51 protein-coding genes are annotated in these 45,630 nt (G+C 74.3%); 21 read left to right on the top strand and 30 right to left on the bottom strand.

Annotation, left to right across the window (positions count from 1 at the left end; translation table 11 throughout):
* Positions 1 to 184: 184 nt before the first annotated feature.
* From ACZ3TI_RS38070 to ACZ3TI_RS38055, 4 genes are all read right to left on the bottom strand, one after another.
* Positions 185 to 2,221, bottom strand: coding sequence for a S8 family serine peptidase (locus ACZ3TI_RS38070; RefSeq protein ID WP_465734672.1), 2,037 nt, complete (start codon positions 2,219 to 2,221; stop codon positions 185 to 187).
* Between the two features lie 348 nt (positions 2,222 to 2,569).
* On the bottom strand, positions 2,570 to 2,875 hold the full coding sequence (locus ACZ3TI_RS38065; RefSeq protein WP_465734671.1) for a transglycosylase SLT domain-containing protein: 306 nt from the start codon (positions 2,873 to 2,875) through the stop codon (positions 2,570 to 2,572).
* 773 nt (positions 2,876 to 3,648) lie between these two features.
* A complete protein-coding gene (locus ACZ3TI_RS38060; protein WP_465734669.1) occupies positions 3,649 to 4,521 on the bottom strand; it encodes an alpha/beta fold hydrolase in 873 nt (290 codons plus the stop codon).
* Between the two features lie 246 nt (positions 4,522 to 4,767).
* Entirely contained in the window at positions 4,768 to 6,255 is a 1,488-nt protein-coding gene (locus ACZ3TI_RS38055) for a S53 family peptidase (RefSeq protein ID WP_465734667.1), read from the bottom strand.
* A 298-nt stretch (positions 6,256 to 6,553) separates the two neighbouring features.
* Here ACZ3TI_RS38055 and ACZ3TI_RS38050 point away from each other — a divergent pair, with 298 nt between their 5' ends.
* Positions 6,554 to 6,859 carry an undecaprenyl-diphosphate phosphatase gene (locus tag ACZ3TI_RS38050; protein ID WP_465734679.1) on the top strand — a complete coding sequence of 102 codons (306 nt, stop codon included), beginning with the start codon at positions 6,554 to 6,556 and terminating at the stop codon, positions 6,857 to 6,859.
* 54 nt (positions 6,860 to 6,913) lie between these two features.
* On the opposite strand, the gene ACZ3TI_RS38045 is transcribed toward ACZ3TI_RS38050, so the two are convergent.
* The gene (locus ACZ3TI_RS38045; protein WP_465734677.1) at positions 6,914 to 8,080 is read right to left on the bottom strand and encodes an alanine--tRNA ligase-related protein; all 1,167 of its coding nucleotides are present in this window, start codon (positions 8,078 to 8,080) and stop codon (positions 6,914 to 6,916) included.
* 420 nt (positions 8,081 to 8,500) lie between these two features.
* On the opposite strand from ACZ3TI_RS38045, the gene ACZ3TI_RS38040 reads away from it, so the two are divergent.
* The 3 genes from ACZ3TI_RS38040 (at position 8,501) to ACZ3TI_RS38030 (ending at position 11,175) form a co-directional block, all read left to right on the top strand.
* The gene (locus ACZ3TI_RS38040; protein ID WP_465734665.1) at positions 8,501 to 9,733 is read left to right on the top strand and encodes a hypothetical protein; all 1,233 of its coding nucleotides are present in this window, start codon (positions 8,501 to 8,503) and stop codon (positions 9,731 to 9,733) included.
* Positions 9,734 to 9,863: 130 nt separating this feature from the next.
* A complete protein-coding gene (locus ACZ3TI_RS38035; RefSeq protein ID WP_465734675.1) occupies positions 9,864 to 10,658 on the top strand; it encodes an NAD-dependent epimerase/dehydratase family protein in 795 nt (264 codons plus the stop codon).
* A 142-nt stretch (positions 10,659 to 10,800) separates the two neighbouring features.
* Positions 10,801 to 11,175, top strand: a complete 375-nt coding sequence (locus ACZ3TI_RS38030; protein WP_465734663.1) for a hypothetical protein — start codon at positions 10,801 to 10,803, stop codon at positions 11,173 to 11,175.
* Between the two features lie 36 nt (positions 11,176 to 11,211).
* Here the strand turns inward: ACZ3TI_RS38030 and ACZ3TI_RS38025 are convergent, their stop codons facing one another.
* The 6 genes from ACZ3TI_RS38025 to ACZ3TI_RS38000 all read right to left on the bottom strand — a co-directional run bounded on the left by ACZ3TI_RS38025 (position 11,212) and on the right by ACZ3TI_RS38000 (position 17,239).
* Positions 11,212 to 11,424: a hypothetical protein gene (locus ACZ3TI_RS38025; RefSeq protein WP_465734661.1), complete on the bottom strand. Its 213-nt coding sequence runs from the start codon at positions 11,422 to 11,424 to the stop codon at positions 11,212 to 11,214.
* A gap of 102 nt (positions 11,425 to 11,526) precedes the next feature.
* The gene (locus ACZ3TI_RS38020; protein WP_465734659.1) at positions 11,527 to 12,366 is read right to left on the bottom strand and encodes a DUF4389 domain-containing protein; all 840 of its coding nucleotides are present in this window, start codon (positions 12,364 to 12,366) and stop codon (positions 11,527 to 11,529) included.
* Positions 12,367 to 12,498: 132 nt separating this feature from the next.
* Positions 12,499 to 12,738 (bottom strand): hypothetical protein, encoded by a 240-nt coding sequence (locus ACZ3TI_RS38015; protein WP_465734657.1) that lies wholly within the window; start codon positions 12,736 to 12,738, stop codon positions 12,499 to 12,501.
* Between the two features lie 113 nt (positions 12,739 to 12,851).
* Positions 12,852 to 14,177, bottom strand: coding sequence for a type III PLP-dependent enzyme domain-containing protein (locus ACZ3TI_RS38010; RefSeq protein ID WP_465734655.1), 1,326 nt, complete (start codon positions 14,175 to 14,177; stop codon positions 12,852 to 12,854).
* A 323-nt stretch (positions 14,178 to 14,500) separates the two neighbouring features.
* On the bottom strand, positions 14,501 to 16,207 hold the full coding sequence (locus tag ACZ3TI_RS38005) for a helix-turn-helix domain-containing protein (RefSeq protein WP_465734653.1): 1,707 nt from the start codon (positions 16,205 to 16,207) through the stop codon (positions 14,501 to 14,503).
* Positions 16,208 to 16,312: 105 nt separating this feature from the next.
* Positions 16,313 to 17,239 carry an aminoglycoside phosphotransferase family protein gene (locus ACZ3TI_RS38000; RefSeq protein WP_465734651.1) on the bottom strand — a complete coding sequence of 309 codons (927 nt, stop codon included), beginning with the start codon at positions 17,237 to 17,239 and terminating at the stop codon, positions 16,313 to 16,315.
* 131 nt (positions 17,240 to 17,370) lie between these two features.
* Between ACZ3TI_RS38000 and ACZ3TI_RS37995 the strand changes: the two genes are divergently transcribed.
* Complete coding sequence (locus ACZ3TI_RS37995; RefSeq protein WP_465734649.1) at positions 17,371 to 17,964, top strand: isochorismatase family protein; 594 nt, start codon at positions 17,371 to 17,373, stop codon at positions 17,962 to 17,964.
* A 32-nt stretch (positions 17,965 to 17,996) separates the two neighbouring features.
* On the opposite strand, the gene ACZ3TI_RS37990 is transcribed toward ACZ3TI_RS37995, so the two are convergent.
* A complete protein-coding gene (locus tag ACZ3TI_RS37990; protein WP_465734647.1) occupies positions 17,997 to 19,190 on the bottom strand; it encodes a damage-control phosphatase ARMT1 family protein in 1,194 nt (397 codons plus the stop codon).
* A 31-nt stretch (positions 19,191 to 19,221) separates the two neighbouring features.
* Positions 19,222 to 19,794 carry a TetR/AcrR family transcriptional regulator gene (locus ACZ3TI_RS37985; protein WP_465734645.1) on the bottom strand — a complete coding sequence of 191 codons (573 nt, stop codon included), beginning with the start codon at positions 19,792 to 19,794 and terminating at the stop codon, positions 19,222 to 19,224.
* A gap of 123 nt (positions 19,795 to 19,917) precedes the next feature.
* Between ACZ3TI_RS37985 and ACZ3TI_RS37980 the strand changes: the two genes are divergently transcribed.
* The 6 genes from ACZ3TI_RS37980 (at position 19,918) to ACZ3TI_RS37955 (ending at position 23,738) form a co-directional block, all read left to right on the top strand.
* On the top strand, positions 19,918 to 20,358 hold the full coding sequence (locus ACZ3TI_RS37980) for a nuclear transport factor 2 family protein (RefSeq protein ID WP_465734643.1): 441 nt from the start codon (positions 19,918 to 19,920) through the stop codon (positions 20,356 to 20,358).
* A 155-nt stretch (positions 20,359 to 20,513) separates the two neighbouring features.
* Positions 20,514 to 21,233 (top strand): DUF2278 family protein, encoded by a 720-nt coding sequence (locus ACZ3TI_RS37975; RefSeq protein ID WP_465734641.1) that lies wholly within the window; start codon positions 20,514 to 20,516, stop codon positions 21,231 to 21,233.
* Between the two features lie 122 nt (positions 21,234 to 21,355).
* Positions 21,356 to 21,874: a BBE domain-containing protein gene (locus ACZ3TI_RS37970; protein ID WP_465734639.1), complete on the top strand. Its 519-nt coding sequence runs from the start codon at positions 21,356 to 21,358 to the stop codon at positions 21,872 to 21,874.
* Between the two features lie 59 nt (positions 21,875 to 21,933).
* Positions 21,934 to 22,746 carry a DUF1963 domain-containing protein gene (locus ACZ3TI_RS37965; RefSeq protein WP_465734637.1) on the top strand — a complete coding sequence of 271 codons (813 nt, stop codon included), beginning with the start codon at positions 21,934 to 21,936 and terminating at the stop codon, positions 22,744 to 22,746.
* Between the two features lie 140 nt (positions 22,747 to 22,886).
* On the top strand, positions 22,887 to 23,132 hold the full coding sequence (locus ACZ3TI_RS37960) for an amphi-Trp domain-containing protein (RefSeq protein ID WP_465734635.1): 246 nt from the start codon (positions 22,887 to 22,889) through the stop codon (positions 23,130 to 23,132).
* A 144-nt stretch (positions 23,133 to 23,276) separates the two neighbouring features.
* Positions 23,277 to 23,738, top strand: a complete 462-nt coding sequence (locus ACZ3TI_RS37955) for a helix-turn-helix domain-containing protein (RefSeq protein WP_465734633.1) — start codon at positions 23,277 to 23,279, stop codon at positions 23,736 to 23,738.
* 68 nt (positions 23,739 to 23,806) lie between these two features.
* On the opposite strand, the gene ACZ3TI_RS37950 is transcribed toward ACZ3TI_RS37955, so the two are convergent.
* The 6 genes from ACZ3TI_RS37950 to ACZ3TI_RS37925 all read right to left on the bottom strand — a co-directional run bounded on the left by ACZ3TI_RS37950 (position 23,807) and on the right by ACZ3TI_RS37925 (position 29,467).
* Positions 23,807 to 24,409 carry a ClpP family protease gene (locus tag ACZ3TI_RS37950; protein WP_189925871.1) on the bottom strand — a complete coding sequence of 201 codons (603 nt, stop codon included), beginning with the start codon at positions 24,407 to 24,409 and terminating at the stop codon, positions 23,807 to 23,809.
* A gap of 1 nt (position 24,410) precedes the next feature.
* A complete protein-coding gene (locus tag ACZ3TI_RS37945; RefSeq protein ID WP_465734632.1) occupies positions 24,411 to 25,049 on the bottom strand; it encodes an ATP-dependent Clp protease proteolytic subunit in 639 nt (212 codons plus the stop codon).
* A gap of 123 nt (positions 25,050 to 25,172) precedes the next feature.
* Positions 25,173 to 25,832, bottom strand: a complete 660-nt coding sequence (locus ACZ3TI_RS37940) for a lysophospholipid acyltransferase family protein (protein ID WP_465734630.1) — start codon at positions 25,830 to 25,832, stop codon at positions 25,173 to 25,175.
* Positions 25,833 to 25,948: 116 nt separating this feature from the next.
* Positions 25,949 to 26,767 (bottom strand): maleylpyruvate isomerase family mycothiol-dependent enzyme, encoded by an 819-nt coding sequence (locus tag ACZ3TI_RS37935; protein ID WP_465734628.1) that lies wholly within the window; start codon positions 26,765 to 26,767, stop codon positions 25,949 to 25,951.
* A 160-nt stretch (positions 26,768 to 26,927) separates the two neighbouring features.
* Positions 26,928 to 28,289 carry a hypothetical protein gene (locus ACZ3TI_RS37930; RefSeq protein ID WP_465734626.1) on the bottom strand — a complete coding sequence of 454 codons (1,362 nt, stop codon included), beginning with the start codon at positions 28,287 to 28,289 and terminating at the stop codon, positions 26,928 to 26,930.
* 311 nt (positions 28,290 to 28,600) lie between these two features.
* Complete coding sequence (locus tag ACZ3TI_RS37925) at positions 28,601 to 29,467, bottom strand: LysR family transcriptional regulator (protein WP_465734624.1); 867 nt, start codon at positions 29,465 to 29,467, stop codon at positions 28,601 to 28,603.
* Positions 29,468 to 29,589: 122 nt separating this feature from the next.
* Between ACZ3TI_RS37925 and ACZ3TI_RS37920 the strand changes: the two genes are divergently transcribed.
* Positions 29,590 to 30,111 (top strand): nuclear transport factor 2 family protein, encoded by a 522-nt coding sequence (locus tag ACZ3TI_RS37920; RefSeq protein ID WP_465734622.1) that lies wholly within the window; start codon positions 29,590 to 29,592, stop codon positions 30,109 to 30,111.
* Positions 30,112 to 30,161: 50 nt separating this feature from the next.
* Here ACZ3TI_RS37920 and ACZ3TI_RS37915 read toward each other — a convergent pair whose 3' ends face one another.
* Entirely contained in the window at positions 30,162 to 30,830 is a 669-nt protein-coding gene (locus tag ACZ3TI_RS37915) for a hypothetical protein (RefSeq protein WP_465734620.1), read from the bottom strand.
* Positions 30,831 to 30,941: 111 nt separating this feature from the next.
* Between ACZ3TI_RS37915 and ACZ3TI_RS37910 the strand changes: the two genes are divergently transcribed.
* Complete coding sequence (locus ACZ3TI_RS37910) at positions 30,942 to 31,568, top strand: TetR/AcrR family transcriptional regulator (protein ID WP_465734618.1); 627 nt, start codon at positions 30,942 to 30,944, stop codon at positions 31,566 to 31,568.
* 78 nt (positions 31,569 to 31,646) lie between these two features.
* On the opposite strand, the gene ACZ3TI_RS37905 is transcribed toward ACZ3TI_RS37910, so the two are convergent.
* The 3 genes from ACZ3TI_RS37905 to ACZ3TI_RS37895 all read right to left on the bottom strand — a co-directional run bounded on the left by ACZ3TI_RS37905 (position 31,647) and on the right by ACZ3TI_RS37895 (position 34,810).
* Positions 31,647 to 32,735 (bottom strand): vWA domain-containing protein, encoded by a 1,089-nt coding sequence (locus ACZ3TI_RS37905; protein ID WP_465734616.1) that lies wholly within the window; start codon positions 32,733 to 32,735, stop codon positions 31,647 to 31,649.
* A 252-nt stretch (positions 32,736 to 32,987) separates the two neighbouring features.
* On the bottom strand, positions 32,988 to 33,746 hold the full coding sequence (locus ACZ3TI_RS37900; RefSeq protein WP_465734614.1) for a VOC family protein: 759 nt from the start codon (positions 33,744 to 33,746) through the stop codon (positions 32,988 to 32,990).
* A gap of 194 nt (positions 33,747 to 33,940) precedes the next feature.
* Positions 33,941 to 34,810, bottom strand: coding sequence for an SDR family oxidoreductase (locus tag ACZ3TI_RS37895; protein WP_465734612.1), 870 nt, complete (start codon positions 34,808 to 34,810; stop codon positions 33,941 to 33,943).
* A 96-nt stretch (positions 34,811 to 34,906) separates the two neighbouring features.
* Here ACZ3TI_RS37895 and ACZ3TI_RS37890 point away from each other — a divergent pair, with 96 nt between their 5' ends.
* Positions 34,907 to 35,326 (top strand): MarR family winged helix-turn-helix transcriptional regulator, encoded by a 420-nt coding sequence (locus tag ACZ3TI_RS37890; protein WP_465734610.1) that lies wholly within the window; start codon positions 34,907 to 34,909, stop codon positions 35,324 to 35,326.
* Positions 35,327 to 35,375: 49 nt separating this feature from the next.
* Here ACZ3TI_RS37890 and ACZ3TI_RS37885 read toward each other — a convergent pair whose 3' ends face one another.
* The 3 genes from ACZ3TI_RS37885 to ACZ3TI_RS37875 form a co-directional block, all read right to left on the bottom strand.
* The gene (locus tag ACZ3TI_RS37885; protein ID WP_465734673.1) at positions 35,376 to 36,137 is read right to left on the bottom strand and encodes an SDR family NAD(P)-dependent oxidoreductase; all 762 of its coding nucleotides are present in this window, start codon (positions 36,135 to 36,137) and stop codon (positions 35,376 to 35,378) included.
* A gap of 152 nt (positions 36,138 to 36,289) precedes the next feature.
* Positions 36,290 to 36,445, bottom strand: coding sequence for a hypothetical protein (locus ACZ3TI_RS37880; RefSeq protein ID WP_465734608.1), 156 nt, complete (start codon positions 36,443 to 36,445; stop codon positions 36,290 to 36,292).
* A gap of 594 nt (positions 36,446 to 37,039) precedes the next feature.
* A complete protein-coding gene (locus tag ACZ3TI_RS37875; RefSeq protein ID WP_465734606.1) occupies positions 37,040 to 37,585 on the bottom strand; it encodes a hypothetical protein in 546 nt (181 codons plus the stop codon).
* A gap of 116 nt (positions 37,586 to 37,701) precedes the next feature.
* On the opposite strand from ACZ3TI_RS37875, the gene ACZ3TI_RS37870 reads away from it, so the two are divergent.
* From ACZ3TI_RS37870 to ACZ3TI_RS37855, 4 genes are all read left to right on the top strand, one after another.
* Positions 37,702 to 38,355 carry a GOLPH3/VPS74 family protein gene (locus tag ACZ3TI_RS37870; RefSeq protein WP_465734604.1) on the top strand — a complete coding sequence of 218 codons (654 nt, stop codon included), beginning with the start codon at positions 37,702 to 37,704 and terminating at the stop codon, positions 38,353 to 38,355.
* A gap of 273 nt (positions 38,356 to 38,628) precedes the next feature.
* Entirely contained in the window at positions 38,629 to 38,793 is a 165-nt protein-coding gene (locus ACZ3TI_RS37865) for a hypothetical protein (RefSeq protein WP_465734602.1), read from the top strand.
* A gap of 185 nt (positions 38,794 to 38,978) precedes the next feature.
* The gene (locus ACZ3TI_RS37860) at positions 38,979 to 39,194 is read left to right on the top strand and encodes a cold-shock protein (RefSeq protein ID WP_465734600.1); all 216 of its coding nucleotides are present in this window, start codon (positions 38,979 to 38,981) and stop codon (positions 39,192 to 39,194) included.
* A 166-nt stretch (positions 39,195 to 39,360) separates the two neighbouring features.
* Entirely contained in the window at positions 39,361 to 40,014 is a 654-nt protein-coding gene (locus ACZ3TI_RS37855; protein ID WP_465734598.1) for a LysE family translocator, read from the top strand.
* 426 nt (positions 40,015 to 40,440) lie between these two features.
* Here ACZ3TI_RS37855 and ACZ3TI_RS37850 read toward each other — a convergent pair whose 3' ends face one another.
* Complete coding sequence (locus ACZ3TI_RS37850; RefSeq protein WP_465734596.1) at positions 40,441 to 41,517, bottom strand: hypothetical protein; 1,077 nt, start codon at positions 41,515 to 41,517, stop codon at positions 40,441 to 40,443.
* Between the two features lie 277 nt (positions 41,518 to 41,794).
* Complete coding sequence (locus ACZ3TI_RS37845; RefSeq protein ID WP_465734594.1) at positions 41,795 to 41,935, bottom strand: hypothetical protein; 141 nt, start codon at positions 41,933 to 41,935, stop codon at positions 41,795 to 41,797.
* Positions 41,936 to 41,961: 26 nt separating this feature from the next.
* Here ACZ3TI_RS37845 and ACZ3TI_RS37840 point away from each other — a divergent pair, with 26 nt between their 5' ends.
* On the top strand, positions 41,962 to 42,300 hold the full coding sequence (locus ACZ3TI_RS37840; RefSeq protein ID WP_465734592.1) for a hypothetical protein: 339 nt from the start codon (positions 41,962 to 41,964) through the stop codon (positions 42,298 to 42,300).
* Positions 42,301 to 42,380: 80 nt separating this feature from the next.
* Here ACZ3TI_RS37840 and ACZ3TI_RS37835 read toward each other — a convergent pair whose 3' ends face one another.
* The gene (locus ACZ3TI_RS37835; protein ID WP_465734590.1) at positions 42,381 to 43,313 is read right to left on the bottom strand and encodes an MBL fold metallo-hydrolase; all 933 of its coding nucleotides are present in this window, start codon (positions 43,311 to 43,313) and stop codon (positions 42,381 to 42,383) included.
* Positions 43,314 to 43,480: 167 nt separating this feature from the next.
* Between ACZ3TI_RS37835 and ACZ3TI_RS37830 the strand changes: the two genes are divergently transcribed.
* Positions 43,481 to 44,416: an AraC family transcriptional regulator gene (locus ACZ3TI_RS37830; protein WP_465734588.1), complete on the top strand. Its 936-nt coding sequence runs from the start codon at positions 43,481 to 43,483 to the stop codon at positions 44,414 to 44,416.
* Positions 44,417 to 44,462: 46 nt separating this feature from the next.
* Here ACZ3TI_RS37830 and ACZ3TI_RS37825 read toward each other — a convergent pair whose 3' ends face one another.
* Entirely contained in the window at positions 44,463 to 44,873 is a 411-nt protein-coding gene (locus tag ACZ3TI_RS37825; RefSeq protein ID WP_465734586.1) for a PPOX class F420-dependent oxidoreductase, read from the bottom strand.
* 186 nt (positions 44,874 to 45,059) lie between these two features.
* On the opposite strand from ACZ3TI_RS37825, the gene ACZ3TI_RS37820 reads away from it, so the two are divergent.
* Positions 45,060 to 45,536 (top strand): iron chaperone, encoded by a 477-nt coding sequence (locus ACZ3TI_RS37820; RefSeq protein ID WP_465734584.1) that lies wholly within the window; start codon positions 45,060 to 45,062, stop codon positions 45,534 to 45,536.
* Positions 45,537 to 45,630 lie beyond the last annotated feature (94 nt).

Genomic DNA, 45,630 nt, shown 5'->3' with positions numbered 1-45,630 from the left:
GACCCGCACGCTCTACGACGAGGCCACTGCCTGGTCACACCACGCAACCCTCCCAGCCACAGCTTGACACCGCTACGGCATGGGATGTCTGACACGACTGCGCGCCCGAACCGGCCGCGACGAGCGCTGCCCCGGCCGGGGCTTCCCGGCCGGGGCAGCGTTCGTCGGGGCGTCCGCCGGGGCGTCAGTCGATGCGCCAGGCGAGGGCGTAGGGCTGGGCGAACCGGGTGATGCGGTGGGCGCGGACGACGACCTCCGCGTCACCGGCCGGGATGCCGTCCCAGCGGACCTGTTCGACGTTGTTCGCGCGGTCGAAGCCGGGGTCGGTGCCCATGTTGCCGTGGCGTTCCGTGCCGCCGGCCCGGACGATCAGGTCGAGGTCGTTCTGCAGCGCGGCCCCGGGCGGGTCGGTCCAGACCAGGGTGATCTTCAGGGTGCGGCCGGCGTCCGGGACGGGGATGCGCAGACTGCGTTCCTCGTCCTGGTCCAGTTCCGCCTCGTCGGCGAAGCCCGCCCGGGCCCCGGCCCCGTCGCCGTCGCCCGGGAGGACGATCGAGCGGGTGAGGTTGACCCGTCCGAACCCGGAGTTGTTGTTCGGGGACGCGCCGGCCTCGGTGGGCTGGTACTGGCCCGGCAGGTCCTGCGCGCCGTTGATCAGCATCGCCTTCAGCAGCGCGGCGCTCGGCTCCGGCGTCCCGTTCTTCACCAGCGTCTCGCGCAGCACCGCGACGCAGCCCGCGACCAGCGGGGTGGCCATGCTGGTGCCGCTGTCGAAGAAGTAGGCCGGGTCTGAGGAGACGCCGAAGAGGGTGTCCGCCCCGGCGGCGCGCGAGTGCGTGGAGAGGATCGAGGTGCCGGGGGCGACGACGTCCGGGCAGATCCGGCCCTCCTGGCTCGGGCCGCGGCTGCTGAAGGCGGCCATCCCCTTCGGGTTGGTCGCCTGCGGGTCGTCGCGGATCGGGTTGACGGGGAACGCCACCGTGCTCAACTGCCCGTAGGTGAGCGGGATGTGGGGGCGGCTGCTCTCACTGGCGCCGACCGTGATGCAGTTCTTCGCCCCCGCCTGGGCACTGACCGAGGCCTGGTTGATGCGGCCGCTGCGGTCGCGGTCCCGGCCGCTGTTGCCGGCCGAGAAGCAGATGACGAAGTCCTTGTGGTCCCAGACCATCTGGTCGGTCTCGAGGGCGCTGGTGTTGTACTGCACGCCCGCCACCTTCGGGCCCCAGGAGTTGGTGTGGATCCGCGCCCCGTCCTCGTGGAAGGGCGGCCCGAACAGCTCGGCCAGGTCGTCGGGGATCCCGCCGAGCCCGCCCGCGTCGTCCAGCAGCGACTGCAGCACCAGGGTGGCCCCGGGGGCCGTGCCCTGGACGGCCTCCCCCATCGAGACCGACGTACCGTCGCCGAGGACCGAGCCCGCCACGTGGGTGCCGTGGCCGTGCGGGTCGTCCGTCCGGTCGGGGCCGGTCCGGCCGAGGGCGGTCAGGCGCTTGACCCGGCCGGTGAAGGCGGGGTGCACATCGCTCGTGGAGCCGCGGTCGAAACCGGTGTCGGCGACGGCGACGACCTGGCCCTCGCCCCGGAACGGCGTCCCGTTGAGCGTGATCCGCGCGCTCATCAGCCCCGCGGCGACGCTGTTGTGCAGCCCCATCTCGGGGACCTCCTCGACCTGCCGCACCTCGTCGAGGGCCGCCAGCGCGGCCAGGTCCCCCTCCCGGACCTCCATCCGCACCTTGCGCCGCTGCGGCCGGATGTCGTCCGCGTCGGCCCCGGTGGCCTCGGCGATCCGCCGCCGCACGCCGTCCGAGCCCGCGTCGACGTCCTCGTGCAGGACGACGTCGACCGTACGGGTGCGCGCCCCGGCCGGCTCGACCGGCCCGGCCAGGAGGGAGAGGGAGGGCCGCAGCCGCCCCGACCGCAGCGAGGGCGCGATCTTGAAGCCCTGGAGGTACACGTCCGCCCAGGCCACGAAGGGCAGCGCCCGCACGGCCTCCAGGTCGGCGGGCCGGTAGCCGCACAGGTACGTGCTCTCCGGCACGTACTCGTGGATCACCACGCCGAGCCGCGCCAGCTGCGCCTTCTCCTCGGCGGTGGGCACATGGGTGGTCTGGACCAGCAGGTAGTCGGATGCGGAGGCGTCCTCGGAGACCAGCGACGCGCGGGCCATCTCGGCGGACTGGGCCAGCGGGTCGACGGTCACGCCGTTGATGGTGATGGGGGCCAAGGCGGACTCCCGGTTCTCGGATGAGGGGGGGGCGGTCGCATCGTGCCACCGGCCGGGCGCGGCACCCGGAAGGCGAGGCCGCACCGGCCCGCGCACGCCGCCCGGAAGGCGGCGGGTCAGGGCGCGGGAGCGGCGGCCTCCAGGGCGTCGACGGTGCCGGACATGACGGTGCGCAGGTGGGTGCGGCACGGTCGGGTCGGGCACGGCGGGGATCACGGGGGCTCCGCTTTCGGGTCGACGGGGCGTCAGGAGTACTGCGTTCCATGATCCCTCGCACCGCCCCCGGTACCGGGTGGAGGCACCAGGGGCGGCCGGGGAGGTGCGGGGTCGCCCGCGGCGGGGCGGGGGTTAGCGCCAGACGCGGTAGACGGCCTCGCGGGCCTGGCCGAGGTACTGCCGGTAGGTGCCCAGGTGCCAGGCCGCCCAGGACGCCCAGCCGCGGCCGGTGCCGTCGTTGTCGATCCGGTAGGCCTTGCGGGCCGACCAGCCCATGTCCTGCCAGTTCTCGGCGGTGACGATCTCCGGGTCGTGGCCGTGGACCTCGGGGTACCAGCGCTCGTTGATCTGCCAGGCACCGAGGTCCTTGGTGCCCGGGTCGGGGTCGGTGGGGAGGTTGGTGTGGACGGCCAGGCGGTTGCAGCCGGACTCGGCCATGGCGATCGACGGCGTAGATCGCGTCGTCGTTGCGGCCCTCGCCGGACTTGCCCTTCGCGAAGCCCGCCGACTGGGCCTCGCGGGCGCAGGCGTCGATGCCGCTCTGGTCACCGGCGGCGTTCGCGGTGAAGTCGGCCGAGGTGAGACTGAGCGCCAGGACGGCGACCGAACCGGTCAGCAGGGCACGGGTCTTGCGCAGCACGAGAGTTCTCCCTTCGACGCCGGCCCGGGTCGGGCCGGGTACGGGGAGGGACGCTAGGCATCGTCGGTAGACAAACGGTCAACGCCCGGTCGGCTGGCGCCGCCTGGGCAGCCGACCGGTTCGGCGGTGGGTCGCTGACCTGCTAATATTCTTCTCGTCGCGAGGGAGAGATTCCTCGTCAGGCGTCAGCGGTGCTACCAGAGCACGTCCTACTTTCAGTAGGAAGAGTCCGTGCGACCCGGGCCTGGCGCTCCACAGTCGGACGAGGTCCGGTACCCGATCGGGTACCGGACCTCGTCCGCTTTCGCGGGCCGCTTGCCGGGATCCGGGGCTTCGCAAAAGGGGTTTGAGGGTGCCGGCGCGTGTGCTGTCATGGGGGCACGGGGGCGGGCGACGGTCGGATGCGGTTGCGGGTGACGAGCCATCGCGTGGCGGCCCCGGGTCCGGGCTCCGCCGGATCCTGAGCACCGGTCCCATGCTGCGCTCCCCCGGCCCCCGCGTGAAGCGGGGCTGAGCCGGGGCTCCCGCAGGGCGCCCCGACCGGACCGGAGGTCGGAGTGCGGGACGGCGGTCAGCCGAGGAAGGCGAGGATGCGCTTGGTCACCTCTTCGGGCGCCTCGACGAAGGGGAAGTGGCCCACGCCCGGGAGCAGGGCGCCGTCCGACCCGGCCGGCAGTACTCGGAGCAGGTCCGCCATGGCTTCCTCGTCCATCACCGGGTCCTCGCTGCCGTGGAGGTAGAGGGTCGGCTGGGTCGGGAGTTCGGCGAGGACCGCGCCCATCTCCCACCGGTCGGTGCCGAAGGTCGCGGCCGGGAAGTTCTGGCGGTACAGCCCGAGGCCGCAGCGCAGGTTCTCGGGTGCGCGCAGGGCGTTCTTGCCGGCCTCGCGGTATTCGGTGGAGTCGAACCCGGGGTCGGCGGAGCCGCTCCAGTGCTGCCAGAGCCAGTCCAGGTAGGCGAAGTCGTCGACCGGCACGAGCTGGTCGGCGACGCCCATCTGGAAGAAGTAGAAGTGGCTGTTCTTGTGGATCTGCACGGGGTCGGCGGCCTTGCGCTCGTAGAACCGCAGCGGCGGGACGTCGGCCACCACGATCTTGGACCACCGCTGCGGCGCGTACGCCGAGGCGCCCCAGGTGGTGAACCCGCCCCAGTCGTGCCCGATCAGGACGGCGTCCCCGTCCCCGCCCAGGGCCTCGTGCAGGGCGTTGGCGTCGGCGATCAGGTCGGCCATCCGCATGCTGCCGTCCGGCGGGACCTCGGTCGGCGCGAAGCCGCGCATGTACGGGGCGACGGCCCGGTAGCCGGCGGCGGCGAGGGCGGGCATCAGATGGCGGAACATGTCCGGGGTCTCCGGGAAGCCGTGCAGCAGGAGGGCCAGCGGGCCCTCGCCCTGTTCCACGTATGCGAAGTCGATGCCGTTCGCGGTGATGTGCCTGATGTCCACGGTTCCTCTTTCCCCTGTCCGGTTCCGACCCGCGCCGCAGGCGGGCAGGTCGGGTCGTCGCTTCGCTCCGGGACCGACTGGAACGAACGCTCTAGTGGGGTAAACGTAGCACGCCTAGAACGAACGCTCTATCCAGTTGGGTGGGCGGTCGCGCGCATGGCTTCGCCCCGTCGGGCCGCGGCCCGACGGGGCGAAGTGGTCAGGGGCCCGATGTCACTCACATCGGGTCACTGCGGCCGGTGGGGCTCAGCCGGCGTGGGCGGCGCGGACCAGGTCGGGCAGCAGCTTCGCCGCGTCGGGCGTGCCGAGGCCGGTGATCGGGTCCCAGCCGGTGGTGGCGGGATAGCCCGGCACCGTCGGCTCGGCGGTGTTGTTGCCGAGGGTGACGTCGTTGAAGTCGGCCGCGTACGTCGCCGGGTCGGCGCCCAGCTTGTACAGGGCCGGGTTGATCGGGCCGAGGCCGCCGCCGTTGATCTGGTCCGCGATCGAGACCAGGCCGGCCCACTCCGGGCAGGAGAGCGAGGTGCCGCCGATGTCGTACCAGCCCGCGCTGCACGGGGTGCCACCGCAGTTGAGGCCGCCGGCGCCGTCCGGCGGCAGCGACAGGTAGACCAGCGCGCCGGTGCCGGGCGCGGCCTGCAGGGAGATGTCCGGCACGCCGCGCTTGGCGCCGATCGGGGTGGAGCCGGCCGGCAGCGCCGACTGGTAGCCGGGCTTGTCGAAGACCTGGCTGAACCCGCCACCCGCGTAGGTCCAGCCGACCTCCGCCGCACCGGGGTTGGCCTGGCACTTGCCCGGATTGTCGGTGCTGTCCACGGACCGGGTGGCGCTCGCGTCGGGGTCGGTGCACAGGTACGTGCCGCCGACGCCGGTCACCAGCGGGTCGGAGGCCGGCCACTCGACCGCCGGGTCCGGGAGTGTGGTGCCGCCCTGCTTCACCGGGGTCTTCTTCGAGCCGGACGAGCCGTCGTCGCCGGAGGAGCCGAGCACCGTGACCCCGTTCAGGGCCGCCGACTTGAAGGCGTGGCGCAGCGGCTCGATCGACCGGGGACTGGCGAACGCCCCCTCGGCGGAGGCGAAGGACTGCGAGATGACGTTCGCCAGGTGGTGGTCGACCACGTACTGCTCGGCGTCCATCATGGCGGGGAAGCCCTGGACGCCGAGCGTCTCGGCGGTGGGGGTGGTGACCAGCAGGATGTTGGCGCCGGGGGCCATCGCGTGCGCGGTCTCGACGTCGAGCGCGACCTCGAGCGCCCAGGCGGCCTTGTCCTCCTGGCCGGTGCCCTTGCTGGTGGAGGGCGGCGCGGTGGTGCCCGGCGCGCCCTGGACGTGCAGCTCGCTGAAGGTCGGCATGCCCGGCTGACAGGTCACGCCCTCCTCGCCGCACATCGCGGTGATGCCGAAGGCCTGGTCGAAGACGTGCAGGTCGTGCGCCATGGTGTCGCTGCCGTACGAGTCGACGATGGCGATCGTCTGGCCGCGGCCGTCGTAGCCGTTCGCGTACAGCGGGCCGAGGTTGTAGGCGGCGCGGATCGCCTGCGGGGTGAAGCAGCGCCGGCCCGCCGTCGCGCACTGCGCCTGGGTGGGGGGCGTCGCGCCGGTCGAGACCTGGGTGTAGTCGGCCACCGCGGGGTGCACTGCCGGGTAGCCGGCGGCGACGGCGGTGCCGACCGTGGGGGCGGCGAGCGCGCCGGAGGCCGCGAGGGCCAGGCTGCTCACCCCTGCCAGGAGCATCCGGCGTAGGGTTGGTGCCTTCAAGTCGTCCTCCATGAGGGTTGGTTGGGGGACATCGGCCGGTGGCCCGGGTCGGATCGAGCGACACCGGGAACGTGGGGCCTCCGGGACGCGAGGTCACGGACGGGCGCGAGTGTAGGGGTGTGAACAGCCCCGCCTCAATCGGCCCGTCGGTAAAGAGTTCCCCTGTGCCCGCCGCGCGGACCGGCGCCGGACCCGTACCGGGCCGACCGCGGAGCGGCTGTCGGGGCGTCAATTCGGCTGCCGCGCAGGCACCGAGCGCGTGTGAGCCGGTGAAATACATAGATCATCTTGTAGTACTCTCGCTCCGCCGAGGGACGGGGAAGAGGACTCGGCCCGCTTCGCGTTCCTCCTCACCGCGCCCGTGATCGGATCCGCCGCCCTGTTCGAACTGCCCTCGCTGGTCGACGCGTACGGCGCCGACCTGGGCGCGCAGGTCCCGATCGCGAGCGCCCTGGCCTTCGTCGGCGGGTACGCGGCCGTGCACTTCCTCAGCAAGTACTTCAAGACGCACACGCTGAAACCGTTCGCCTGGTACTGCTCACTGGTCGGGCTCGGCGGGCTGGTCTACCTCACGGTCTGAGCCCCGCCCCGCAGTGACGGCCCGGGCCCGCCGCCGTTCCCCGGGGGCGGGCTGTCACTGCGGGCGCAGGTTCAGGACGAGGTCGCGGGGCAGGCCGTGGGTGTCGTGGAGGTAGTGGAGGTCGTCCTCGCTCAGCGGGCCGCGGAAGCGGGGGCGGGAGAGCACCTGGCGGCCGCGTTCCAGGAGGCGGGTGAAGCGGAGCTCCTCGTCGAGCAGCACCCGGCGCACGGATTGCGGGTCCACGTCCTGGCGGAAGCGGTCCAGGGTGTGGCGGAGCAGCTCGGTCGGCAGGTCGCCGAGTCCGCGCCGCGGGTCGTCCCGGCGGAGCACGGTGAGCACCCGGCGGAGCAGGCGGCGCAGCACGTAGCCGCGGCCGGTGTTGGAGGGGCGGACGCCGTCGGCGATGACGACGATGCTCGAGCGCAGGTGGTCGCAGACCAGCCGCAGGGACGGTTCGTCCAGCTGCCATAGGGGCGGGACGAGGCGGCGCCAGGGGTCGAAGACGTCGCACTCGAAGACCGAGGACCGGCCCTGCAGCAGCGAGGAGAGCCGTTCCAGGCCGAGTCCGGTGTCGATGTTGCGTTGCGGGAGCGGGACGAGCGTGCCGTCGTCGAGGCGCCGGTGGCGCATCATCACGTGGTTCCACACCTCCACCCAGCGGTCGTCGCGGGTGGGCGTCGACTGCGGCGGGGTGTCGCCGGTCCACAGGAAGATCTCCGAGTCCGGGCCGCAGGGGCCGGTCGGTCCGTTGGACCACCAGTTGTCCTCGACGGTGAGCTCGACCGGCACGCCGCGGTCCTGCCACAGCTCCAGCGAGCCGGTGTCCGGGCCGACCTGCTCGTCGCCGCCGAAGACGGTGGCGTGGAGCAGGCCGGGATCGATGCCGAACCCTTCGGTGAGCAGCCCGTAGCCCCAGTCGAGGCTCTGCGGGCCCTCGTAGTCGCCGAGGGACCAGGTGCCGAGCATCTCGAAGACGGTCAGGTGGGTGCGGTCGCCGACCTCGGCGAGGTCCGTGGTGCGCAGGCAGCGCTGGACGTTGACGAGCCGCCTGCCCAGCGGGTGCGGGCGGCCTTCCAGGTAGGGCGTGAGGGGGTGCATGCCGGAGGTGGTGAACAGCACCGGGTCGCCGGGCGGGGGCAGCAGGGTCGAGCCGGTGATCCGGCGGTGGCCGCGGTCCTCGAAGTACTCGGTGAAGGTGCGGACGATCCGGTCGCTGCTCAGGCCGGTGTTCGGGCCGGTGTTCGGGCCGGTGTTCGGGTCGGTGTTCACGGGGTGGCTCCTTCGCGTGTGCCGGGAGGGGGCACCGGAACAGGTCCGCGCGATCGTCGGAACCGAGGAGGGGAACGCCTCGAGGCCACCGCCGGCGGGCCGTTTCCGGTCGCCGGGGGGAGGGGGTACGTCAGGCGGCGGCAACCGGCGAGCTGGTCGCTCGCGCGGTGGCGGTGTTCGGGCCGGTGACGTTCATGGGGCGAGGGTAACGCTGCGGGCGCCCCGGGGGCACGCGGTTTTCCGCCCGGGCGGGGTGGGGTCGGCGGGCCCCGTCCTCGTGGAGGTCAAGGCCGGGCTCCGCGCGCCGCCGGCCCCTCGACCGATCGAAGGAAGCGGCTAATCCCACCCGGGCGCCCGGTCGATTGTGCACCTATGAGCGACAGTGGCGCGCGACCCGATCCCGAACGGCCGGAGGACCGGTATCCTCCCGGCGCATGGCAGCGGTGGCGCAAACGCCGTCAGGACCGCAGACGCGAGATCGGCTCCTGGGAACTGCGCGAGGCCATGCACGCCTCGATCAACGAGCTCGGCGCCCTGTTGCAGGCGATCCAGCTCAACGTGCCCGGGGAGTCCACCGAGGCCCGCATCCAACTGCGGGAGGAGGCTTTCAGGGCGCTCGCCAACGCGCGGGAGAAGCTCGGGCACGCCGACCACCCGCGCCACCTGGTCGGATCGCACCTGACCGCGGCCCAGATCCACCTGAACGCGGCGCGTGCGCTCTTCCTGCGGCTCGTGAGCAGGGAGGAGGCGCTCTCGCTGCTGCCGGGCCTGGTCGCCCTGATCCGCGAGCACCTCAAGGCGCAGGACCCGCGCCGGGTCGCGGTCGAGTCGCTCTGGAGCCGGCTCGAGCGGGGAGCGGTCGACGGGACGGGGGCGCCGGCCCTTCACCCGTTCGACATCGAGCTGATCAGCGACGCGGTGGGCACCGCCCGGCTGGAGGCCCTCCGTGAGCAGCTGCGGGTCGGGAGCTTCGTAAAGATCGTCCGGTTCGTCACCATCGGCCTGGCCGTGGGGGCCGTCGCGGTGGGCCTGCTCGGCGGGTTCTTCCCCGACGCCGTCCCCCTGTGCTTCACGCCGCCGAAGCCAGCCGGTCAGACGCTCGTGCCGCCCGGGACGCCGGACTTCATCGTCGTCTGCCCGGTCGGGAGCGACATCCATCCGACCGACCAGGACATGAACCACGCCATGGCGACCGCGTCCGATTGGGGTGACTACGCGACGGTCGAGGTGGTGGGACTGATCGCGGCGGGGATCGCCGCGGCCACGTCGCTGCGGCGCATCAACGGAACCGCCACCGCCTACCCCGTCCCGGTCGCGCTGGCGTGGCTGAAGCTCCCCACCGGGGCCCTGACGGCCGTGCTCGGCCTGCTGCTCATGCGCGGCGGGTTCGTCCCCGGGCTGAGCGCGCTGGACTCGTCCGCGCAGATCATCGCCTGGGCGCTGGTCTTCGGGTACTCGCAGCAGCTGTTCACGAAGTTCGTCGACCGGCAGGGGCAGGCGCTCCTCGACGCGGTGCGGGGCCCGACCAGCCTCGGCTCGAGCGGGACCACCCTCGTCCTCACGCCCCCCGGCGGCGGCGCAGGCCCGGGCGGGCAGGCGCCGTGACCGGCCCCGGTCCGGGCGGGGACTCCGGTTGCGGCAACGGGCTCTGGCGCTCCGTCAGGTATCGTCGCACGTCGCCGGATCCGGCCCGTCGGCTCCGGGCCCACGAGGAACCATGGAGACGCAACAGATGGTGAACCAGCCCCGCCAGGTCCTGCTCACCGGTGCCGCCGGCCGCATCGGCGCCTGCCTGCGGGAGCTGCTGCCCGCCTACGGCCACCGGCTGCGCTGCTTCGACCGCCTCCCGGTGCCCGGCGTACCCGACGCGATCACCGCCGACCTGGGCGACGCCGAGGCGCTGGCGGCGGCGGTGGAGGGCGTCGACGCCGTGGTGCACCTGGCCGGGATCCCCGGGGAGGCGCCGTTCGCCGACATCCTGGCCGCCAACATCGACGGCACCTACCGGCTCTACGACGCCGCCCGGGCGGCGGGCGTGCGGCGGATCGTCTACGCCTCCAGCAACCACGCGGTGGGTTTCACCGAGCGGCCCGCCGACGGCGCCACCGTGCCGGTGGACACCCCGCAGCGGCCCGACACCTACTACGGGCTCTCCAAGTGCTTCGGGGAGAACCTCGCCTCGCTGTACGCCGACCGGCACGGGATCGAGTCGGTCTCGCTGCGGATCGGCTCCTTCGGCGCCGAGCCCCGCAGCGTACGGGAGCTCGCCACCTGGCTCAGCCCGGGCGACTGCGCCCGGCTGGTGCACGCCGCGCTCACCGGGCCGGTGGACGGCCACACCGCGGTCTACGGCATCTCCGCCAACACCCGCGCCTGGTGGGACCTCGCCCCGGCCCGGGCGCTCGGCTACCGGCCGCAGGACGACGCCGAGGCCTTCGCCGCCGAGCTGGTCGCGAAGCTCGGCGAACTGCCCGCCGACGACCCGGAGTTCCGCTACCTCGGCGGCCGCTTCACCCAGGCCCGGCCGTGACCGCGGGCCCGCTCCCCCGGTCGCGGCCGGCGCTGCGGCGATAATGGCCCAGGCCGCGGGCCGGCTGCGCCGGGGCGGTACGTGCGGTACGTGCGGTACGTGCGGTACCGGCGGTGGCGAGCGACGGAGAGGCGGAGGACGGATGGCCCTGGAGGCAGGCCGGCGGGTCAGGTTGGCGGAGGATCTCGGGATCGGCGAGGCGGTCGCCGGGGAGCCCGGGGCCGTCGTCGGGTTCCTCTCGCTGGGCGCCGGGATCGAGGGCACCGTCGAGCGGGTGGAGGGGGAACTGCCGGAGAGCCACGAGGTCCGCGAGTACCGGCGGCTCAAGGCGCTGTTCGAGGACTACGGGCACACCATGCCGACGGCGAGCCGGGAGCGGCTGGAGGCGGAGATCGCCGCGCTGGAGCCGGAGTGGGCCGCGCACCGGGAGCGAGGGAGCCGGGTGACGGTCCGGGTCCGCTGGGACAACGGCTTCGTCCTCGAGGGGGCGCACCAGGACGTCCTCACCCTGCTCTGAGGTAGGACGTCCTGGTGTGACGGCGGCAGGCGCGCCTCAGATCGGGCTCGACAGGTAGTGCCCCTGGTTCTGGGCCTCCGCCACCTGTACGGGCTCGGCGACCTTGACGAGCTTGTAGGCCCCGTACGCTGCGGACACCGGCACCTGCTGCTCCGCGGCGTGTGACGGCGTCGCGAGGCCGAACGCGGCGCCCGCCACGACGGCGCTCGTGATGACCATGTGCGCGACCCCGCCGGTCCAGTCCGGCATGTGATGCCTCCCCCGTTCGTTTCCCGCCCCGCCGGCGGGAGTTGGTGCGGTCAGCCAACCACCGCCGGGGGCGGGAGACAAGCCCTCCGGAGGCGCCGGCGGCTACGGCCGGCCGGTCGGGTTCCCGGGCGCGTGGGCGGCGGGGCCCGGCACCAGCGGTGCGATGACGTGCTGGGTCGGGTTGACGGTGTCCTCGTAGCCGTCGTCCGAGTCCACCGAGGCGGTGACCGAGCTCGTCGCCCAGGAGACCAGCCCGAGGATGAGGAAGACGACCAGCAGGCCGCGCCCGGCGCCGCTCAGGACCAGCGGGCGGGTGGCCGACACCGGGCCGTCCGGCTCGCTGCCCGGCTCCTCGCCGAACAGCCGCTTGGGGTAGGCGGAGGAGAGCATCACCAGGTAGGCGGCGTAGCGCATCCGGTAGCGCAGGATCGCGGTCGTCGCCTCGTACAGCGCCTGCGGCATCCGGCCGAGGATCAGGACCACGAGCCAGCTGATGAACGAGACCGCCCACCACCCCGCGGACACCAGGCCCTGCACGATCGAGGCCGGGATGACCAGGATGATGCGGAACAGGACGGCGAGCCGGTTCAGCTCACCGGGGCGCAGCCCGACCTGCACCGGGTAGTCGGGGGCCCGGAAGCTGAACGGCGGGTAGCGGTCCACGGTGAGCATCAGGGACGCGCTGACCCGGGTCTCGTACGGGACGTACGCGGTGAGGTAGTCCGCCGCGAAGCCGGGCAGCCGCCCGAGCACCAGCGCGCCGAACCAGCCGATGACGGTGACGAGGACCGCCACCACCGACAGCACCCACACCACCACGAGCTGGGGGATCAGCAGCAGGGCGCGCAGCAGTACCGTCCAGCGGTTCTGCGCGCCGGGGGCCGGCATGTCCAGCACCGGGAGCCACTCACGGCTGACGGGGGCGGGGGGTGCCTGCCACATCCGGGCCTCCACGGTCTCGGGACGGCGGGACCCGGCGGTCGGGCGCGGCCGGGCGTGCTCCGAAGATCGCAGCACCCCGCCCGGCCCGCGCGCCGCGCTGCGCCGGACGGGTCAGTCGGCGTCCGGCCGCGGTCAGCGCCGTCGGCGGCGGGTGCCGCCGCAGGGCGCCGGTCGGCGCTGCAGCAGGCCCGTCGCGACGCCGCCGGCGCCCGCGAGCACTTCCAGCACCGTGGTGGTGGGGACCTTCGCGATGGCCAGGGCCGAGGCGAGGACCAGGATGACGACCAGCACGACCTGGTCGGCCGGCCGGAAGCGGCGGCCCGGGGGCACGGGAGCGGACGGCGGGGTCGGGCGGTGGTGCGAACGGGTCATGACAGCCCTCTGGTACTCGTGTGACGGGAACGGCGGCGCCGGGCAGGGGGCGGCAGGCCGCAGGTCGCGGCGGGTGCCGGTGGTGCGGGCGACGGAGCGGACGGGGGAAGGGGTCACCCGCCGGTGCGGGCCAGCAGGTCCTCGACGGTCTGCGCGCGGCGCAGCGTCTCGAAGCGCACGGTCCCGTCGGGCGCGACGGTGACTCCGTGCACGGCGGGCTCCAGGAGGCTGTTGTAGGAGAACGGGGTCGAGGTGTAGTAGGCCCCGGTGTCCAGCAGCGCGATCAGGTCGCCGGGCTCCAGCAGCGGCAGCGGGCGGGCCCTGGCGACCAGGTCTCCGGCGAAGCAGGCCGGGCCGGCCACGTCCTGTTCGACGGGCTCCCCGTGCTTGGCCGCGCCGGTGGCGTCGTGGGCGGTGATCCGCAGCGGCCAGGAGTCCGGGGCGAAGACCGTCCGGGTGGCGACCTGCACGCCGGCGAAGGTGGTCGCGATCGCCCGTCCGCCGGAGGTCTTGGTGTATTCCACGTAGGCGGCGGTGAAGCCGTTCTTGGCCAGCACGGAGCGGCCGAACTCGGTGACCAGCCGGAACTCGCCGGAGAACAGGTCGGGCACGTGGGCCTCCAGCCGCTCGACGTAGTCCTGGTAGCCCGGGTTGGCCTGGTCGCCGGCGAAGTCGACCGGCAGTCCGCCGCCGATGTCCAGGCCCACCACCTGGCGGTGGCCCAGCTCTCCGTTGATGTTCCGGGCGAGGGCGACGGTCGCGGCGACCCCCTGCGCCATCAGGTCCAGCGGGCAGCCCTGGCTGCCGACGTGGCAGTGCAGCCAGCCGAGCCAGGGCCGCTGCCGGAAGGCCTCGACCAGCCGTTCGGTGTTGCCCTCGTCGGCGAGCGCGATGCCGAACTTGGAGGTCGCGGTGGCGGTGGACATCGCGCCGATGGCGCCGGCGCCGATCTGCGGGTTGACCCGCACCCCGATCCTGGAGCGGGTCCGCAGGGCCGGGCGGTTCGTCAGCAGTTCGTCGATCCGGGCCAGTTCCTGCCAGTTGTCGACGTTGACCGCCACGCCGAGCTCCAGTGCCCGCGCCAGCTCGCGGCGGGTCTTGGCCGGCGAGTCGAAGACGATCGCCCCGGGCTCGAAGCCGGCCGCGAGCGCCTGGGCGAACTCGCCGGGGCTGGCCACCTCGCAGCCCATGCCGAGGCCGCGCAGCCGCTGCAGCACCGGGACGAGGCTGTTGGCCTTGGCCGCGACGGCGTGCAGCACCTCGACCGAGGCGGGGAAGGCGCGGTGCAGCGAGTCGACGGTCGCCGCCACGGCGTCCAGGTCGAGGAAGGCCGCGAGCTGCGCGTCCTCGGGGTCCAGCAGCCCCTCGCGGACCGCCGCGCGGAGGATGAGCTCACGCCGCTCCGGGCTGTGCAGGGCCGTCGGCTGGGGGTTCGTCATGGTGGCACGCTCCGTCTGGTCGTCTCGGCCGTACGCCCCGGGTGCTCCGGCGGGCCGTGCGACCAGACTGCCCGTCAGCCGACCGGCACGTCTTCAGCCCTCGGCCCGGGTTTGCGGGGGCGTGTTCGTGCCGGCCGGCGATGGGCGGGGGCGGGGGCCGCCGGCTCGTGCGGCGTGCCGAGGACGGGCGGGCGGTGTCGTCGCGCAGGGGTGCGCCGCCGCCGTGCCCGGCCCGTCTTCGTGCCGCACGGCGAAGGGAGGGCGCCGTCCTCGCGCGGGACGACGAACCCGGCCTTCGTCGGCCGGCTCGCGCGGCGGCGCACTCAGCTCTCGTCGGCCGTTTCGTCTCTGAGCAGCAGTAGTTGGAGCCACGCCAGCAGCCGGGCTTCGGGATCGTCCAGTTTGATGGCGCTCTTCCCCACCACCGTGTGGTCCAGCCGGTAGTTGTAGGTGGCGGCGGGCACGCCCAGGGCCCTCGCGGCCCTGGCCCGCTCCCCCGGCTGGTCCAGGAAGGCGCCCAGGGTTTCGACCAGCGAGAACTCGCCCTTGTGCGGGGACGCCAGCAGCCGGGCCACCGGTGTCTGCACCGGCGGCTGTCCGGCCGCGCGCAGCGCTTCCACGAAGTGCAGCAGCGCCACGGCGTCGGCGACCTCCCCGACCCGGGCGCAGTCGTCCTCGGCCCGCGCGGCGGCGCCGTCCTGGGCGGCGTCCCCGGCCCGGGCGGCGGCGTCCCGCTTCGTGCGGCGGAACAGCAGGCCGCCCAGCGCCAGATCGGCCGTCCGGCGGGACTCGGGCGCCCCGTCGAGCCGCTCCTGCACCTCGCCGATGCCGACCCGCAGCCGCAGCCCCAGCTGCCGCGACAGCTCCCCGGCCAGCGACGTGGCCAGCAGCTCCACCCGCTTCCGGGCCTGGTCCGGGTCCTTCGCCAGCCCGCCCAGCAGGACCAGGACGCCCCTGGTCGAGGGCACCACCACCGACACCTCGCCGCGTGCGGTGCAGTGCCGGAACGCCGCGTCGACCAGCCGGCCGCGCACCTGGACGTCCTGCGGGCCGCCGGATCCGGTGCCGACCGACAGCACCGCGCACCGTTCCGCCATCGGCAGCCCGGTCCGCGCCGCCAGCAGTTCGGCGGACCCCTCGCCGTCGAGCAGCACCCGGGCGGCTTCCAGCAGGAGTTGGTCCTGCCCCTGCCGGCGCGCGCGGTGGTGCAGCAGATGGGCCACGGCTGCCCGCGCCGCGACGCGCAGGGCCTCGCGGCCGGCCGGCGTGTCCAGGGGCTGCTCCCCCTCCGCCGCCACCCAGATCGAGCCCAGCGGGACGCCGCCCGCCCGGACCATCACGATCAGGCGCTCGGGGGCCTCTCCCTGCTTCTTGCGGTACAGCACCTTGTCCGACCGCAGCAGGTCGCGGTCGAACCCGGCGTTCCTCATGTCGTCGCGCCGGCTCTCCGGCGGCTGCCAACCCAGGATGGTCCGGATCCGGACCGAGTCCACCTTCTCGCCGATGGGCGAGTAGGCGAGCACGTTGAAATCCGTGTCCTCGATCGTCACCGAGCCGCCGACCTGGATCCCGATCGCCTTGGCCAGTGCGGGCAGGTCCCCCAGCGGTACGGCGCCGAACCTCGGTTCCGGCGCCACCGACAGCCCCGCGTGCAGGATCCCGATCACGGTCGGCCAGTCCGTCCACCGGCTGCGGAACAGCACCGCCGTCCCCGCCTCGGCGGCGGCACCGGCCAGCACCTCGTTCCCGGAGGCCGTCTCCACCGGGCGGAAGAGCACCCCCACCACGCCGGCCCGCCCCGCCCGGCGGACCAGGGCGATCGCCTCCTCGGTGTGCGGATCGACCCCGACCGCGACGAGCAGATCGCCCTGCGAGGCCGCCGGTTCCAGCTCGTCGAGCACCACCAGCCGGCTCACCGGCCGATCAGCCTGCCCCGCCGCGGCCCCCGGTACGACGAAGTCCCCCGCCAGCGTCAGCAGGTCCCGCAAGGTCCTCGACTCAGGCCTGTCCGCCTGCTCCGCCCCGGACATGAACAACCCCTCCCCGGGGCACCACGCGCGCAGCCGACCTGGCGTCAACTCGCACCGGAAACCCCCCGATTGCGCACAGCGTAGTGCCGCCCCGGGGGTGGCGTCCTACCGTTCGGCGAGCAACTGCGCCAGGCCGTCGGCGAGTTCGGTGAGCCAGTCCGGTCGCGGTCCGCCGCCGATCCGGAAGCCGTGGCGGCGGCCCCAGAAGGCGGCCTGGACGGCGTGGAACTGGGCCCACCGCCGGACGCGTTCGCGGTCGAGTTCGGCCGCTTCGGCGAACACGTCCAGGACGCGGTGGACGGCCCTGCCCGGGTCGTCCGCTCCGATGAGCGTCAGCGCGCGCGACTTCAGCAGCGTGCCGGCGTCGTAGGCGGGGTCGCCCGCGTACCCCTTGGGGTCGACGGCCAGCCACGGCTCGCGGTCGGCGCGCAGGATGTTCCCGGCGTGGAGGTCGCCGTGGACGAGGGTGTCCGGCTGGCTCCGGCCGAGTTCCCGGACGGTCGCCACGGCGGCGTCCAGCACCCCGCACGGCAGCGGGTGCGCCAACTCCTCGTCGTCCCTGAGCAGTTGCTCCTCCCAGGCCTCGGCCTGCCCGCGCAGCCGGGGCAGGCCGGGCGGGGCGGGGACGGCCAGGCGGCGGCTGAGCCGCCCGGCGACCGCCACCACCGCGTCGCCGTCCTCGCCCTCCGCCAGGGTCACCGGCCGCGCCCGCTCCAGCAGCATCGCGTACCGCTCGTCGTCGCGCTCGTGCAGCAGGACGGCGCCGTGCCCGGCCCACGCCACGAACGCGTCCGGCTCATGGACGTTGCCGGGATGCGGGAACGACACCTTCAGCACGGCGGCCTCCCCGGCCCGCCCCCGCACCGGGACGACGACACCCACGCCCCCGTGCATCACCCCGCCGTCCGGCGCGCACTGCCAGCGCCCCAGCAGCTCCTCCACGATCCCGGGCAGCTCGGCCAGCCACCGCGCCCCGGCCTCCCCCTCCCGCTCGACGGTGCTCCGTACGAACTCCTCCGGTATGGCGATCATCCCGGCAGCCTATGGTCCCCCCGGGGTCCCTCCGCCCTGCGGCCGGGTGAACCGTGCGCCCGGGGCGCGACCGTGCCGTCGCCGGCGGGCACGGATCGGGGACACGGGTCCTCGCCGGAAAGGGTTTCGCCATGCGCCGCGCACTGATCGTCGTCGACGTGCAGAAGGACTTCTGCGAGGGCGGCAGCGTCCCGGTCAAGGGCGGGGCCGACCGGGCCCGCGCCATCGCCGACCTCGCCCGCCGCTCCGCCGGCACCAAGTACACGCACATCGTCGCCACCCGCGACCACCACATCGACCCCGGCGGCCATTTCTCCGACCACCCGGACTTCCGCGACTCCTTCCCCGTGCACTGCGTCGTCGGCAGCGACGGCAGCGAGTTCCACCCGCACTTCGCCCCCGTCGCCCTGTCCGGGTCCGTCGACGAGGTCTTCTACAAGGGCGCGCACTCGGCCTCCAAGAGCGGCTTCGAGGGCTCCACCGCGACCGGCACCCCGCTCGCCGACTGGCTGCGCGCCCGGGACGTCACCCATGTCGACGTCGTCGGCATCGCCACCGACCACTGCGTCAAGGCCACCGCCCTCGACGGCGCACGGGCCGGCCTCACCGTCCGCGTCCTGCTCGACTACACCGCGGGCGTCGCCACCGACACCACCACCGCGGCCCTCCGGGAACTGCGCCAGGCCGGCGTCCACCTCACCGGCAACCCCGTCGTCCTCAACTGAGCCCGCCCTGACGGCGGCGGGAGCCGCCCCGGCTACCGTCGGGCGTCGACCTGGACGACGGCGTGCCGGCCGTCGGTGCGCCACGGCGTGCCGCCGGCGTCGAGCCGGGCGAGGGTGGCGGCGTCGACCCCGACGGCCACGTCCGACTTCAGCGTCCGCAGGGCCGCGACGGCCGACGGGAAGTGCCCGGTCACGTCGGTGAACGGGGTGGTCGGCGGCCAGAGCCGGTCGCCGACCAGGCGGCGGTAGTTGAGATCGCCCTTGAAGACCGTCAGCGCCGCGCCGGCGAACTCGGCCCGCAGGTCGGCGGGCAGGTCGTGGAACGGCAGCGGCGCGCAGAAGAACGGGTGGGTGCGGGCCACGAGCGCGCCGCTGCCCATCGCCCGCCACAGCCGCTCGCCGACCGCGGCGGCGGCCCGCGAGGGCGCGGTGCGGAGGCGTTCGAGCGCGGCGAGCACGTCGGCCGTCGTCGCGTCCGACACGAAGTACGGCTGCGGTTTCACGTACAGGGCGACCCGCGCCGCGAAGCCGTGGGCCAGGAGGTGGTCGATCAGGACGAGGTCCGGCAGCAGCTCCCGGCCCGCGTTGTCGGCGACGACGCAGACCGGCCCGCCGCCGGCCCGTTCCAGCGCGGCCCACAGCAGCGCGCTGTCGTCGGCGACCAGGTCGGAGTCGGCCGGCCCGCCGGGCTCCGCGGTGATCCGGAAGCTGAGGTCCGCCCGGTTGCCCCACAGCGCGGACGACAGCAGCGCCTGCGCCCGCCGGGGCTGCGGCAGGTCGTCGAGCACGTCCAGCGCGGCCAGTTCCTCGTCGACCGCCGCCCCGGCCAGCTCGGCGGCCTTGAACGGCGCGAACGGGTCGACGCCCTGCCAGGCACCGGGCCCGAAGTAGCCGGTGGCGTCGAGCAGCCGGTGGTAGAAGTAGCTCTCCGCCCACAGGAACGGCGCCTCGCCCCACGGCCTGCCCCACAGGCCCTCGCCCCACGCCGTCCACTGCGCGGCGTCGGGGGCGTCCGCGCGCGGCGGCTCCAGGACGCCGTCGGTGCTCTCCACGAGCAGCCGCCCGACCGCCGCCCTCTCGCCGGGGCCGTACGGCAGGGCGTCGAGGACCCGCCGCAGGAGCTCGGGGTGGCGTTCGTGGAAGACGCCCCAGGCGAAGGACCCGGGGACGTCGCTGCGGATCACGGGCGCGTTCGGCACGGTGGGGCTGGTCCCTCTCGTCGTCATCGGGCGGACGGGCCGGTCGCCGGCCCTGCGGTCAGTGCGGGCGCAGGCCGGTGAAGACCACGTCGAGGATGCGCTCGCGGGCGGCCGGGTCGGCCGTGAGCTGTTCGGTCGCCGTGCCGACGCCGACGAGCAGGGCGATCAGCTCCGGCAGGCCCACCTCGGGGCGGACGGCTCCGGCCTGCTGGGCACCGGCCAGGATGCCGGCCAGCTGGTTCCGCATCAGCTCGGTGGACTGCCGCAGGGAGGCGTGCACGTCGACTCCGGCCTCGGCGAGGGCGCGGGTGAACTCCTGCTTGCCCGCGGAGTGTTCGACGATCAGGCGGAAGCAGGCGAAGAACGCCTCGGCGGGCTCGGCCTCGGCGGCGAGCTGCGCGGTGCGGGCGGTGATCGTCTCCAGCCGGCGGACCATCACCGCCTCCAGCAGCGCCTCCTTGGTGGGGAAGTGCCGGAAGAGGGTGCCGACGCCGACGCCGGCGGCGCGGGCGATCTCCTCGGTCGGCACGCCGACGCCGCGGGTGGTGAACACCTCGGTGGCGGCGTCGAGCAGCCTGGCCCGGTTGCGGGCCGCGTCCGCGCGCAGCGGCCGTTGCGGGGCTTGGCTCATTCCGGTCTCCCTCCCGGCCGCGGCGAGCGCGGACGCACCTGTGGACAACCGGAGCGGTCAGTCCGTATCGTTCCAAGCGGAGTCGCTGGTCCGATTCTAGCGGCGCGATCCTGGGGGTTGATCATGTCCGAAACACCGACGCCGCGCGAGGTCTTCCTCGAGCTGCTGGAGGGCATCACCGCGGGGCGGTTCTCGGAGCTGGCCCGGCTCTACGCCGAGGACGCGGTGGTGGAGACCGTCTTCGAGCCGGTCGGGCCGCGCCGCTTCGAGGGGCGGGCCGTCCTCGCCGAGCGGTTCGCGCAGGTCGGCGCGCAGTCGCCGCTGGAGCTGCGGGCACGGAACGTGGTGGTGCGGGAGACCGACGACCCCGAGGTGGTCGTCGCCGAGTTCGACTACCTGGCGCACCACCGGGACACCGGGCGCAGCTTCGAGGCCGCGAACGTCCAGGTGCTGCGGGTGCGTGACGGCCTGATCGTGCACAGCCGGGACTACCACGACCACCTGGCCCTCGCCGTGGCCGGCGGCCACCTGCCCCAGCTGGTGGCGGCCCTGGAGGGCAGGTAGCGGCCGGGGAACGCTCCTCCCCCGCCCCCGCCCGGCCGGTCGTTCACACCACGACCGGCCGGGTGGGGGCGGAGGCCTGCCAGGGGGCGGGCACCGCGTCACACGCACGGCTGTCGGCGGGTGGCAGGCACGACCCGGGCCCGGATGCTGGTGCCATGCCCCTCCCCCTGTACGGCGTCGCCGCCGGCACGTTCCACTCGTTCACCCGGGACCCGTCCCACGACTTCGGGCACTGGTACCACGGCCACCTCACCCTCGCCACGCCCGACGGCCTCTGCCCCACCGCCCTCGACGTCGACGCGCCGACCGACATCGGGGTCGCCTACCGGCTGGTGGACGACCTGACGGTGGACCACATCGCCACCGTCCGGGCCCTCGCCGACGGATTCCACCCGCTGGCCTCCACACCGGACTCCGGCGCGCTCGACTACGCCCGCAGCCCGACGCTCCAGGACACCACCTGGCTCGCCGCCCTGGCCGCACTGCTCCGCAAGGTCCGCCTCGCCCTGACCCGCCCCGCACCCGGCTCCCCCGCCTTCGGACCGGACCTCGCCGACCGGCTGGCCGCCCGCCTGCCGGTGCGCGCCTTCCCGTGGGTGAGCAGCAACGGCGACAACGCGCTGGACGTCCTGCTCCCGCACGTCCGGGCCGCGAGCAGGATCTACGTGTTCGGGCAGCGCTTCGACGACGGGCTCGGCGTCCACGACGTCCACCTCAACCAGGGCGACCCGGTCGGCAGCCGCTGGTACCCGGACAACGGGACCTGGCAGGACGGCGCCGTGGTGTGCGAGCACTCCGACGGGCAGGTCGTCGTGTGGCAGATCAAGTTCAACACCCAGGTCCTCACCACGGACGACGCCGGCCACCCGCGCTGACGCCCCGCGAAGGACCGACGGCCGCACGCGAGAAGGGCGCGCCATGACCCTCGACCGACGACGCTTCCTCGCCGCCCTCGGCGCCACCGCCACCCTGGCCGCCGCCCGCGGCACTCCCACCCGTGGCACTCCCGCCCGCGCGCTGGCGGCCTTCCCGGTTCATGGCGGGCTGCTCGAACGACACCCTCGCCCAGTGCCACCCCACCTGGGAGGGTGGCGTCCTGCCCCGGGCGGGCTTCGTCGCGGTCTCCCGGATGCTGGGGCCGGCGCCGCTGGATCCGGCGAAGGTCACGGAGCTGATGGCGGGCCGCACCGGCGTCGACCTGCTGCTCGACTCGCTGGGCGGCGCCGTCGGCGAGCCCGCGCCGGGCGCCACCGCCTTCCCGCACCGCGACTCGCTCGCCAGCGCCCAGGTCTACGCCGGCGCCACGACCCTCAACGAGGACCGGGTCCGCACCACCGTGGACGCGGTCCGCGACGGACTGGACCGGCTCGGCGCGCACGTCAACTACATCGACGCCACGCTGCCCGACTGGGGCCGCGCGTACTACGGCGCGAACCTCCCCCGGCTGCAGGCCGTCGCCCGCCGCTACGACCCGGACGGCGTCTTCGCCTTCCCCCGCTCCGTGGCGACCGCCTGAGACCTGCCTCCGGGGGGGGGCCGCGCGGGGTGGTGCGCGCGGGTTGAGAGGATCCCCGCATGGAGTTCGACGACCCGGCCGTCATGCGCCGGCTGTGTGTGGAGCGGCTGGGCCCGCAGGCCGGGCGGCAGTTCGCCGCGATGGCCCGGCGCGGCTTCCGGCTGGTCCCGGCCTCGCCGGAGGCGCCCGCCGCAGGCCGGTCCCGGCTCGGCGGGCCCGCGCTGCTCGAACCGGGCACCCCGTGGCCGGAGTCGGAGGGCGTCCCGCTGTCCCTGCACGCCGTGCTCGACACCGACGCGCTCGCCGCGTGGCTCGGGGAACAGTGGCCCGGGAGGCGGCTGCCTGTGCGGCCGGGGCTGCTGAACTTCTTCTACCTCGATCCCGACGTGCCGTACGAGGAGTACTGCGAGCTGGACCCGTACAGTCCCGACGCGTGGCGGGTGGTGCCCGCCGATCCCGCGCGGGCGGTCGCGGCGGCCGCTCCCGAGCCCGCCCGCCGCTACCCGGCGCGGCCCGTCCACGCGGTCGAGGTGACGATGCTCCCGGACGGCTGGGACCTCGAGGACGGCGACCTCGCGTACGACCAGGACCGGCACTGGGGCGCGCCCTCGCTCATCCTCGACGCGATGGCCGACCTCGACGGGAACACCGCCGGGCACCACTGCGCGTTCGGCTGGCCCGACACCTCGTACACGGTGCCGGTGACCGCCCGTGACGACGACGGCCCTGCCGTCCATCTGCTCCAGCTCGCCGAGGACGCCGACCTCGGGTGGGGCTGGGGCGATGCCGGGACGCTGTACTTCACCATCCCCGCCGGGGCGTTCGCCGCAGGCGATTTCGGCAGGGCCGAGGCGGCCGGCTACTGCTGTTGAGCGGACGCGCCGGGGACGGGCGGGACGGGCGCGGGACGGGGCGGGCAGCGCGTACGGTCCGTGCACGCCGGGCCGGTGGAGGGCGGCGGCGCGAGAATGGGAGGCATCTGCTGTCCGCCGCTGTCCGCCCGGAGGCACCCGTGAAGGACCTTGAGTTCGAACAGAAGCGCACCCTGTCGCGCGAGGAGGCCGCTGATCAGCTCGACGCGCTGGCGGCCGCTCTGCGGCGCGGCGGTCAGGCCGAGCTGGACCTCGGACCCGGGAAGCTGACGCTGCGGGTCCCCGACGAGCTCCGCACCGAGATCGAGGTCGAGCTGGAGGACGGCGAGATCGAGCTGTCGTGGCACACGGGACAGCCGGCCGGGGCCACGGACGCCGACGACTGACAACCGACGAACGACTGCTGACGGCTGACGGCTGACGGCCGATGGCGGCATGGGTGACGCCGTGCGCCGTCCCGGTCGTACGGCTTCACCCAGGGCAGAACGCCGCGCCCTTCCCCCGGCGGCCCGGATCCCTAGGCTGGAGGGGTGAGCACTCCTGCGCCCCATGCGCCGAACGAAGCCCGCGTCATCCCCCTGCGTCCGCAGGCCTCGCCGCCCGCGTCCGACGGGGTGACCCGCAGTCAGCAGCGGCCGGTCGGGGCACCGCCGGCACCCGCGCCGAGGGAGCCGCTGTGGCGCGACGTGGTCGGCGACGTGCTGCGGCGCGAGCGGCTCGCCCAGGAACGCACGCTGAAGGACGTCGCGGAGGCGGCCCGGATCTCGATGCCGTACCTGTCGGAGCTGGAGCGCGGGCGCAAGGAGGCCTCCTCCGAGGTGCTCGCGGCCGCCGCCCGGGCCCTGGGGCTCGGCCTCGGCGACCTGCTCTCGCTCGCCCAGGACGAGCTGGCCCGGTACGCCCCGAGCCGGACGGTCCGGGTGGACCGGGCGGGCCTGGGCCGCCGTACGTCTCCCACGGCGCGGTACGACGGGCTCTGCCTCGTCGCCTGACCGGGCCGGGCGGCCGGTACACCCCCGTGATACCGGCCGCCGGCCCGGCCCTCGGCCGCGGCGCGGGGTCAGGCGAACGGGAGCCGTCGGCTCAGCACCTCGTCGGCGATGCCGTAGGCGACGGCCTCCTCGGCGCTGAGCACCTTGTCCCGGTCCATGTCCGCGCGCAGCGTTGCCACGTCGTGGCGGGTGTGCCGGGACAGGACCTCCTCCACCTGCGAGCGGATGCGGACCATCTCCTTGGCCGCGAGGCTGAGGTCGGAGACCGTGCCCTGCCGGCCGCCGCTGGCGGGCTGGCCGAGCAGCACCCGCGCGTGCTGGAGCACAAACCGCCGCCCCGGGTCCCCGCCGGCCAGCAGCACCGCCGCCGTCGAGGCGGCCTGGCCGACGCAGAAGGTGGAGATCGGTGCCTGCACGAAGGTCATGGTGTCGTAGATCGCCATCAGTGAAGTGAACGATCCGCCGGGCGAGTTGAGGTAGATCGAGATCTCGCGCTCCGGGTTCTCCGACTCCAGGTGCAGGAGTTGCGCGATGACCACGTTGGCGACGCCGTCGTCGATCTCGGTGCCGAGGAAGATGATCCGCTCGTTCAGCAGCCGGCTGAAGACGTCGTAGGAGCGCTCGCCCTGCGCGGTGCGCTCGATGACGTAGGGAACCGTGTACGAGCCCATGTCACAGCCCCATCCGTCGGCGCGAGGAGGCCGGGCGGATGTCGGCGAGCGACTCCACCACCTTGTCCACGATCCCGTATTCCTTGGCCTGTTCGGCCGTGAACCAGCGGTCCCGGTCGCCGTCGCGCGCGATCGTCTCCACGCTCTGCCCGGTGTGCTCGGCGGTGATCCGCTCGATGGCCTCCTTGGTGAACTGGAGGTTCTCCGCCTGGATCACGATGTCCGCGGCCGTGCCGCCGATGCCCGCCGAGGGCTGGTGCATCATGATCCGCGCGTTCGGCAGCGCGAACCGCTTGCCGGGCGCCCCCACGGTGAGCAGGAACTGGCCCATGCTGGCGGCGAATCCCATCGCCAGCGTCGAGACGTCGTTCGGGACGAGCCGCATGGTGTCGTAGATGGCGAGGCCCGCGGTGACCGACCCGCCGGGGCTGTTGATGTACAGGCAGATGTCGCTGCGCGGGTCCTCCGCGGACAGCAGCAGCAGCTGCGCGCACACCCGGTTCGCCGACACGTCGTCGACCTGGGTGCCGAGCAGGACGATCCGCTGGGCGAGCAGCTGCGCCGCGAGGTGGTCGTCGAAGGGACTGGGCGCGGTGTCGCCCTCCCCCGCGCGGGGCGGGGGCGTGGTGAGCAGGGCCATCGGGTCTCCTTGTCGGGGAGGGGTTCCGTCGACTCCACTCTCGGCCCCGGCGGGCCCCTGGATGCGGTTTCTCTGCCCGCCGCAGATTCGCCACGGGCAGAGCCGCCCGGGAACCCGCCCGTCCTACGCCCGCCGGTCCCGCCCGCGCTGCCGCTGCTCCGCGGTGTGCCAGGCGGCGGTGACGGCGCGGTGGGCGGTGGCCGTCGCCTCGGTGACGTCGCCCTCGAGGTGGAGCGGGGTGCCGAGGTGGACGTGCAGGGCGGGGCGGCGCAACGGGGCGGTGGCGAAGCCGGCGAGCTGTTTGGCGGTGCTGCCCGAGCTCAGGCGGCGGGCGCCGCACTGGCCGAGCGGGACCACGGGGGCGCCGCTGGCCGCCGCGAGGCGGGCCAGGCCGGTGCGGAAGGCGCCGGGTTCGGTGTCGCGGGAGTCCCGGCGCTTGGGCAGCCCGCCCTCGCCGTAGATCAGCACGACCCGGCCGGACGCGAGTGCCGCCGCGGCCGAGTCGAGGGCTTCGGCCGCCCGGGCCGTGCCGCGGTGGACGGGGATGTGCCCGCCGGTGCGCAGCACCCGGCCGAGCACGGGCACCCGCCACAGCCCGGCCGTTGCCATCACGACCGGCTCGGTGCCCAGGCGGCGCAGTGCGGCCAGTACCACGCCGGGGTCGGCGGTCGAGCTGTGGTTGGCGGCGACGATGCTGCCCGGGGCGACCGGGCCCGCCACCTCGGAGGTGACGGACAGGCGGCCGAGGACGGGCACCAGGGTGTCGGCGATCCGGCTGAGCATGGGACGGGGCTCCTTCGGGGCCGTCGGCGGGGTGGTACCGCCATGCTCGCGGAGCGCCGCGGCGGGCCGCCTGAGTAGCCGTACTCAAATCAGGGGGCGACAGCTCAGGCGGCGTCTCAGGGGGCGGTGAACAGGCCGGGGAAGGACGGGGCCAGCCACGGGCGGCGGCCCCAGGCGAGCACCTGGCCGCGGACGAGGGCGCCGGCGGCGGTGCGGCGGCCCAGCGCGAGGAGGAGGAAGGCGACCGGCTCGGTGAGGATCGTGCAGTCCGGGCGCCGCGGCGGCTCCTGGCTCACCGCGGCGGCGCCGTCCGTGAACGTGACCGCGAACCCGCCCAGGCCGCGCACCCGCAGCCGGTAGCAGGCGTTGTGACCGGCCGCGGCACGGGCGTCCGTCACCTTGGGCATGGCCGTGCGCAGGAACGGCATGGTCAGCCCGACGCGGTGCCGGTCGATCGGGTGCGGGCGGCCCAGGGCGAAGGCGATGTCGTAGAGGTGGCCCAGCATGTGGGTCAGCAGGTAGGCGCCGAGGGTGTCCAGGTCCATCGGGCCGAGCGGGGTCAGCACCGGCTCGTGGCCGGCCCGTCGACCGGCTGCCGCCGTGAACTCCCGTGCCTGCCGGGCGATCTCCTCGGCGAGCACGTCCGGGTCCCGCTCCGGCCGGGCGGCCAGCGAGGCCGCGTTCGCCGCCGCCAGCGAGCCCGCGGTGCCGTCCCCGTACGTCCGTTCCTCGCCGGCGGCCAGTGCGGCCATCAGCTCGTTGGCCATCGCCAGGTGGGCGGCGGCCTCGGCGACCGTCCACTGGGCGCCGGGTATCGGGGTGTCGCCGCGGCAGCCGGCGAGCAGCGCGACGGCCTCGTCGCCGACCGCGGTGACCGCCTCGAATAGCGCGGAGCGCGCGGCACCGGGGCGGTGCTCGGGGAGCGGGAGAGTCATGGAGGTGAACACTGGCCGACTCCCGCACCGCTGTCCAGACCCGCGGCAACGGGTCCTTGACGCGGTGGTTCTCGGCGGCCTGCGAGCTGCGGCAGTCTCCGCGGATGATGCCGCCGTGCCTTCCCGGGTGGGTGACCGGGGGCACGGCGGCATGGGTGGTTCAGGACCGGCGGCGCAGGCGGGCGGCGAGGAGGATCACGCCGGTGCCGAGGGTGGCGAGCGCCGCGGCGGCCGCGGCCGTGATGGTGTCGGACTCGGCGCCGGTGGCGGCGAGTCCACCCGCGACGGGGGCGGCCGGGGCGGCTGCGCCGGGGGCGGGGGCCACCGGCTCGGCCTCGGTGAGGGGCGTCGTGTCGGTGGCGGGCTTCACGTCCGTGGCGGGCTTGGTGCCGGTCTCGGGGGTGGTGGGCTCGGCGGGGGCCTTGGTGGGGGCGCCGGCGTGGGTGCCGGCGGGCGCCTTGGTGGGGGTGCTGTCGGAGGTCTCGGTGGGGGTGCTGTCGGAGGTCTCGGTGGGGGCCTTGGTGGGGGCGACGACCTTGACGGTGCTGCCCTGGTCGCACAGGGTGGTCCCGAGGAACGGGGTGGACCCCTCGTTGACGAACACGCACGGGTTGATCTCGGTCACGCCCGGCGGCGTGGTCCTGTCGTAGGACACCCGCACCCGGGTCACCGTGGTCCTCCCCGCGCCGATGGAGGAGTTGCGGCCCTGCAGGTAGACGCCGGGCTTGCCGTCAGGGTCCCCGCCGGAGACCTTCTTCAGCGTGGTCCACGTGCCGTCCGCCTTGCGGACCTGGACGGTGGCGTGGGCGTCGGTGAAGAGCACGTTGCCGAGGTTGACGTAGGCGGACGGGGTGGGGTTGGCCAGCACCGCGTCGAACTCGATCGGCTCGCCGCCGGCGACCGCTGTGGCGGGCACGCGGGCCAGCAAGGTGCCGATGGACTCGACCTTGATCGTCCTGACCTGCTCGGCCAGGTTCTCCCCCGATCCCGGCCGGGTCAGACGGGAGCTCAGGGTGATGGAGTGGAAGCCGCCGTTGCTCGCACCGTCGTGCGGCAGGCCCATCGGGGCGCCGATGCGCATGTCCAGCTTCAGGGTCGCGCCGGCCGCGACTGTGATGCCGCCGGTCGCGCCGTCGTAGGTGGCCTCGTCCGTACCGGGGTGGAACGCCAGCGGGACGGACTTCCACGCACCGTTCGCCGGGTCCTTGTAGTCGATCGTGATCGCGTGCGGCGGCGTGCCCGCCTCGGTGGTGGTCTGCAGGAGCAGCGCGAAGACGGCGGACTCGGCGCCGGTGTTGGTGAGGGTCTCGGTGAACGCGACCGGCTGCCCGGCGAAGCCGACCACCGCCGGGGCCTGGACGGTCAGCGTCCCCGTCTTGGCGGTCGTCGCGCCCTTCGCGTCCTCGGCGAAGGCCGCCTGCGCCGGGAGCGCGAGCGAGCCGCCGAGGGCGGCGGCACCGAGCGCGGCGGCCGCGGCGACGGCACGGCGGGACCGGCGGACGCGGATGGTGGTGCTGGACATGGTTCCCCCCTGGAACATGTTGGCATGGGCATGGCGAACGCGGGGTTCGGCTGCGCCGGAAGCGGCTGGACACACGAGCGAGTGAGCGGGCGAGCGGCCGGGGCGGGGCCCATGGACCTGTGGACCCGCCGGCTCGCGGGCGGGGCTTCCCCCGCCGCCGGAAGGTGGCCCCCTTCCGCGCCTCTCACTTCACTAGACGTGCGGCACCCGCGGGGGTTGCAGGTGGATCCAAAAAACTTTTCCGGGCCGCGCCGGGGCTGTCGGTGCCAGGGCGCCGGGGAGCCGCCCCCGGCCGGGGCGCCGAACGGCCCTCACGGCAGGTCGCCGACCAGGTCGGCCGCGGCCTCGGCGAAGGCGCGGACGCGGGCGGTGGTGTGCTCGCGCGACCAGACCAGGCCCCATTCGAGCGGCGACGCGCCGACGAGGGGGACGTAGGCGACGTCGGGGCGCGGATAGTAGCGCCGGGCGTGGGCTCCGACGGGCAGGACCCCCTGCCCTGCCCCCACCAGGGTGAGCGCCTCCTGGACGGTCTCGGCCACCGGGTCGGGCACGTGGTCCGCCCGCCGCGCCGGCACGGCGGTGCCGTCCGGCAGCCGCACCACCGGCACCCGCGCCAGGTCCTCGACCGGGGCGCCGTCCGGGCGGTCGAAGGGGTGCCCGGCGGGGACGGCGAGCATCCGGGCCTCGCGCACCAGGACCGGGCCGCGGACGATGTCGGGCTCGTGCACCGGGAGGGGGGCGAGGCACAGGTCGGCGTCACCCTCGCGCAGCCAGCGGACCGTCTCCGTCGTCCGGGCCTCCCGGAGCCGCACCTCACAGTCCGGGGCCCGTTCCCGGAACAACTCCCCCACCCCGATCAGGAGTTGCCCGGCAGCGGCACCGACGTAGCCGACCCGCAGGCTGCCGGACAGGCCCCGCCCGGCGTCGACGGCTCCCTGCAGCGCCGCGCCCACGGCCTCCCAGGCCGGTCTCAGCTCGGCCTCCAACGCACGCCCGAGCGGGGTGAGTTCGACCCGGCGGCTGGTGCGCACGAACAGCGGCGCCCCCACCCGCCGCTCCAGCTTGCGGATGGTCTGGCTGACGCGCGCGGTGGACACCCGCAGCCGCTCGGCGGTGCGCCCGAAGTGCAGCTCCTCCGCGAGTGCCAGAAACGACTCCACCTCGTACCGCTCGATCACACGCCACCCTGTCGTCAAGCCCGAGTTCACGATCATTGCGCAGACGGCCGTTGTTCGCCGGCGATCACGGCAGCAGAGTGGGTGACGTCGGACCCCACCCGTCCCACTCCGCGGAGGACACCATGACGGACACCATGACGACCCACCCCCTGCAGGCCCTGGCCGCGCAGCCCGGCCACACCGCCGCCGTCGTCGCCGAACTGCGCGACCGCGCCGAGATCACCGACGCCCTCTACCGGTTCGGCCTCGGCCAGGACCTGAAAGACCGCGAGCTCTTCGCCTCGGCCTTCACCGCCGACGCGGAGCTGGACTTCCGCCCGGCCGCCGCCCGTTGGGGCGCCGAGCCGCCCCTGATGACCGGCCGGGACGCCATCGTCGACACCATCCTGGCCATGTTCACCGGCCGGGTGGACACCACCCACCAGGTCACCAACCCGCGCATCCGCATCGACGGGGACACCGCCCGCCTCACCGCGCTGGTCGAGGCCCAGCACCTGCTCACCGGCGACCCGGGCGCGCACGCCCTGCTCAAGAACCCCTACACCGTCGACCTGGTGCGCGACGGCAGCCGCTGGCTCATCCGGCGGATGCGCATCGACAACACCTGGTTCACCGGCGACCCCGCGGCCGTCTTCGGCGCCTGACCGCGCGCCGCCGACCGGCCGGGAAGGCCGCGGGTCGAGCCGTCAGGCCGTCAGGCCGTGCGGCCGGGGACCGGGCGGGCCAGGCGGCGGCGGACGGCCCACGCCGCCGCGGCGAGGGCGAAGCCGTAGCCGCAGACGAGTCCGTGGCCGTTGTCCTGGGCGATCCACATGGCGAGGCCGAGCGCCGGGACGCCGGCCGCCAGGGCGAGCTCCTTGGGCAGGCGGGTGCGGGTGAGGAAGGCGAGGGCGAGGGTGGCGCCGAGGAAGTAGGTGGCGCCGGAGCTGCCGGCGAAGTTGCGGGGGTCGGTGCTGGGGCCGTCGCCGATGCCGATCAGGGTGTCGATCCGGCCGGGCAGCAGGATCCCGGCGAGGAAGAAGGCGAGGGTGAGCGGGCCGCCCCAGTACCACTGGGCGAGCGCGGCGACGGCGGCGAGGGTGACGATGTTCCACAGGCCGCCGAAGAGGCCGCCGTTCTGCATGAACACCGAGGTGAACTCGCGCCACCAGCCGGACTTGGCGGGGTCCGCGTCGAGCGCGTCCATCGCGCCGGGCCAGGCCAGTTGGAGCAGGACGCCGCCGACGGCGAGCGCGGTCAGGGCGATCGCGGCCCACGGGAGCGGCCGTCCGCGCAGGGTGTCGCGGCCGACCACGCCGAGCCCGCAGTTGACCATCATGACCATCAGCGCGGCCGTGGTCACGTTGAAGACGATCGCCCCCATCCGCCTGGCCCTCCCCCCGGTTGCGGCGCTTTCCAACACCGTTCGAAACCTGACGGCGCAAAACTAGCACAGCTTTCGAACGGTGTTGGAAATCGCTGTACGGTGGGACGCATGAAGCTCACCAAGGAGCGCATCGTCGACGCGGGCATGGCCGTCTTCGCCGAGGTCGGCTACCAGAACCTGTCCATGCGCCAGGTCGCCGACCGCCTGGACGCCCACGCCGGCAGCCTCTACTACCACGTGCGCGGCAAGGACGAGCTGCTCACCCTGATGGCCGACCGGGTCTGCCGCCGGGCCTACGACGCCGGCACCGAGGCCCTGGCCGCCCTCCCGCCCGCCGCCCCCTGGCAGGACCGCATCGAGGCCCAGGCCACCGCCCTGCGGCTGAGCATCAAACAGCACCCCGGCGGCGCCCAGCTCCTCGCCGAGAGCCCCGGCGTGCTCAGCACCGGCGCCCTCTCCCTGATGGAGCGCCTGCTGCGCACCCTCCTCGACGCCGGCCTGCCCGCCGATCACTGCGGCATCGCCGCCGACACCCTGCTCAGCCATGTCACCGGCTTCGTGCTCCAGGAGCAGAACCAGCCGGCGACGCCGCCGCCCGTCACCGCCGAGCTCCGCGCCGACCTGTGCGAGCGGTTCCCCCTGGTCATGGGCCCGCTGCTCGGACCCCTGGGCCAGGACGAGAAGTTCGCCCGCAGCGTCCGCCTGCTCTGCACCGGCTTCGCGGCGCTCTCCTAGCCGTCGGGACACCGCCCCGCCCGGGCCGCCCCTCGGGGCGCACCGCCCGGGCTACCCCGTCGGGGCGCACCGCCCCTGTTACAGCATCACGAGCAGCTTGGTGCCCGACACCAGCTTCCGGTTGACGGAGGTCGACTGGACGAACACGGTGTACGAGGGGTTGTCGCCCGGCTTCACCGTGGCCTCCGAGGACGGCAGGCCGAGCAGGCGGCGCGCCGCCGGGCCCGAGAACACCCGGCCGGTCATCCGGCCGGTGGCCGGGTCCTTCTCCGCCACGGCGAGCTGCTTGGAGCCCTGGATCTTCTCGCGCTTGGACAGCTCGTAGAAGGCGCAGCCGGTCGTGTAGGCGTGGCCGGCGCTGGTGACGAAGTCGCGGATCGGCATCTGCTGGTCGACCGGGATCAGGATGTACTTGCCGGTGTCCAGGGCGTCGAGGTTGGCCTTCACGTCGGCGGTGTTCAGGTCCTGGCCCATGGCGAACAGGTTCCTGGTGCCGCGCACGCCCTGCTCGCGGCCGCGCAGGAAGCTCGTGGCCGCCGACTTGACGGTGCCGATGGCCTCCTCGACGCCCTTGCTGGAGTCCGCGTCCCAGATCGCGATGTTGCCCGCCGGGAAGCCGTACTCCTGCGCGGTGCGCTTGGCCAGGGAGTTCGGGACCAGGATGGCCGAGGTCCAGTGGTCGGGGAGGCCGTCCATGGCGCCCTGGATGCGGCCCATCCAGTCCTGCAGGACGGCCTTGCCCCGGCTGCCGGCCGTAGTGTGCATCCGGCCGCTCTGCGACCAGCCGGAGGCGTTCTCCTCGCCGTCGGTGACGACGACCTGGAGGAAGGAGTGCTCGCCGTAGCCCTCCCAGATGTTCTTCAGGTCGTCGACGGACTTCACGGCCGCCTCGATCAGCGCCGTCGCGCCGCCGTCGACCTTGTAGAGGCCGCGCAGGGACGGCAGGTGCTTGACGTCCATGTCCCAGACCAGGTTCTGCACCTCGTGGTCGAAGGCGTAGAGGCTGATGCGGGTCTCGTGCCCGAGCCGGTCGGACTCCTCCTGGAGGCCCTTCACGAACTCGTCCACCACCCGGACGAGCTGCGCCTCGTGCTGGCGCATCGAACCGGACTTGTCGACCACGAGCGAGACGTGGTTGACCTTGTGCTTGATCCTGTTCGCAGACATGGCTCCACCCTTTTCCGGCGTGTTTTCCGACGCCGATTCCGGCGCCGTTCCAACGCCATTTCGACGCCTTTCCGGCGCCCCCTCCGACGTTGGATCCAACACTACGGCGGGGCACTGACAATCGGCCCTGACCTGCGGTCATGCGGGCGCCGACCGCCCGATGCCCTCGACAATGGAGGGAAATTGACGGGCGGTCGGCGGAAGGTTTCGGCCGGGTATCCGGAGAAAAGGGTGGGCGTTCCTGGTGGCGGGTCAGGCGCGGGGGGCGAAGACGCCGAAGGCGGCGCCCTGCGGGTCGCGGATCACCGCGAGCCTCGGGCCGTTCTCCATCTCCACGTCGACGGGCCCGTGCAGGACCTCGGCGCCCAGGCGCGCCGCGGTCGCCGCGGCCGCGTCCACCTCGGCGACCCGGAAGAACGGCTTCCAGTGGGACGGGACCTCCGGCGGGAAGGAGTCGTCCATGGCCATCACGCCGCCGAACATCCGGTCGGCGAGTCCGACCATCGGGTAGGTGTCGTCCGGCCAGACCCGCCAGCCGAAGACGTTCCGGTAGAAGGCGACCGCGGCGTCCCTGTCCCTGGTCGACAGGTCGATCCAGCCGAAGGCGTTCGGCTCGTCCACCACGCCGAAGCCGCCGAACCCGCGGGCCTGCCAGACGGCGAACGGCGCGCCGGTCGGGTCGCTGAGCAGCGCCCAGCGGCCGAGGTCGCCGACCTCCATCGGCCCCATCCACACCTGGGCGCCCGCCTCCTTGGCGGTCGCGCAGACGGCGTCGACGTCCTCCACCGCGAAGGAGACCAGCCACATCACCGGCTGCTGCGGGTTCATCAGCGGGGCCACGGCCGCGGCGGGCGCACCGTCGAGGGAGAAGGTGGTGTAGCCGCCGTACTGCGGGTCCGGGTCGGTCCGGGCGGTCCAGCCGAACAGTTCCCCGTAGAACTGCTGGGCTGCGGGGAGGTCGCGGGCGCTCAGCTGCGCCCAACACGGGGAACCGGGGACGGTCTCGGTCACCTTCAACGCACTGCCTCTCGACGCGGTTTCCTGGTGCTGCGGACACGGCGGGTGCTGCGGGTGCACGGATGCTGCGGGTGCACGGATGCTGCGGTACCGCGGCCGCGGTTCGCCGTTTCCGCTGGTCAGGTGGCTGGCGGTGAGCCTAGTCGGCTGACCGCCCGTCAGCCTGGCGCCTCGCGGGGCGGATGCGCCTACCGGGCGACCCACGCACCGGTCAGCGCCTGGACCGCCGAGCCGTCGAGGTCCGTGAGCTTGGTGCCGGCGAAGGCGCGCGCGGCGTCGGAGGTGAGCACTCGGAAGGCGGGCCGCTCGGTCGTGAGCTGATCGACGACGAGGTCCGCCACCTCCTGCGGGGTCTGCGCGGCGGCGAAGGCTCCACGGGTGCGCTCCAGATAGGCGGCGAGGGCCGGGGCGTACGGTCCGGCCTGCTCGAGGGCGTCGTCGGCGAGGCCCACGTTGGCGACGAACTCGCTGGCCACCGCGCCCGGTTCGATCACGCCGACGGACACGCCGGCCGTGGCGGCGACCGGGGCGAGGGACTCCATGAAGCCCTCGACGGCGAACTTGGCGGCGCAGTAGGCCTCGTTGAAGGGCTGGCCGATCACGCCTCCGACGCTGGTGACGGTCAGCACGCGGCCGCCGCTCGCGCGCAGCAGGGGCAGGGCGGCCTTGGTGACGTGCAGGACGCCGAAGAAGTTGACCTCCATGACAGCGCGCACCTCCTCGACGCTCTCCTGCTCCAGGGTGCCGACGTGGCCGGCGCCGGCGTTGTTGACCAGCGCGTCCAGCCGGTCGAGGCCGCCCAGGCACGCCTCGACCGAGGCGGGGTCGGTCACGTCCAGCGTCCGGACGTCGACGGTGACCGCGGCCTCCTCGGCCGCCGCCAGCAGCGCGCCCGCCTTGGCGGTATCGCGCATGGTGGCGATCACGCGCCAGCCGGCGCGGGCGGCGGCGACGGCGGCGGCCAGGCCGATGCCGGAGGAGGTGCCGGTGATCAGGACGGTCCTGGCGCTCGGGTTCTCGGTGCTCACGGTCTCGGTGTTCACGGTCTCGGTGTTCATCGGGGCCTCCAGATACTTATTGTCCATAACCAATATGGGTCATAACTATGTGAGCCGACAGTCCACCCTGTCAAGCACCTGGCTACGCTGGACCCCATGTCCAACCCATCGGATGAGCTCAGCGGGGAGGTTCTCGGCCTCTTCGCGGCGGTCTACCGCCGCTACACCCAGGAGTCCGAGGCCGCCGCCGCGGTCCACGACCTGACCCCGCTGCAGGCCAAGGCGCTGCTCGCCGCCGAGAGCCCGGTCCCGACGCGCCGCATCGCCGAACGGCTGCACGCGGAGCCGTCCAACGTGACCGTGATCATCGACCGGCTGGAGTCGCGCGGCCTGGTCGAGCGCACCGTCGACGAGGCCGACCGCCGCGTCAAGCGCGTCGGCGCCACCGCCGCCGGCCGTGCCGTCGCCGCCGACCTGCGCGCCCGCACACCCTTCGCCGCCGATCCGCTGGCCCGCCTCACGACCCCGCAGCGCGAGGCCCTGCGCGAGCTGCTGCAGCTGGTCCTGGAGGCGTAGCGGCGAGCCGCCGGGCCCGGTCGGCCGGGGGGCGCGGTCGGCCAGGGACTCAAAGGCGCAGGTGTGACGCCCCGTTGAGGTCGAGGACCGTACCGGAAGCCCAGGTCGCCTCCGGAGAGGCCAGGTAGAGCACGGCCGCGGCGACCTCCTGCGGGGTGCCGACCCGGCCGAACGGGCTCTGGTCGCGCAGGGCCTGCCCCGTCGGGCCCGCCAGGCGGTCGGCGACCCGGTCCGTGGCGGTGAAGCCGGGCGCGACCGAGGTCACGGAGATCCCGTGCGGGGCCAGGGCGACGGCCAGGGACTGGCCGAGGGCGTGCAGCGCGGCCTTGCTCGCGCCGTACGCGGGGTGGTCGGGCTCGCCGCGGAAGGCCCCGCGCGAGCCGATGTGCACGATCCGGCCGGGTACGCCGCGGGCGATCATGCGGCGCGCGACGCAGTAGCCGAGGTTGGCCGCGCCGAGCAGGTTGACGTCGACCATCTCGCGCCAGACGCGCTGCCAGTCCTCGTACGACACCTCGGCCACCGGGTGGGCGTTGGCCGCCGAGGTGGCCACGGCGGCGTTGTTGACCAGGACGTCCACCCCGCCGAGCCCGGCGTCCGCGGTCTCGGCGATCCGCTCGGCCGCGGCCGGGTCGGCGAGGTCGCCGTGCACCAGGACGTGCCCCTCGCCGGGCAGCGCGGCCAGGGTCTGCTCGGCCCGGGCGCGGCTCGACGCGTAGTGCACGGCGACGCGGTCGCCCTGCGCGGCGAAGGCGTGCGCCACGGCCCGGCCGATGCCCCGCGAGGCCCCGGTGACCAGCACGCCCCTCACCGGGCGGCCGGCCGGGTCGTCGGAAGGGACGGCGGCGGGGACGGCGGCGGGGACGGCGGCGGGGACGGCGGGATGAACGGCTGGACGGGTCATGTCCCTCACCTTGATCGCCGCGGAGAGCCGGTGTCAATGTCCGGACACCGGCCCGAACGTCAGCCGAGGCCGTGGAGCTTGTCCGGGTTGACCTGGAAGCGCAGGTTGCGGATGCGGCCGTCGGCGATGTCGTAGGTGAGCGCGCCGACCGGGTGGCCGCCCATCGTGAACAGCACGCCCTCCTCGCCGTTGATCGCCGCCGGCTGCCAGGCCATTCCGGCCAGTGCTCGCGTGGGTCGGCGCCCAGCCGAGCTCGGCCCTGGCCCTGGCGTTGGCCAGGCGCAGGTCGGTCGACATGATGGTGTGCGCCAGCGGCGCCGGGCGCAGCAGCCACAGCGGGACGGTCATCGGCGCGGGGGTGCCGTAGGCGGCGGCGACGGCGCGGACGTGGGCGCCGAAGCCGAGCGGGGTTGTCGTCGGCGATGTCGTACGCCCGGCCGGCCCGGCCGCCCTCGAGCGCGGCGGTGACGGCGCGGGCCGCGTCGGCCGCGTCCACCCAGGACAGGGCGCGGCCCCGGTCGGCGACGACGGGCAGGGCGCGCTTGCGCAGCATCGGCAGCACGGTGGTCTCGGTGACGCCGGCGCCACGGCGCCGTAGAACATGCCGAAGCGCAGGCTGACGGCCTCCAACCCGTCGGCGGTGAAGGCCAGTTCCTCCTTGGTGCGCATCGCGCCGACGTGGCGTTCCAGCCAGGGGTCGCGCTGGGCGGGGCCGAAGGCGTCGCGGTCCTCGTCAAGCGGGCGCTCGCCGTGGTCGCCGTACCCGTAGCCGAACATCATCGACTCAGGCCGCCCAGGCGGACGGACGGTCAGGCGCTCTCGCGGACGATCCAGAAGCGGGACTGCCGGTACGCGGGGCCGTTGGGGTCGTCGGCCGCGACCAGGAACGGGGTGTGCGGGCACAGGAGGCGGCCGCCCAGTTGCTTCTCCTCGGCTGCCAGCCACCGGGACTGCCAGAGCATCGCGGCCGCCATGCCCGCCAGGAGCATGCCGACCGGCACCCCCGTCGCGTAGCCGACCGCGAGTCCGATCAGCAGGACCACGAGCAGCGGCACGGCGAGGCCGCGGGAGAACAGGTCGAAGGCCTTGTCCTCGGCGACCACCTCCGCGGCCGACGGCGGCGAACTCAGCCGCTCCAGCCGCTCCTGGTACCAGGGCCGGCGGTTCCGCAGGAGTCCGTAGAACGTCACCGCGAAGAGGAGCACGCCGGTTCCCACGCTCATCACGGGGTCCGACGGCTGCGCGCCCCCGACGAAGGTCGGCAGGCAGCTCACCAGGCTCACCGGGAGCAGCAGGGCCGCCTGGATCCGTACCGACGCGACCAGCCCCACCAGTCGCAACCCGCCACCGCTCATGAAACGCCCCCGCACTCGACCAAGATCCACCGGATCGTAGCGGACGGCGACCGGGGGCGGCGGCGGGGTTCCGCGGGTCGATGGCGGGCCGGCGGGAGCGCCGTATCGTCGGGTGCATGAGCCGAGGACTGCATCTGGACGCCTACCTGCTGGCCTTCGACACCCGGGCCCAGTCCCTGCAGGACCGCACCCGGGCCGGCTTCCTGGTGCGCGCGGCCGCGCTGGCCGAGCTGGCCCACCGGGGCGCCGCCGCGGAGGACGCGGCGGGCCGGGTGCGGATCGTCTCGGCCGCCGCCACCGCGGACCCGGTCCTGGACGCGCTGCTCGCCGAGCTGGGCGGCCACCCGCGCACCTGGAAGTCGTGGATCAGGCGCGGGCGCGAGGACACCCTGGAGGCCGTGGAGGAGCGGCTCGCGGTGCTCGGCGTGGTGACCATGGCGGACCGCGACCCCTACGGCCCGGTCGTGCCGCGGCGGAGCGTGGCGGTGGAGGATCCGCGCGAGGCCCTGGACCTCCAGGCGCGGGTGGCCGAGCTCGTCCGCGGCAGTGCGCCGGTCGCCCGGGCGCCGTTCTCCGACGCGGTCCTCGCGGCGCTGGCCGCCCACGGGCACCTGCAGCTGGTGCTCTCCCGGCACGACCGCAGGGAGCACGCCGGGCGGATCGCCGCACTCACCGACCGGATCGCCGAGCAGGCCCCGGGCCTGGCCCGGGCGGTGGGTGGGCTGGGCCTGACCATGGTCGCCGCCCAGGGCGGCATGGGCGGCGGCTGACTCCCGGTCCGTCGCCGCGACGCGTGCCGCCGACGTGCGCGCCCTGCGCGCTCCCGCACGCCGCCTACCGGACGGCGCGGTGCGGCGCGAGGATGGGCGGCCGACCACGTCGCGCACACGGAGGGAGCAGCATGCGGTTGCCGTCCAGGGGCGAGCACGAGAAACCGCCGCCGGATCCGGGGCAGGGGGACCCACCGCCGGGCAACGCGGACGGGCAGGTGCCGGCGCCGCCGCCGTGCTGTTCCAGGGCGGGCCGCGCCCGATCGGCGACGGGTGCTGGCGGCCTGGTCCCGCTGGGAGGCCCTCGGGCGGCCCGGCCGCTACGACTACGGCATCACCGTCACCCCCGACCGGCAGTGGGCCTGGCTGCACGACCCGGACGGCCCGCGCTGGCCGGTCGGAGGGGCCTGCCCCGCCGGTATCGCTGATGCTCCGTGACGTTCACGGGCCGGGCCCGGGAAAGGCGCCAGGGCGGGCGGGCAGGCGCCCTGACGGCGGGTGAGGCGGTGAGGCGGGTGAGGCGGGTGACCGACACCGGACGCGCGTGACGTTTGGCACTCGTTTCCTCACACAACGTGAAAGGATCTCGGTCGCAACGGTTCGCACCAGCTGAGGGAAGACACATGGCGGAGCGCCAGAACGGCACGGTGAAGTGGTTCAACGACGAGAAGGGGTACGGGTTCATCACCCCGGAGTCCGGCCCTGACCTGTTCGTTCACTTCCGTGCGATCGAAGGGGGCGGCTTCAAGTCCCTGGTGGAGGGACAGAAGGTCACCTTCGAGGCCGTCCAGGGCCAGAAGGGCATGCAGGCCGACAAGGTGCAGATCGTATCGGAGTAGGCCGGCGAGCCCCTGCCGCTGCGCGGGAAGTCGGGCCGGCCGGCTTCCCGCGCGTTCCTGCGCAGCGGGCCGCGAAGCGCCGGTGAGCAGCGACATCAGTCCTGTTAATGCGCGGTGAAGCGGGCCGCATTGGACGTCATCGCGGCCGCGGCTCCAGGATGACCGCATGACCGTTTCCTCTGCTATTGCCTCCTTCGCCGTGGCGGCGGGCATGATGACCATCATGCCGGGCCTGGACACCGCTCTGGTGCTGCGCTCGGCCATCACCCTCGGCAGACGCCGGGCGTTCGCGACGGCGCTGGGGATCCTCTGCGGCGTGCTCGTGTGGGGCGTGGCCGCCGCGGTCGGCGCCTCGGCGGTGCTCACGGCGTCCAATCTGCTGTACGACGGGCTGCGCGTGGCCGGTGCCGCCTACCTGGCGTGGCTGGGGATCGGCATGATCCGGCGGACGTTCAAGGAGCGCGGGCGGCCCGTGCTGGGCGATGCGGCGGACGGGGCGGAAGCCCCGACCGTGGAGACGACGTGGGTGCGGTCCTGGGCGCGCGGGCTGGGGACGAGCCTGCTGAACCCGAAGAACGGCGTCTTCTACATGGCGATGCTGCCCCAGTTCATCCCCGACGGCGCCCCGCACCTGCTGATGGGGGTCGTCCTGGCGACCGTGCACTGCCTGGAGGGGCTGGCCTGGTTCAGCGCGCTGATCTTCGGCACCCAGCTCGTCCGCCGCTGGCTGAACCGCGGCTCGGTGCAGCGGGTCATCGACGCGCTCACCGGCACGGTGCTCGTCGGCTTCGGCATCAAGATCGCGCTCGGGGACAACTGACCCTCCGCCGCCCGTCGGGACCCGCCGGCGTGCTTCCCGGGGGCGCCGGCCGCGCGGGGCGGTGCGGACGTGACGCGGCGTCGGGAATCCGCCGCCTCCCCCGGGGTACGCGAACGGGCCCACGGGCCTGCTCCGCCCGACTGATCCCGGTAAGTCCGCACACGATCCGCATGCGGTCCGCATTCCCGCAGGTCAGCTCGGAGTGTCTGACGGGCTGTGAGGTCGGGGCGGGCGGTGGCCGCACTTGCGGGGGGTCGCGGCGCGTGGCTGCCTGAAGTCGCGCGGGCCGATCGGCGCCGCCTCTCTCAACGGCTGACGGAAGGGGACCGGCCGGGAGGCGGCACGCGCGATCCGCCGGGGCGAACCCGCCCGCGGCGACCGGCCCCGTCCCGACCGGCCCCGCGGCGAGCGCGGTGTCAGACCGCTCTACCGGTGCCCGTCCTCGGGCTCGTCCCGGGCGCGGTCGAGGACCGGGCGCAGCCCGTACTCCACGGCGGTGCGCAGCGGGTGGCGTGCGTGGCGGGTCGCGAAGCGCAGGCTGTGGGCGGGATCCCAGGTGTCCAGCCGGACGAAGCGGGGCGTCCAGTCGGGGTCGAAGTGGACGGCGCCCTTGATCGCGAGGTTCTCGTCGAACACCTCGCCGTCCGCGTAGTCGGGCAGTGCGGGGGGCGACCACGGCTCGCCGCCGCCCTCGCGCAGGGTGCGGGCGTGCTCGTGCAGCGCCCGTTCGGCCGAGGTGCGGAAGGCGGCATACTCCCCGGGCTGCATGGGGACCAGCAACACCACGCGGTGCGGCGGGACTTGGTGCAGGGTCCGGACCAGCTCCCAGAGGAAGCCGGGCCGGGTGCCCGCGACCAGGACCACCAGCCGGGCGTCCCGGATCAGGGCCAGTACGGTGTCCTGCCAGTCGTCCGGGGGGAGGTAGAGGCGCCGGGCGCCGACCAGCGGCAGTTCCTCGTCGGGCCGGCCGACGGCCACCATCGGGGCGACCCGCTCGAACGCCGTGGCCAGTTCCTCCTCCTGCGTGCGGTAGTCGTGGGCGTTCCACGCCACCAGTGCGGGCGGGCCCTTGACGTGCGGGGCCTCCATGCCGGTCCGCAGCTCGTCGTCGTCGAAGGTCCGCAGGTAGAGCACGTAGCGCTCACCCGCCAGTTCCTGCGCCGAGCGGATCACCGGGGTGAGGTGCTGCCGTTGGCGGCGGACGAGCCGCTTCCCGGCGACCAGGAACAGGAAGCTGAGGGGGATCAGGAGGTTGCCCGAGCCGTAGGCCAGCCCGGGGAGGTTGCCGTAGAGGAGGGCGAAGGTGTCCGGGTGGAGCATCCGCTCGGTGCCGGCCATGCCGAAGAACATGCCCAGCAGCCGCGAGGACCAGCCCAGCAGGCCGTAGCCGAGCCCCCGCCACCGCGACTGGCCGGCCACCGCGGGCGGCGTCCGCGCCTGCTGCCGCCCGCTCGCCGCTTCCGGGCCCTGCGCTCCCGGGTCCTGGTGCCCGCGCTCTGTCACCGTCGGCCTCCGTGACACCCGCCCGCGGGGGCCGGCCGGGCCCCCGTTCGAGGGTGGCGCAGCCGGGACGTGCGGGGCAAGGGGGCCTGAATGCCTGCCCCTACAGGGGAGTTGTCGCGCCGTCGGATGGCACGGCGGGTCAGACACTCAGGAGACGCGGGTTCAAACGCTTCCCCGCACGCGGTCGGGGCGTGGGCGATCCGAGGGCGTGCGGCAGCGGGTTCGCAACCGAAGTCCTCGACAGCGCGGCCGTCAGCGCCGGCGCCGCCGGGTGGCGTCAGGCGGTCTCGGTGGGCAGGCCGGCCTCGACCCAGTCCTGGATGCCCTCGCGGTACTTGCGCACGTCGGTGTAACCGCCGCCCGCCGCCGGCTGCGGCGCGGCCACCGACTGGCCGCCGAGGGTGTCGACGACGGTCACGGCGCCGGCGTCGATCGCCGCCTGGAGTGGCCGTCCTGCGCGGGCCCGCGCCGCTGGGCCCCGGCGCCCCCGCGGCGCAGCGCCTCACCGCGTTCCTCGACGCCTACCTCGACTACCTGCTGGAGCACCTGGCGCTGGTCCGGATGTCCGAGACCGCCTCCCGCGGCGCCCGCTACCGCATCGGCTCCTACCGGTTCTGGCACCGCCACCTGGCGATCCTGCTCGCCGCCGCCCCCGACCCCGAGGCCACCGCGCACGCCCTGCTGGCGCCGCTGGCCGCCGAGCACGTCGGCGCGCTGCTCCCGGAGCTCGGCGAGCAGCGGATCCGGGCCGACCTGCACCGGCTCTTCCTCGCCGCCCTGTGAACCCCGCCCGGTGAACCCCGGCCCGTGAACCCGCCTGCCCGTCTGCCCACCCCCGTGCGGCAGACGGGCAGGCAGGGCCGTCAGTGCACCCAGTCGGCCGCGAATCCGGCGCCCGCGCGGCTGATCCGCGCCGCCCCCGCTCCCGCGAAGTGCGCCGGGATCACCAACTCCCGTTCCGCAGCAGCCCGTTCCAGGATCCGCAGCCGACTGGCCGCCGCCTGCGCCTGGTCCAGGCAGAAGCAGCTGTTGCACGAGGGGTGCGCCAGCTGCACCGGCGAGTGCATCAAGTCCCCCACGAAAACCGCCCGTTCGCCGCCGGATTCCACCCGCAGCACGGACGAGCCGGGGGTGTGCCCCGGCGCCTCCTCCAGCACCAGGGCCTCGTCGAGGCGCAGCGAGCCCGACCACTGCACCGCCTGCCCGGCCGCTAGGACCGGGGCCACGCTGTCCTCGAACACCAGGTCCCATTCCGCCCACCGCGCCGGGTCCACCGCGCCGTTGCCGCGGGCCGGGTGCCCGGCGGCCGGGTCGAAGAACGCCCGGTCCGCGGCCGGCAGGTAGTACTGCGCGTTGGGGAACGTCGGCACCCAACTCCCATCCCTCTCCGTGGTGTTCCACCCGACGTGGTCGGCGTGCAGGTGGGTGTTCACCACCACGTCCACCTCCTCCGGCCGCACCCCCGCCGCCGCGAGCAGCTCCGGGAAGCGCCCCTCGCGCCGGTGGAACATCGGTGTCGACGGCCGCTCGCGCCCGTTGCCGACGCCGGTGTCCACCAGGACCGTCCGGCCCCCGCTGCGCACCACCCAGGTCTGCAGCGCGCCGATGTAGGCGCCGGAGGCCGGGTCGTAGTGTTCGGGCGCCAGGGCGGCTCCGCCGTCGGCGGCGGCCGTCCAGGCCGGTTCGCCGAGGTCGGGCACGATCGCCGCCGCCGGCGCGAACGGCCCCTGGAACTCCAGCACCCGGATGATCTCCACGTCCCCCAGTACGATCCGCTCCACGGTGCGCCCCTCCATCTGTCGATCCGTTCGCTGTCTGTCTGCTCCTCGAGCCTAGGAAGCCCGGGTGAGCCGCTCAATGCGCCGATGACTCGCTCCGATACGCGAACGGCTCACGCGCGGGAGCCCGGCGGCGTCCGCTGCGGCGGTGCTCCGGGGAACGGCTGCGCGGCTACGATGGCCCGGTGGACGTGGTCAGCGATGCGATCGCCGCCGTACGGGCGGGCCGCCCCTCCTCCAACCGGCTGCGGGTGGCGGGGCGTTGGGGCGCCCGGATCCCCTCCTACGCGGGCGCGGGCTTCCACGTGGTGCTGGCCGGCAGCTGCTGGCTGCTGGCCGACGGGGGCGACCCGCTGCGCCTGGAGCCCGGCGACGCGGTGCTGCTGCCGCACGGCAGCGGACACGCCCTGTCCGACGAGGAGTTGACCCCCGCCCGGGCGGCGCGCCTGCCGGAGCTGGACGCCCTGCTCGACCCCCGCCGGCGCGCGCAAGCCGCGCCCGACGCGCCCGAGCCCTCCGACGCGGCGGACCTGCTGTGCGGCAAGTACCGCCTCGACCACGGGCTCGCGCACCCGCTGATGCGCGAGCTGCCCGAGGTCGTCCACCTGCCCACCCGCACCGGCGAGCATCCCGAACTACGCGCCGCCGTCGACCTGTTGAGCGCCGAGCTGACCGCCGCCCGCCCCGGCGGCGAACTCGCCGTGCCCGGGCTGATCGACCTGCTGCTGGTCTACCTGGTACGGGCCTGGACCACCCGGCGCGGCGCCGACGGCTGGGGCGCGGCGCTGACGGACCCGGTGGTGGCGGCCGCGCTCGCCGCCGTCCACCAGGACCCGGCCCACCCGTGGACGGCCGAGACCCTGGCCGCCCGCGCCGGGGTCTCGCGCGCCACCCTCACCCGCCGCTTCACCACGCTCACCGGCCGGCCCCCGATGGCCTACCTCACCTGGTGGCGGATGACCCGGGCCGCAGGCCTGCTGCGCAGCACCGCCGACCCGCTGGAGGCCGTCGCCCGCCGGGTCGGCTACGCCAGCCCCTACGCGCTCTCGCACGCCTTCGCCCGCCAGTTCGGCACCACCCCCGGCCGCTACCGCGCCGCCCGTACCGCCCTCGTCGCCTGACCGTCGGCGCCCGGGCGCGAGCCCGGGCGGCTGTGGTGACAGGGGGTCAGGCGGCCGCGGTGCCGACCACCTTGGCGGGGGTGATCCGCAGGACGACGCGCAGGACCTCCGCCAGCAGGTCGAGGTACTCCCGGCCCGCGCCGGGGCCCTCGTACTGTTCGGCGAGCGCGACCGCGACGGCGCGGCCGGTGTCCTCGGTGACGGTGGCGGCGCCGCGTATCTCGACATAGCGCAACGGGTCGGCGGGGTCGTAGACGGTGAGGCTGGCGCGGGGGTCGCGGCGCAGGTTGCGCTCCTTGCGGCGCCCGGCGGCGGTGGAGACGAGCACCTCGTCCCCGTCGCGGCCGACCCAGACCACCGAGGTCTGCGGGCTCCCGTCCGGGTTGAGGGTGGCCAGGACGGCGGGGACGGGCGCGTCGAGCAGTGCGCGGACGGCGTCGTTCAACAGGGCTGTCATCCGGGTGAGGCTACCGGCCGTACGGTCCGCCGCCCTCGCCGGGCCCCCACCGGCCCGCCGTCCGTGCCGCTTTCCGTGGTGAGCACGGAGGCGGCCCGTGGGGCGGACGGGGCAGGATGTGAATCACGGCGATCGGGCCCGACCGGGCAGCTGAGCCGATCGGGACCCATGACGACAGGGGAGACCATGACCAGCAACGGCAGCGGCAGCGGCAGCGGCAGCGGCAGCGGCAAGCACGAGGGCTTCTCCGCCGAGGAGCGGGCCGCGATGAAGGACCACGCGCAGGAGTTGAAGAAGGCCGCGCGCAAGGCCTCCAAGGCCGAGAAGGCCGCCGAGGCGAAGCGGGACGTCCTCGCCAAGATCGCCGAGATGCAGGACGGCGACCGTGCGATGGCCGAGCGCGTGCACGCCGTCGTCACCGCCGCCGCGCCCGGCCTCGCCCCCAAGCTCTGGTACGGCATGCCCGCCTACGCGCTGGACGACAAGGTGGTCTGCTTCTTCCAGAGCGCCGAGAAGTTCAAGTCCCGCTACGCCATGCTCGGTTTCAGCGACCAGGCGCAGCTGGACGAGGGCCCGATGTGGCCGACCTACTTCGCGTTGGCCGAGGTCACCGCCGAGGTCGAGGCGCGCATCGCCGACCTGGTCAAGCGCGCCGTCGGCTGAGAAAGTGTTGGGTAATTGATCAACTGCGTGGCGTGATGCGCTGGCGGTGATCTTCGCGGTCCGGGTGTCCGCGAAGATCACCGCCATGTGTGTC

Source organism: Kitasatospora sp. NPDC023120 (assembly GCF_055560835.1).
The sequence above is the reverse complement of the archived record's forward strand: the minus strand, read 5'-3'. Positions and strand labels throughout refer to the sequence as shown.

Bases quoted from the DNA above. Each gene is read 5' to 3' on its own strand.
- ACZ3TI_RS38065 (WP_465734671.1), bottom strand. From the start codon at position 2,875: ATGGCCGAGTCCGGCTGCAACCGCCTGGCCGTCCACACCAACCTCCCC.
- ACZ3TI_RS38055 (WP_465734667.1), bottom strand. From the start codon at position 6,255: ATGCTCCTGGCAGGGGTGAGCAGCCTGGCCCTCGCGGCCTCCGGCGCG.
- ACZ3TI_RS38040 (WP_465734665.1), top strand. From the start codon at position 8,501: ATGAGCGACAGTGGCGCGCGACCCGATCCCGAACGGCCGGAGGACCGG.
- ACZ3TI_RS38030 (WP_465734663.1), top strand. From the start codon at position 10,801: ATGGCCCTGGAGGCAGGCCGGCGGGTCAGGTTGGCGGAGGATCTCGGG.
- ACZ3TI_RS38025 (WP_465734661.1), bottom strand. From the start codon at position 11,424: ATGCCGGACTGGACCGGCGGGGTCGCGCACATGGTCATCACGAGCGCC.
- ACZ3TI_RS38020 (WP_465734659.1), bottom strand. From the start codon at position 12,366: ATGTGGCAGGCACCCCCCGCCCCCGTCAGCCGTGAGTGGCTCCCGGTG.
- ACZ3TI_RS38015 (WP_465734657.1), bottom strand. From the start codon at position 12,738: ATGACCCGTTCGCACCACCGCCCGACCCCGCCGTCCGCTCCCGTGCCC.
- ACZ3TI_RS38010 (WP_465734655.1), bottom strand. From the start codon at position 14,177: ATGACGAACCCCCAGCCGACGGCCCTGCACAGCCCGGAGCGGCGTGAG.
- ACZ3TI_RS38005 (WP_465734653.1), bottom strand. From the start codon at position 16,207: ATGTCCGGGGCGGAGCAGGCGGACAGGCCTGAGTCGAGGACCTTGCGG.
- ACZ3TI_RS38000 (WP_465734651.1), bottom strand. From the start codon at position 17,239: ATGATCGCCATACCGGAGGAGTTCGTACGGAGCACCGTCGAGCGGGAG.
- ACZ3TI_RS37995 (WP_465734649.1), top strand. From the start codon at position 17,371: ATGCGCCGCGCACTGATCGTCGTCGACGTGCAGAAGGACTTCTGCGAG.
- ACZ3TI_RS37990 (WP_465734647.1), bottom strand. From the start codon at position 19,190: ATGACGACGAGAGGGACCAGCCCCACCGTGCCGAACGCGCCCGTGATC.
- ACZ3TI_RS37985 (WP_465734645.1), bottom strand. From the start codon at position 19,794: ATGAGCCAAGCCCCGCAACGGCCGCTGCGCGCGGACGCGGCCCGCAAC.
- ACZ3TI_RS37980 (WP_465734643.1), top strand. From the start codon at position 19,918: ATGTCCGAAACACCGACGCCGCGCGAGGTCTTCCTCGAGCTGCTGGAG.
- ACZ3TI_RS37975 (WP_465734641.1), top strand. From the start codon at position 20,514: ATGCCCCTCCCCCTGTACGGCGTCGCCGCCGGCACGTTCCACTCGTTC.
- ACZ3TI_RS37965 (WP_465734637.1), top strand. From the start codon at position 21,934: ATGGAGTTCGACGACCCGGCCGTCATGCGCCGGCTGTGTGTGGAGCGG.
- ACZ3TI_RS37950 (WP_189925871.1), bottom strand. From the start codon at position 24,409: ATGGGCTCGTACACGGTTCCCTACGTCATCGAGCGCACCGCGCAGGGC.
- ACZ3TI_RS37945 (WP_465734632.1), bottom strand. From the start codon at position 25,049: ATGGCCCTGCTCACCACGCCCCCGCCCCGCGCGGGGGAGGGCGACACC.
- ACZ3TI_RS37940 (WP_465734630.1), bottom strand. From the start codon at position 25,832: ATGCTCAGCCGGATCGCCGACACCCTGGTGCCCGTCCTCGGCCGCCTG.
- ACZ3TI_RS37935 (WP_465734628.1), bottom strand. From the start codon at position 26,767: ATGACTCTCCCGCTCCCCGAGCACCGCCCCGGTGCCGCGCGCTCCGCG.
- ACZ3TI_RS37930 (WP_465734626.1), bottom strand. From the start codon at position 28,289: ATGTCCAGCACCACCATCCGCGTCCGCCGGTCCCGCCGTGCCGTCGCC.
- ACZ3TI_RS37920 (WP_465734622.1), top strand. From the start codon at position 29,590: ATGACGGACACCATGACGACCCACCCCCTGCAGGCCCTGGCCGCGCAG.
- ACZ3TI_RS37915 (WP_465734620.1), bottom strand. From the start codon at position 30,830: ATGGGGGCGATCGTCTTCAACGTGACCACGGCCGCGCTGATGGTCATG.
- ACZ3TI_RS37910 (WP_465734618.1), top strand. From the start codon at position 30,942: ATGAAGCTCACCAAGGAGCGCATCGTCGACGCGGGCATGGCCGTCTTC.
- ACZ3TI_RS37905 (WP_465734616.1), bottom strand. From the start codon at position 32,735: ATGTCTGCGAACAGGATCAAGCACAAGGTCAACCACGTCTCGCTCGTG.
- ACZ3TI_RS37895 (WP_465734612.1), bottom strand. From the start codon at position 34,810: ATGAACACCGAGACCGTGAACACCGAGACCGTGAGCACCGAGAACCCG.
- ACZ3TI_RS37890 (WP_465734610.1), top strand. From the start codon at position 34,907: ATGTCCAACCCATCGGATGAGCTCAGCGGGGAGGTTCTCGGCCTCTTC.
- ACZ3TI_RS37880 (WP_465734608.1), bottom strand. From the start codon at position 36,445: ATGGCCTGGCAGCCGGCGGCGATCAACGGCGAGGAGGGCGTGCTGTTC.
- ACZ3TI_RS37875 (WP_465734606.1), bottom strand. From the start codon at position 37,585: ATGAGCGGTGGCGGGTTGCGACTGGTGGGGCTGGTCGCGTCGGTACGG.
- ACZ3TI_RS37870 (WP_465734604.1), top strand. From the start codon at position 37,702: ATGAGCCGAGGACTGCATCTGGACGCCTACCTGCTGGCCTTCGACACC.
- ACZ3TI_RS37860 (WP_465734600.1), top strand. From the start codon at position 38,979: ATGGCGGAGCGCCAGAACGGCACGGTGAAGTGGTTCAACGACGAGAAG.
- ACZ3TI_RS37855 (WP_465734598.1), top strand. From the start codon at position 39,361: ATGACCGTTTCCTCTGCTATTGCCTCCTTCGCCGTGGCGGCGGGCATG.
- ACZ3TI_RS37835 (WP_465734590.1), bottom strand. From the start codon at position 43,313: ATGGAGGGGCGCACCGTGGAGCGGATCGTACTGGGGGACGTGGAGATC.
- ACZ3TI_RS37825 (WP_465734586.1), bottom strand. From the start codon at position 44,873: ATGACAGCCCTGTTGAACGACGCCGTCCGCGCACTGCTCGACGCGCCC.
- ACZ3TI_RS37820 (WP_465734584.1), top strand. From the start codon at position 45,060: ATGACCAGCAACGGCAGCGGCAGCGGCAGCGGCAGCGGCAGCGGCAAG.